At 62.8% G+C, this 54741-nt stretch carries 58 protein-coding genes and 2 pseudogenes (2 of these 60 cut by a window edge); 37 read left to right on the forward strand and 23 right to left on the reverse strand.

Translation table 11 applies throughout. From position 1 onward, the window contains the following. The 3 genes in view from ACZ889_RS17655 to ACZ889_RS17665 are tightly spaced (at most 20 nt apart) and all read right to left on the reverse strand, a layout consistent with a single transcriptional unit that may run on beyond the window. Window positions 1-156: the 5' portion of a hypothetical protein gene (locus tag ACZ889_RS17655; protein ID WP_230623047.1), read on the reverse strand. 489 nt of this gene lie to the left of the window's left edge; only the first 156 of its 645 coding nucleotides appear in the window; it begins with the start codon at window positions 154-156; the stop codon falls past the left edge of the window. A 20-nt stretch (window positions 157-176) separates the two neighbouring features. Then, complete coding sequence (locus ACZ889_RS17660) at window positions 177-1544, reverse strand: MBL fold metallo-hydrolase RNA specificity domain-containing protein (RefSeq protein WP_004374564.1); 1368 nt, start codon at window positions 1542-1544, stop codon at window positions 177-179. After that, window positions 1535-2461: a universal stress protein gene (locus tag ACZ889_RS17665; RefSeq protein WP_476257632.1), complete on the reverse strand. Its 927-nt coding sequence runs from the start codon at window positions 2459-2461 to the stop codon at window positions 1535-1537. The genes ACZ889_RS17660 and ACZ889_RS17665 overlap by 10 nt, the downstream gene beginning before the upstream one ends. Before the next feature lie 182 nt (window positions 2462-2643). On the opposite strand from ACZ889_RS17665, the gene ACZ889_RS17670 reads away from it, so the two are divergent. Next, window positions 2644-3192 carry an N-acetyltransferase family protein gene (locus ACZ889_RS17670; RefSeq protein ID WP_476257633.1) on the forward strand — a complete coding sequence of 183 codons (549 nt, stop codon included), beginning with the start codon at window positions 2644-2646 and terminating at the stop codon, window positions 3190-3192. A 29-nt stretch (window positions 3193-3221) separates the two neighbouring features. Here the strand turns inward: ACZ889_RS17670 and ACZ889_RS17675 are convergent, their stop codons facing one another. Then, window positions 3222-4148, reverse strand: coding sequence for a universal stress protein (locus tag ACZ889_RS17675; RefSeq protein WP_004577372.1), 927 nt, complete (start codon window positions 4146-4148; stop codon window positions 3222-3224). A 288-nt stretch (window positions 4149-4436) separates the two neighbouring features. Between ACZ889_RS17675 and ACZ889_RS17680 the strand changes: the two genes are divergently transcribed. Genes ACZ889_RS17680 through ACZ889_RS17690 form a run of 3 tightly spaced genes read left to right on the forward strand, consistent with a single transcriptional unit; the run spans window position 4437 to window position 6732 of the window. Further along, a complete protein-coding gene (locus ACZ889_RS17680) occupies window positions 4437-4685 on the forward strand; it encodes a hypothetical protein (RefSeq protein ID WP_019751531.1) in 249 nt (82 codons plus the stop codon). A gap of 2 nt (window positions 4686-4687) precedes the next feature. Further along, window positions 4688-5509, forward strand: a complete 822-nt coding sequence (gene fnrC, locus ACZ889_RS17685) for a Crp/Fnr family transcriptional regulator FnrC (protein WP_180688043.1) — start codon at window positions 4688-4690, stop codon at window positions 5507-5509. Continuing rightward, a complete protein-coding gene (locus ACZ889_RS17690; RefSeq protein ID WP_047602804.1) occupies window positions 5494-6732 on the forward strand; it encodes an MgtC/SapB family protein in 1239 nt (412 codons plus the stop codon). The genes fnrC and ACZ889_RS17690 overlap by 16 nt, the downstream gene beginning before the upstream one ends. 39 nt (window positions 6733-6771) lie before the next feature. On the opposite strand, the gene paaX is transcribed toward ACZ889_RS17690, so the two are convergent. Both paaX and paaY read right to left on the reverse strand, forming a co-directional pair. After that, window positions 6772-7695: a phenylacetic acid degradation operon negative regulatory protein PaaX gene (gene paaX / locus ACZ889_RS17695; protein ID WP_004374548.1), complete on the reverse strand. Its 924-nt coding sequence runs from the start codon at window positions 7693-7695 to the stop codon at window positions 6772-6774. 77 nt (window positions 7696-7772) lie between these two features. Further along, window positions 7773-8372: a phenylacetic acid degradation protein PaaY gene (paaY, locus tag ACZ889_RS17700; RefSeq protein WP_004374546.1), complete on the reverse strand. Its 600-nt coding sequence runs from the start codon at window positions 8370-8372 to the stop codon at window positions 7773-7775. A 346-nt stretch (window positions 8373-8718) separates the two neighbouring features. On the opposite strand from paaY, the gene paaF reads away from it, so the two are divergent. From paaF to paaZ, 15 genes and pseudogenes are all read left to right on the forward strand, one after another. Then, window positions 8719-9492: a 2,3-dehydroadipyl-CoA hydratase PaaF gene (gene paaF / locus ACZ889_RS17705; protein WP_004577376.1), complete on the forward strand. Its 774-nt coding sequence runs from the start codon at window positions 8719-8721 to the stop codon at window positions 9490-9492. Window positions 9493-9526: 34 nt separating this feature from the next. After that, on the forward strand, window positions 9527-10318 hold the full coding sequence (gene paaG, locus ACZ889_RS17710; RefSeq protein WP_004374541.1) for a 2-(1,2-epoxy-1,2-dihydrophenyl)acetyl-CoA isomerase PaaG: 792 nt from the start codon (window positions 9527-9529) through the stop codon (window positions 10316-10318). Between the two features lie 2 nt (window positions 10319-10320). Further along, a complete protein-coding gene (paaH, locus tag ACZ889_RS17715) occupies window positions 10321-11838 on the forward strand; it encodes a 3-hydroxyacyl-CoA dehydrogenase PaaH (RefSeq protein WP_476257634.1) in 1518 nt (505 codons plus the stop codon). Continuing rightward, the gene (gene paaI, locus ACZ889_RS17720; RefSeq protein WP_192907410.1) at window positions 11831-12271 is read left to right on the forward strand and encodes a hydroxyphenylacetyl-CoA thioesterase PaaI; all 441 of its coding nucleotides are present in this window, start codon (window positions 11831-11833) and stop codon (window positions 12269-12271) included. Before paaH ends, paaI begins: the two co-directional genes overlap by 8 nt. After that, window positions 12264-13484: a 3-oxoadipyl-CoA thiolase gene (gene pcaF / locus ACZ889_RS17725; RefSeq protein WP_476257635.1), complete on the forward strand. Its 1221-nt coding sequence runs from the start codon at window positions 12264-12266 to the stop codon at window positions 13482-13484. Before paaI ends, pcaF begins: the two co-directional genes overlap by 8 nt. A 121-nt stretch (window positions 13485-13605) precedes the next feature. Beyond that, a complete protein-coding gene (gene paaK, locus ACZ889_RS17730) occupies window positions 13606-14925 on the forward strand; it encodes a phenylacetate--CoA ligase PaaK (protein WP_144000122.1) in 1320 nt (439 codons plus the stop codon). A 226-nt stretch (window positions 14926-15151) separates the two neighbouring features. Then, window positions 15152-16141, forward strand: coding sequence for a 1,2-phenylacetyl-CoA epoxidase subunit PaaA (gene paaA, locus ACZ889_RS17735; protein WP_010954157.1), 990 nt, complete (start codon window positions 15152-15154; stop codon window positions 16139-16141). A gap of 25 nt (window positions 16142-16166) precedes the next feature. Beyond that, window positions 16167-16448 (forward strand): 1,2-phenylacetyl-CoA epoxidase subunit PaaB, encoded by a 282-nt coding sequence (gene paaB, locus ACZ889_RS17740; protein WP_004374528.1) that lies wholly within the window; start codon window positions 16167-16169, stop codon window positions 16446-16448. 8 nt (window positions 16449-16456) lie between these two features. Beyond that, on the forward strand, window positions 16457-17215 hold the full coding sequence (gene paaC / locus ACZ889_RS17745) for a 1,2-phenylacetyl-CoA epoxidase subunit PaaC (RefSeq protein WP_476257636.1): 759 nt from the start codon (window positions 16457-16459) through the stop codon (window positions 17213-17215). Continuing rightward, the gene (gene paaD, locus ACZ889_RS17750) at window positions 17202-17735 is read left to right on the forward strand and encodes a 1,2-phenylacetyl-CoA epoxidase subunit PaaD (protein ID WP_004577381.1); all 534 of its coding nucleotides are present in this window, start codon (window positions 17202-17204) and stop codon (window positions 17733-17735) included. Before paaC ends, paaD begins: the two co-directional genes overlap by 14 nt. A 15-nt stretch (window positions 17736-17750) precedes the next feature. Continuing rightward, complete coding sequence (paaE, locus tag ACZ889_RS17755; RefSeq protein WP_476257637.1) at window positions 17751-18827, forward strand: 1,2-phenylacetyl-CoA epoxidase subunit PaaE; 1077 nt, start codon at window positions 17751-17753, stop codon at window positions 18825-18827. Between the two features lie 152 nt (window positions 18828-18979). Further along, on the forward strand, window positions 18980-19288 hold the full coding sequence (locus ACZ889_RS17760) for a DUF485 domain-containing protein (RefSeq protein WP_004374508.1): 309 nt from the start codon (window positions 18980-18982) through the stop codon (window positions 19286-19288). Then, window positions 19279-20847: pseudogene (locus ACZ889_RS17765) on the forward strand (cation acetate symporter); the annotation flags it as partial. The gene ACZ889_RS17760 and the pseudogene ACZ889_RS17765, both read left to right, overlap by 10 nt. Window positions 20848-20886: 39 nt before the next feature. Continuing rightward, window positions 20887-22119, forward strand: coding sequence for an OprD family porin (locus ACZ889_RS17770; protein WP_476257638.1), 1233 nt, complete (start codon window positions 20887-20889; stop codon window positions 22117-22119). A gap of 37 nt (window positions 22120-22156) precedes the next feature. Beyond that, window positions 22157-24211, forward strand: coding sequence for a phenylacetic acid degradation bifunctional protein PaaZ (gene paaZ / locus ACZ889_RS17775; protein ID WP_476257639.1), 2055 nt, complete (start codon window positions 22157-22159; stop codon window positions 24209-24211). 197 nt (window positions 24212-24408) lie between these two features. On the opposite strand, the gene ACZ889_RS17780 is transcribed toward paaZ, so the two are convergent. After that, window positions 24409-24678: a DUF6555 family protein gene (locus tag ACZ889_RS17780; RefSeq protein ID WP_004374494.1), complete on the reverse strand. Its 270-nt coding sequence runs from the start codon at window positions 24676-24678 to the stop codon at window positions 24409-24411. A 165-nt stretch (window positions 24679-24843) separates the two neighbouring features. Then, the gene (locus ACZ889_RS17785) at window positions 24844-25053 is read right to left on the reverse strand and encodes a con-10 family general stress protein (RefSeq protein ID WP_012052306.1); all 210 of its coding nucleotides are present in this window, start codon (window positions 25051-25053) and stop codon (window positions 24844-24846) included. A gap of 235 nt (window positions 25054-25288) precedes the next feature. On the opposite strand from ACZ889_RS17785, the gene ACZ889_RS17790 reads away from it, so the two are divergent. Continuing rightward, entirely contained in the window at window positions 25289-25687 is a 399-nt protein-coding gene (locus ACZ889_RS17790; RefSeq protein ID WP_047602815.1) for an NUDIX hydrolase, read from the forward strand. 1 nt (window position 25688) lies between these two features. On the opposite strand, the gene ACZ889_RS17795 is transcribed toward ACZ889_RS17790, so the two are convergent. After that, complete coding sequence (locus tag ACZ889_RS17795) at window positions 25689-26240, reverse strand: ATP-dependent Clp protease proteolytic subunit (RefSeq protein WP_014862002.1); 552 nt, start codon at window positions 26238-26240, stop codon at window positions 25689-25691. A gap of 124 nt (window positions 26241-26364) precedes the next feature. Here ACZ889_RS17795 and ACZ889_RS17800 point away from each other — a divergent pair, with 124 nt between their 5' ends. From ACZ889_RS17800 to ACZ889_RS17815, 4 genes are read left to right on the forward strand one after another with little or no spacing between them, the layout of a single operon-like run. Beyond that, on the forward strand, window positions 26365-27417 hold the full coding sequence (locus ACZ889_RS17800) for a DUF72 domain-containing protein (protein ID WP_476257640.1): 1053 nt from the start codon (window positions 26365-26367) through the stop codon (window positions 27415-27417). Continuing rightward, window positions 27414-28187, forward strand: coding sequence for an endonuclease/exonuclease/phosphatase family protein (locus ACZ889_RS17805; RefSeq protein WP_267827403.1), 774 nt, complete (start codon window positions 27414-27416; stop codon window positions 28185-28187). Before ACZ889_RS17800 ends, ACZ889_RS17805 begins: the two co-directional genes overlap by 4 nt. Further along, window positions 28184-29386: a cardiolipin synthase ClsB gene (clsB, locus tag ACZ889_RS17810; RefSeq protein ID WP_180688030.1), complete on the forward strand. Its 1203-nt coding sequence runs from the start codon at window positions 28184-28186 to the stop codon at window positions 29384-29386. Before ACZ889_RS17805 ends, clsB begins: the two co-directional genes overlap by 4 nt. After that, window positions 29386-30339 (forward strand): lysylphosphatidylglycerol synthase domain-containing protein, encoded by a 954-nt coding sequence (locus ACZ889_RS17815; RefSeq protein ID WP_180688029.1) that lies wholly within the window; start codon window positions 29386-29388, stop codon window positions 30337-30339. The genes clsB and ACZ889_RS17815 overlap by 1 nt, the downstream gene beginning before the upstream one ends. 295 nt (window positions 30340-30634) lie before the next feature. On the opposite strand, the gene ACZ889_RS17820 is transcribed toward ACZ889_RS17815, so the two are convergent. Together ACZ889_RS17820 and ACZ889_RS17825 are read right to left on the reverse strand one after the other, a co-directional pair. Further along, on the reverse strand, window positions 30635-30859 hold the full coding sequence (locus ACZ889_RS17820) for a metallothionein (RefSeq protein ID WP_004374480.1): 225 nt from the start codon (window positions 30857-30859) through the stop codon (window positions 30635-30637). Further along, window positions 30856-31320, reverse strand: coding sequence for a phosphotransferase system, HPr-related protein (locus tag ACZ889_RS17825; protein ID WP_180688028.1), 465 nt, complete (start codon window positions 31318-31320; stop codon window positions 30856-30858). Before ACZ889_RS17825 ends, ACZ889_RS17820 begins: the two co-directional genes overlap by 4 nt. Window positions 31321-31447: 127 nt before the next feature. Here ACZ889_RS17825 and ligD point away from each other — a divergent pair, with 127 nt between their 5' ends. From ligD to ACZ889_RS17850, 5 genes are read left to right on the forward strand one after another with little or no spacing between them, the layout of a single operon-like run. Next, the gene (ligD, locus tag ACZ889_RS17830) at window positions 31448-33949 is read left to right on the forward strand and encodes a DNA ligase D (protein ID WP_180688027.1); all 2502 of its coding nucleotides are present in this window, start codon (window positions 31448-31450) and stop codon (window positions 33947-33949) included. A gap of 40 nt (window positions 33950-33989) precedes the next feature. After that, a complete protein-coding gene (locus ACZ889_RS17835; RefSeq protein WP_180688026.1) occupies window positions 33990-35033 on the forward strand; it encodes an acyl-CoA dehydrogenase family protein in 1044 nt (347 codons plus the stop codon). Beyond that, the gene (locus ACZ889_RS17840) at window positions 35030-35785 is read left to right on the forward strand and encodes a PIG-L deacetylase family protein (protein ID WP_179052848.1); all 756 of its coding nucleotides are present in this window, start codon (window positions 35030-35032) and stop codon (window positions 35783-35785) included. Before ACZ889_RS17835 ends, ACZ889_RS17840 begins: the two co-directional genes overlap by 4 nt. A gap of 11 nt (window positions 35786-35796) precedes the next feature. Continuing rightward, entirely contained in the window at window positions 35797-36396 is a 600-nt protein-coding gene (locus tag ACZ889_RS17845) for a class I SAM-dependent methyltransferase (RefSeq protein ID WP_180688025.1), read from the forward strand. Continuing rightward, the gene (locus tag ACZ889_RS17850) at window positions 36393-37052 is read left to right on the forward strand and encodes a glycosyltransferase family 2 protein (RefSeq protein ID WP_180688024.1); all 660 of its coding nucleotides are present in this window, start codon (window positions 36393-36395) and stop codon (window positions 37050-37052) included. Before ACZ889_RS17845 ends, ACZ889_RS17850 begins: the two co-directional genes overlap by 4 nt. A 21-nt stretch (window positions 37053-37073) precedes the next feature. On the opposite strand, the gene ku is transcribed toward ACZ889_RS17850, so the two are convergent. The 7 genes and pseudogenes from ku to ACZ889_RS17885 form a co-directional block, all read right to left on the reverse strand. Further along, window positions 37074-37895 carry a non-homologous end joining protein Ku gene (ku, locus tag ACZ889_RS17855; RefSeq protein ID WP_180688023.1) on the reverse strand — a complete coding sequence of 274 codons (822 nt, stop codon included), beginning with the start codon at window positions 37893-37895 and terminating at the stop codon, window positions 37074-37076. 85 nt (window positions 37896-37980) lie between these two features. Beyond that, window positions 37981-38568, reverse strand: a complete 588-nt coding sequence (locus tag ACZ889_RS17860) for a 5'-methylthioadenosine/S-adenosylhomocysteine nucleosidase family protein (protein WP_070095439.1) — start codon at window positions 38566-38568, stop codon at window positions 37981-37983. A gap of 250 nt (window positions 38569-38818) precedes the next feature. Next, the gene (locus tag ACZ889_RS17865) at window positions 38819-39016 is read right to left on the reverse strand and encodes a hypothetical protein (RefSeq protein WP_060545108.1); all 198 of its coding nucleotides are present in this window, start codon (window positions 39014-39016) and stop codon (window positions 38819-38821) included. A gap of 58 nt (window positions 39017-39074) precedes the next feature. Next, a pseudogene (locus tag ACZ889_RS17870) lies at window positions 39075-39200 on the reverse strand (con-10 family general stress protein); the annotation flags it as partial. Window positions 39201-39404: 204 nt separating this feature from the next. Beyond that, window positions 39405-40688 carry an NTP/NDP exchange transporter gene (locus ACZ889_RS17875; protein WP_476258024.1) on the reverse strand — a complete coding sequence of 428 codons (1284 nt, stop codon included), beginning with the start codon at window positions 40686-40688 and terminating at the stop codon, window positions 39405-39407. Window positions 40689-40692: 4 nt separating this feature from the next. Continuing rightward, window positions 40693-41604 carry an aldo/keto reductase gene (locus tag ACZ889_RS17880; RefSeq protein WP_476257641.1) on the reverse strand — a complete coding sequence of 304 codons (912 nt, stop codon included), beginning with the start codon at window positions 41602-41604 and terminating at the stop codon, window positions 40693-40695. An 89-nt stretch (window positions 41605-41693) separates the two neighbouring features. Continuing rightward, a complete protein-coding gene (locus tag ACZ889_RS17885; protein WP_180688022.1) occupies window positions 41694-42557 on the reverse strand; it encodes a Dyp-type peroxidase in 864 nt (287 codons plus the stop codon). A 184-nt stretch (window positions 42558-42741) separates the two neighbouring features. Between ACZ889_RS17885 and ACZ889_RS17890 the strand changes: the two genes are divergently transcribed. Beyond that, complete coding sequence (locus ACZ889_RS17890; protein WP_012052327.1) at window positions 42742-43635, forward strand: bile acid:sodium symporter family protein; 894 nt, start codon at window positions 42742-42744, stop codon at window positions 43633-43635. A 43-nt stretch (window positions 43636-43678) separates the two neighbouring features. Here the strand turns inward: ACZ889_RS17890 and ACZ889_RS17895 are convergent, their stop codons facing one another. Then, complete coding sequence (locus ACZ889_RS17895) at window positions 43679-44146, reverse strand: sterol desaturase family protein (protein ID WP_004374446.1); 468 nt, start codon at window positions 44144-44146, stop codon at window positions 43679-43681. 397 nt (window positions 44147-44543) lie between these two features. Between ACZ889_RS17895 and ACZ889_RS17900 the strand changes: the two genes are divergently transcribed. Together ACZ889_RS17900 and ACZ889_RS17905 are read left to right on the forward strand one after the other, a co-directional pair. Beyond that, window positions 44544-45257 carry an MgtC/SapB family protein gene (locus tag ACZ889_RS17900; protein ID WP_004374444.1) on the forward strand — a complete coding sequence of 238 codons (714 nt, stop codon included), beginning with the start codon at window positions 44544-44546 and terminating at the stop codon, window positions 45255-45257. Between the two features lie 17 nt (window positions 45258-45274). Further along, window positions 45275-45778, forward strand: coding sequence for a GNAT family N-acetyltransferase (locus ACZ889_RS17905; RefSeq protein ID WP_108190839.1), 504 nt, complete (start codon window positions 45275-45277; stop codon window positions 45776-45778). 52 nt (window positions 45779-45830) lie between these two features. On the opposite strand, the gene ACZ889_RS17910 is transcribed toward ACZ889_RS17905, so the two are convergent. Beyond that, on the reverse strand, window positions 45831-47390 hold the full coding sequence (locus ACZ889_RS17910) for a sensor domain-containing diguanylate cyclase (protein WP_180690077.1): 1560 nt from the start codon (window positions 47388-47390) through the stop codon (window positions 45831-45833). Window positions 47391-47542: 152 nt separating this feature from the next. Here ACZ889_RS17910 and ACZ889_RS17915 point away from each other — a divergent pair, with 152 nt between their 5' ends. Further along, entirely contained in the window at window positions 47543-48043 is a 501-nt protein-coding gene (locus ACZ889_RS17915; protein ID WP_014862024.1) for a DUF4142 domain-containing protein, read from the forward strand. An 8-nt stretch (window positions 48044-48051) separates the two neighbouring features. Beyond that, a complete protein-coding gene (locus tag ACZ889_RS17920; RefSeq protein WP_108190842.1) occupies window positions 48052-48303 on the forward strand; it encodes a hypothetical protein in 252 nt (83 codons plus the stop codon). 112 nt (window positions 48304-48415) lie between these two features. Here the strand turns inward: ACZ889_RS17920 and ACZ889_RS17925 are convergent, their stop codons facing one another. The 3 genes from ACZ889_RS17925 to ACZ889_RS17935 form a co-directional block, all read right to left on the reverse strand. Beyond that, on the reverse strand, window positions 48416-49402 hold the full coding sequence (locus ACZ889_RS17925) for a DNA-binding protein (RefSeq protein WP_180690076.1): 987 nt from the start codon (window positions 49400-49402) through the stop codon (window positions 48416-48418). 345 nt (window positions 49403-49747) lie between these two features. Continuing rightward, on the reverse strand, window positions 49748-50704 hold the full coding sequence (locus ACZ889_RS17930; protein WP_070095443.1) for an aliphatic sulfonate ABC transporter substrate-binding protein: 957 nt from the start codon (window positions 50702-50704) through the stop codon (window positions 49748-49750). Window positions 50705-50720: 16 nt separating this feature from the next. Continuing rightward, the gene (locus ACZ889_RS17935; protein ID WP_180690075.1) at window positions 50721-51686 is read right to left on the reverse strand and encodes an ABC transporter substrate-binding protein; all 966 of its coding nucleotides are present in this window, start codon (window positions 51684-51686) and stop codon (window positions 50721-50723) included. 201 nt (window positions 51687-51887) lie between these two features. On the opposite strand from ACZ889_RS17935, the gene ACZ889_RS17940 reads away from it, so the two are divergent. From ACZ889_RS17940 to ACZ889_RS17950, 3 genes are all read left to right on the forward strand, one after another. Next, complete coding sequence (locus ACZ889_RS17940; protein ID WP_180690074.1) at window positions 51888-52778, forward strand: LysR family transcriptional regulator; 891 nt, start codon at window positions 51888-51890, stop codon at window positions 52776-52778. A gap of 194 nt (window positions 52779-52972) precedes the next feature. Further along, entirely contained in the window at window positions 52973-54106 is a 1134-nt protein-coding gene (locus ACZ889_RS17945) for an acyl-CoA dehydrogenase family protein (protein ID WP_180690073.1), read from the forward strand. Beyond that, window positions 54103-54741, forward strand: partial view of a D-isomer specific 2-hydroxyacid dehydrogenase family protein gene (locus ACZ889_RS17950; protein WP_144000112.1) — the 5' portion only. 306 nt of this gene lie beyond the right edge of the window; 639 of the gene's 945 nt are visible here — the first part of the coding sequence; the start codon lies at window positions 54103-54105; its stop codon lies beyond the right edge, outside the window. The genes ACZ889_RS17945 and ACZ889_RS17950 overlap by 4 nt, the downstream gene beginning before the upstream one ends.

Here is a 54741-nt window from a genome sequence, read left to right on the forward strand (position 1 = left end):
TACCGCCGGATCACGCATGGGCATGCGCCAGCTAGCGCTTAAGGCGCGATAGACGGACGCGGCGACGAGTAAAGCGACGATAGTCACGATCCAACCCAGGCTGCCCCTGGGCCTGTGCAACCAGGCCCGCAGTTTCGCCCTTGCTTGTGTACTCATGATTCACCTCCCGCGCCCGGCTAGCGCACAGGGTCGATGGCAACCGTTTCCTGATACTCAGGCACGCACACCTGCCAGCCGAGTTCGAGGCTGATTCGCCGCCGTAAGGTGTCGGCAGCGTGTGGCTCACCATGAATGACATAGGTCTGACGGGGTGGCCGGGTGAACCCGCGCAACCATTCCATGATTTCATCGGCATCGGCGTGCGCAGAAAGATTCTCCATCGCATGCACCTGTGCACGGATGGGCACATCCTCGCCGTGCAACCGCACACTGTGGGCGCCCGCGACGATATCGGCACCCCGCGTCCCCCCGGCTTGAAAGCCCGAGAAGAGAATGCTGTTGCGTGGGTTGGGGGCCAGCGCCTTCAGGTGGTGAAGCACCCGTCCGCCGGTCGCCATGCCACTGGCGGCGATGATCACTGCGGGCTCGCGCAGCTGGTCCAGGTGCCTGGACTCATCGACTGTCCGGACGATGTGCGTGCCTCTGCACATGGCGGCGCACTCGGCTGCGGTCAGCCGATGTTCACTGCGGTACTGCTGGTACAAGGCGGTGGCGTCGGTGGCCATCGGGCTGTTCAGGTAGACCGGGACATCAGGGATCAACCGGTCGCGCTTGAGCGTGTACAGGTAATACATGAGCAGTTGGGCACGGCCGACGGCGAACGAGGGTACCAGGGTAATGCCGTGGCGCAGGAGCGTTTCGTTGATGACCTTGGCCAGGTACTGCTCGGTCGATTCGGCGGGATGCTGGCGGTCCCCATAGGTAGACTCGATCAACAGCACGTCCGCCGTCCTGACCAGCTCAGGCGCACGCATGATCGGATCCTGAGGGCGGCCGAGGTCACCCGAAAACAGCACGGTCTGCCCTTCGGCGCTGATCTGGACTGTGGCCGCCCCCAGAATATGTCCGGCGGTACGCAACAGTAATTCCATGCCCTCGGCGATCATGGTCACCTGATGTAACGCCACGGGCCGAAACAGTGCCAGGGCACGTTTGGCATCCTGCTCGGTATAGAGCGGTTGCGCCGGCGCATGCTTGGAGTAACCGTGGCGATTGGCATGTTCGGCCTGCTCTTCCTGCAGCCGTGCACTGTCGAGCAGGAGGATTTCCGCCAAGGCGCACGTCGCCGGCGTGGCGTAGATCGGCCCGCGGTAGCCTTCCCGAACCAGCACCGGTAGATAACCACTGTGGTCAAGGTGGGCGTGGGTCAGCACCACCGCATCAAGCGCCCGCAGCGCCGGGGGCAGTGGCTGCCAGTTGCGCAGGCGCAGTTGCTTGAAACCCTGGAAGAGTCCGCAGTCGACCAATACCCGCGTGCTGTCACGGGTCAACAGGAATTTGCTGCCGGTCACGGTGCCGGTGCCGCCAAGAAATGTCAGTTGCATGGCCAAGGCTCCCAACTTTCGGCTATTTGGGGATGAACGGCGAGCACGCTGCACGGTGGGCGGCTGACGATACGCTCGGTGGTGTCTCCCAACAGTTTGTCCAGGCCTTTGGGCTGCACCACGCCCATCACCACCGCGTCGATGTCCAGGGCTGCGACCTGTTCACGGATCACCTGTACCGGGCCTCCTTCCATGAAATGTCGGCGGTCAGGCGCGACGCCTTCGGCATCGGCCAGCGCTTCGAAAGGTTCCTGCAGTGCCTCGCGCATCTCGTCGATCCACGCCTGGGTGACATTCATGTCCGAGGCAAATACCCCTGCCAGGTTGTAGGCCGATAGCAGATGCAGGTGCGCGTCACACTGCAACGCCAGCGCCTGGCCAGCACGAATCAGTCCACGATTGAAGCACGCCTGGACGGCAGGCGTCTCGCTGAACGCAGTATCCACTGCGACCAGCACACGCCGCGGCAATGAAGTGGCCGCCGCCGGCACGAAATGGCTGACGCCTTTGAAACCTCGCATCAGCGCACAATCCAGTGGGGTGCCGAACACGCGCACCAGGGCCGACGCGGCTTCGCTGTCCTTGATGACCATATCGGGCTGCAGTTCACTGATGTAATCGATCGCCTGGCTGCGGATATCCTCCGCATTCAGGCTGTCGACCGTCAGCGTTATACCGCTGCCGCGATGCCGCTCGACCAATCCCGTCAACTGAACGCGATAGTGCTCGTACTGGCGCTTGATATCGGCCTCGTTCAGCCGCTCTTCGCGCAGAAGGTGCTCCTCGCTTGGCTCGAACAAGCCCAGTACATGCACGCTGGCGCCGCTGACATGCGCCAAGGCAAGGGCTCTGCGCAAAGCGGCGGAATGCGGTTCTACCTCGGTCAGCAGCACCAGCAATTGTCGATATTGCCCCATGGTGAACCTCCGCGCTTTCGTGAGTGGGTGTGATGCTGACGATATTCCGCGCACAGGACCGCTGCTGCTTGATGCAGATCAGAAAACCGCTACCCAGGCTGAACTTGATGATTGTCAGAACCGAAACGGCCCGCCACGTTAAAACGGCTGCACCAGGTACTGATCAAGCAACGGGAGGCGTCATGAACGGGCAGCAAACAGCACAGCCACAGACCTGCGAACACTGGGTCGAAAACCTCGAGGACGGTTCGGCGGTGCTGATCCGCCCACTGCGCGAAGAAGACCGCGAACGGGACAAGCGTTTTCTGAGCACTATCGCTTATGAATCACGGCGTTTTCGTTTCATTGCCGGGCTCAGCGGCGGCTTGCCTAGCTTGGACACGCAAGACATGCCCGTGGACTATCACGAGCGCATGGCCTATGTCGCCTTGGTTCATGTAGACGGTCAATTGCAACAAATCGGCGTCAGCCGCTATGCAGGCATACCTGGCAGTCAGCGGTGCGAATGTGCAGTGGCGGTCAGCGAAGACTGGCAGCGCAAGGGGTTGGGCAAGCGCCTGATGCAACACCTGATTGAAGCCGCACGACGCAATGGCTTTCAGTGCATGGTCTCCAGGGATCTGGCCAGCAACTATGCCATGCACCGGCTGGTCAAGGCACTGGGCTTCACCTCAAGATACCCTGGCGGGGATGTGAGCGAGATCCTGCACGAACTTGACCTGCGGCCTTGAAAAAACAAGGCCCTTGCGGGCCTTGTGCTTCAGCCTTTGGAGCGTTCTGGAGAAATCACCAGCACACTGCTGGACAACCGATGCAAAACGCGCTCGGCAGTACTGCCGATGAACCAGCCGATGCCATGGTGGTGATAACTGCCCATGACCAATACGTCGATATCATTGTTATCCATGAACATGGCCAGGGCCTTTGCCGGGTCGCCGATGCGCATATGGCGGTGTTCGACGGCGATCCCGTTGCGTTCGGCAAGCTCTTGGAAGGCAGCGCTCTGAACGTCATGCAAGGTCTGGGCACGGTTCGAATCGAACAGGAACGAATGTTCCCGGCTGCCGCCGGCGTCCAGGTACATGGAACCCAGGTCGTAGGTGTACAGCAATTCGATCTGGGCATTGCACTGCAAGGTCAGCTTCAGCGCTTCGCTGATGATCTGGTCGTTGAAACCTTCAAACTGATCCTCAGGCCTGGACAGGTCCACCGCCGCCAGAATCCTGCGTGGCAACGCATGGCTGGCCTTGTGTACCAAGTGCAAGGGTATTCGCGTTTCGCGCAGCAGCTGGATATCCAGCGAGGTGAACATTGCGCGCATCCACCAAGGCTCATGCTCAAGCTCTTTGATCAGCATGGCAAACGGTTGCTCACGCAAGTGTATCAGGATCTCATTCAAGGGCTGCTGCACCCACACCACCTCGGTTGTGACGGTGACGCCATTGCGCCGCATCGGCAACGCCTGGGTTTCCAGCCATGCACGGTGCTGCTGCACGTAACCCTCGCGCATGACTGCGAGCGCTTGATCATTCACCAAGCCCGCCGTGGCAAGCCCTTCCACGTAGTCGAAAGCGACGATGTGCAGCGCCATCCCCTTGGCCTTGGCCAGCGCAGCGGCCCGGTCATAGGCCGGGGTTCGGCGCATCAGGGGGGAGGCGATCAGCAGCAGTCTTTGCGGAGTTTCCATGGCACACCTCTGAGGTTGCAATACGTAGGTAAAGCATCTGCCACCTACGTGTTGCGAACTTGATGTTTATCAACTGGAGGCACCTGCCGACCAGTGGCATTGCCCATGGCGCAAGAACTTGACGCGGATCAATACCTCGGGACTTCGCCGGCGCACCCTGTAGCCAGATCACAGCCACTTCAGGCCCTGCAGGCGTGCCATGGCGACACCGCCCTGAGTTTCACCTGCACTGCCGGCAGGGACGCCTTCATTCTGCATTGTCTACCGATACATGCTTTGGAGGCCCTGATGAACGTTTACGTCGAGAAGAACACAGAGCAGGGACGCTGTTGGGTGCACATGGATGACTGGCGGGTGGGTTTCAGGACGGCTGCCGAAGCCGAGCGGTTTGTCGAACGGCTTACAAGCCGCCTCAATGCCCCCCACTCGCGTGACATGCTTGCTGATTGGTCGCCCCATGCTGGGGTGACCGTGGGGCTCGGTGCGCGTCATGGCGCAGGGGCCCAAAGCGGCCTCCAAAATGCGAAGGAGGCCTGAAAATGCCTGGCCAGCTGAAGGTCACCCTGCTCGACTCACCCAACGCATTGTCCAAGGCAAACCCTATTCACCTGAAACCGCTGGTGAACCACTGCATGGATTGCCGGGTCAGCGGTCTGTGCCTCCCCACGGGTCTGCCGGTTGACGACAACAGCTGCCTGGGCGCGTTGATAGGCCCACGCATGCGTATTCGCAAGGGTGCCGCGCTGTTCAATGCCAACGATCCGCTGACCATGCTCTATGCCGTACGTTGCGGCAGTTTCAAGACCAGCCTGAACACCGCCGAGGGGCAAGGCGTGGTGATCAACTTCTGGATGCCGGGCGATGTACTCGGCCTCGATGCGATTGCCACAGAGCACCATGTCTGTGACGCCATTGCCCTGGAAGACAGCGAAGTCTGCCCCGTCCCCTATCGTCGCTTGCAAACCCTGGCGCGTGAGTTTCCGGAGCTGCAGCAGAGCCTTAATCGCTTGATGAGCCGCGAGATCGTGCGTGAGCACGGGCGCGTGCTGATGCTGTGCAACCTGACAGCAGAACAGCGGCTGGCCAGCTTCCTGGTGGGGCTCTCCAGGCGCTTCGTCAGCCGCGGTTACTCTGCCCATGGCTTCATGTTGCGGATGTCTCGTGAAGACATGGCTTCGTACCTGGGGTTACGCCTGGAAACCGTGTGCCGATCCGTCGCCCGTCTTCGCGTGCTGGGTATCGTCGACCTGCATGGCAGGTTGGTAGAAATTCTCGATATGCCTGCACTCATGGCACTGGAACAAGGTGGCGGGGAATGTGAGGTCAAGGTCCCGCTAAAGGCACCATGCTCGACGCCTTGAATGTTGGCCACGGCGCTGTGGCGCTGGGTATCGGCATGCTGGTGGGGCTGGAGCGCGAGCGTAAGAAGGGGCGTAACGAAGACCACGCGGCCGCCGGGCTCAGGACCTTCGCCATCACTGCATTGCTGGGCTACGTCAGCATGTTGCTGGCAGGTGCGGTGCTGGTCGCGGTTTCGAGTCTGGGCTTGGTACTGATGCTCTGCATGCACTACCGCAGACATGCCGATAAAGACCCTGAAGTGACCAGTGAAATTGCCCTGCTGCTGGTGCTGACACTCGGAGCGCTCAGCCACCATGAGCCTGAGCTCGCCGCAGCGGTGGGCGTGGTGCTCACCGTGCTGTTGGCGCTGCGACGCGAACTGCATCATTTCGTGCTGCAACAATTGAGCGAGGAAGAGTTGCGCGATGGCCTGATGTTGTCCACGGTGGCCTTGGTGGTACTGCCGCTGACACCGGACCAGTTTCTAGGCCCCTACAACATACTCAACCCGCGCACGATTTGTAACCTGGTGGTGTTGCTGATGGCCGTGGGTGCTTTAGGACACATCGTCATGCGCCTGATGGGGCCTCGCTATGGCCTGCCCTTGAGCGCGATCGCATCGGGCTTTGCTTCAAGTTCTGCCACCATTGCCCTGCTTGCGCACCGCGTCAGACAGCAAGGCGCTGCTGCCAGGCCATTTGCCGGCGCTGCCGTATTGTCCAATCTCGCCAGCATCACCCAATTTGCACTGGTGTTGAGCATCGTCGACCGTCGATTGCTCGACCCTTTCTGGTCATCGATTGCGCTGGGGGCACTGGTCACACTCGTGTATGGCGTGCTTCTGCTAGCACCTTGGCGTGCTGCTCATGGAGGATCCGCCACACATCCGGGTGATGGCGCGTTCAGTCTCTGGACAGCACTGGCGATCACCGCTGCAATAACCGGCATCGCCTTGTTCTCGGCATTTCTGCTTCAGCTTCTGGGCCCCAATGGCGTCAATCTCGCGGCTTTCGTCGGCGGCCTGGCCGATGCTCATGCGGCCACGGCCTCGATCGCCTCGTTGGTCGCTGCCGGACGAATCAGCGCGAATGAAATCGTCATACCGGGGTTGCTCGCATTGACGGGGAACACATTGAGCAAATGTGTTCTGGCCTTGAGCAACGGAGGTTTCAGCTTTTCGCGATACCTCATTCCAGGGCAACTGCTCATCCTGGGGGCAATGTGGTTGGGGTTGCTCCTGTAAGGACACAAGAACTGCCTGCTGGTAGTAGGTGACTTACCCTCAAGCCAACCCGCCAAAACGCTTGTAGAAACTCTCACTCACATCCGGCAATGGGCCATCTGCTGTTTCCAGTGCTGCATTCAACCATTCTTCGGCTTTGGCAAACACCAGTCGGTAGAGGTTACGGCACAACTGCCGCGCAGCCCTTCCCTCCCAGTCCCCTGGCAGCAGCTCGTCGGGCAGTTGCGGGTCGCGCAGCAGCAGGCGGCGGTACTCGTGAATCAGCAGCGTGCGTGCCAGGAAGCAATCTTGAGCATCCAGCAACGGCTGCTCTTTCAAACCTTGCCACAGCGGCCTGAACAGCTGGATAAACTCGCTGTATTGCTGCCCCAGTTCGTCGATACGCCAGCTTTCCCGCACCTGGGCGCGCATCGCCTTGGACGCGAGTACCTCTTGGGTGTGGGTGTCGAAGACGATACTGTCGTCGCCGGCCTCAAGGTCACGCAACGTGGCCACCAGGTCGGCACGGTCTGCCCGTGGGCAACCTAGCAGGTTCGGCGCCATGACACCAAACCCCTGCCACTCCAGCTCTTCACGCACGGCCTTGCGTTTACCCGCCTCGAGTTGCGACAGCAACACCAGCGTCCAGGCCCCGTCCCAGGCTGGCTGGCTTGGGCTATAGACGCGCTTGAAAGCTTTTTCGAAACGCCGACGGCCAGTGCCTGTCAGGCTGTAATAACTGCGTCGACCCACCTTTTCTGCAGTGAGCCAACCTTCTTTGGTCAGGCGAAAGATCGACGTGCGAATCAGCCGTTCATTGATGCCGATCGGTTCCAGCAGGTTGATCAGGCTACCGAGCCAGACTGTACCGCCGTGCGGCTCGATGGCATCGCCGTACAACGTGATGATCAGGGAACTGGCGCGGATCGGCGTCTGTTCCTGAAAACGGGTGATCAAGTGGTTCAGTGGGGCAAGAGTGCTCATGGGCGAACTGTGCGCGGATAAAGCACCGACTATACCTGTGCGGTAGGCCGCCTGGCCATTGCGTGTCGCTGCCAGGCTCATGCGCTCGCCTGGCCCTTGGGCCTGACCCCGGTGTCTTCCATGCGCGGGCGTCCCGGCTCTGCCTCGGCCAGCGGCGGGCATTCGACCATGCTGTTCATGCAGCGCTGCGCCAGGTGCTGGTACTCCGCCGTCCCGCGCTGTTTCCAGGCCAGCTCCTGATCGGTCAGTGGGCGTTTGACCTGGGCTGGCGACCCCATCACCAGGCTCTGCGCCGCGCATTCGAAGCCTGCCTTGACGAAGGCAGTGGCCGCGACAATGCAACGTGGTGCTACATGGGCGCCATCCATCACCACGGCGTTCATGCCGACCAACGCGTCTTCGCCCACTCGGCAGCCGTGCAGCACGGCGCCATGGCCGATGTGCCCGTTACGCTCTACTACGGTGTCGCCCCCCGGGAAACCGTGCATCACGCAGGTGTCCTGCAAGTTGGCGCCCTCCTCCAGCACGATGCGGCCGAAATCGCCCCTGAGTGATGCCAGTGGGCCGATGTAGCAGCGGGGGCCGACGATGACGTCGCCGATCAGGACTGCACTGGGGTGCACGTAGGCTGTCGGGTGAACCACGGGCGTCAGGCCGTCCAGTCGATAGCAAGGCATGGCAACACTCCTGAAATGATTTGAAATGTCAGTCGATCTTGTATCAGAAGCTGTTTGGTCGTCAATCGTGTATCACATGTGTTGAGTTAATTCTGCCCGGTAAAAACCTGCTTTAAATACTCGAAAACGCCTAGATTAAACGATTCCTCTGTAAGCATTGCACTGGAGCTGTGATCACTGGAAAACAAAAAAGAGATACGCGAAAACATTTTGGAACTTGCATTCCTGTATCGCATGGAGCATATACTGACCTCACCTGGTCGTGATCCCGCATTACGCCCCTGCAAACAATTCCAAAAAATGCCGGCCACGCGATGTGCCGTGCGTGCAGCCAGAGGAACCCGACATGCCGCGATATATCGATGTGCAGGCGCCCGAACACGGCGTTCAGCTCATTACCCTGCAACGGCCCGAGGCCTTGAATGCCCTGTGCACCGAGCTACTGGCAGAACTGGCTGCTGCGCTGCAGGCTGCCGGGGACGACGAGCATGTCCGGGCCACAGTGATTACCGGCAGTGCCAAAGCATTCGCCGCAGGCGCCGACATCCGCGAGATGGCTGATCGCGACCTGGTCGGCATCCTCAATGACCCGCGCGTAGCGCATTGGCAAAGCATCGCCGCATTCGCCAAACCGCTGATTGCCGCAGTCAACGGCTATGCCCTGGGTGGCGGCTGTGAACTGGCAATGTGCGCCGACATCGTCATCGCCGGTACCGACGCCCGTTTCGGCCAGCCGGAAATCAACCTTGGCATCATCCCCGGTGCTGGCGGCACCCAGCGCCTGTTGCGTGCCGTCGGTAAGCCGTTGGCCATGCAGATGGTACTGACGGGGGAAGCCATCACTGCCCACCGCGCCCAGCAGGCCGGCCTGGTCAGCGAAATCACCCAGCCCGAACTCACCGTAGAACGCGCCATGCAGGTTGCCCGCAGCATCGCCGCCAAAGCGCCGCTGGCCGTGCGCCTGGCCAAGGAGGCGCTACTGAAGGCCGGTGATACCGACCTGGCCAGCGGCCTGCGCTTCGAGCGCCATGCCTTCACCCTGCTGGCTGGCACAGCCGACCGCGATGAAGGCATCCGCGCCTTCCAGGAAAAGCGCCAAGCCCGTTTCCAGGGGCGCTGATCATCATTCTCTCGACTGACGGAGCGAGTCTGTCATGACTTTCCAGCACATCCTGTTTTCCATCGAGGACGGCGTTGCCTTCCTTTCATTGAACCGCCCCGAGCAGCTGAACAGCTTCAATACGGCCATGCACCTGGAGGTGCGCGAAGCGCTCAAGCAAGTGCGCCAAAGCAGTGACGCGCGGGTGCTGCTGCTGACGGCTGAAGGCCGCGGCTTCTGCGCCGGGCAGGACCTGTCCGACCGCAACGTTGCCCCAGGCGCCGAAATGCCTGACCTGGGCCAATCGATCGACAAGTTCTACAACCCGCTGGTGCGCACCCTGCGCGACCTGCCTTTGCCGGTGATCTGTGCGGTCAACGGCGTGGCGGCCGGTGCCGGTGCCAACATTCCCTTGGCCTGCGACCTGGTGCTGGCCGCCCGCTCGGCCAGTTTCATCCAGGCCTTCTGCAAGATCGGCCTGGTGCCGGACTCCGGCGGTACCTGGCTGCTGCCGCGCTTGGTCGGTATGGCCCGGGCCAAGGCGCTGGCCATGCTGGGCGAGCGCCTTGGCGCCGAACAGGCCGAGCAATGGGGGTTGATCCACCGCGTGGTGGATGATGCCGCGCTGCGTGACGAAGCCCTCACCCTCGCCCGCCAGCTCGCCGCCCAGCCCACCTACGGCCTGGCACTGATCAAGCGCAGCCTCAATGCCAGTTTCGACAACGGTTTTGAGGCGCAGCTGGAGCTGGAGCGCGACCTGCAGCGCCTGGCCGGGCGCAGCGAGGACTACCGCGAAGGCGTGAGCGCCTTCATGAACAAACGCACGCCAGCCTTCAAGGGGCGCTGAACATGGGCGCACTCGCAAGCAATGTGCAGGTGGCGGTGATCGGTGCCGGCGCCATGGGCGCCGGTATCGCCCAGGTCGCGGCCCAGGCCGGCCACCCCGTCAAGCTCTACGACAACCGCCCGGGTGCTGCCGCCCAGGCGGTGACGGGTATCGATCGCCAACTGGCCCGGCTGGTGGACAAAGGAAAGTTGCTGGCCGCTGAACGCGAAGCGATCAATGCCCGCCTGTGCCCGGTCGATACACTCGAAGCCTTGGCAGATGCCGGCCTGGTGATTGAAGCCATCGTCGAAAACCTACAGGTGAAGCAAGCGCTGTTCAGTCAGCTCGAAACCTTGTGCGCAGCCGACTGTATCCTTGCCAGCAACACTTCGTCACTGTCCATCACCAGCCTCGCCGCTGGCCTTGAACGCCCGCAGCACGTGGTCGGTATGCACTTCTTCAACCCGGCACCGCTGATGGCGCTGGTCGAGGTGGTGTCGGGCCTGGCAACCGACCCGGCAGTGGCCGCACGCATCTACGCCACTGCCCAGGCCTGGGGCAAGCAGCCGGTACATGCACGCTCTACACCGGGTTTCATCGTCAACCGGGTAGCGCGGCCGTTCTATGCCGAAAGCCTGCGCCTGATGCAGGAAGGTGCCGCCGATTGCGCCAGCCTGGATGCGCTGATGCGTGACGCTGGCGGCTTCCGCATGGGGGCGTTCGAGCTGACCGACCTGATTGGCCATGACGTCAATTACGCTGTCACCTGTTCAGTATTCGAAGCTTTCTATGGCGATTTCCGCTTCCAGCCTTCGCTGGTGCAGAAGGAACTGGTGGACGCCGGTCGCCTGGGCCGCAAGACCGGCCAAGGCTTCTATCGCTATGCCGAAGGCGTCGAGCGCCCGCAGCCGGCCGAACTGCACAGTTCCGCCTGCGCAGAGGCCTGCGTTGTCGAGGGCAACCTGGGGGTGATGCAGCCGCTGGTCGAGCGCCTTCGCCAAAGCGGCATTGCCGTGACCCAGCGCGCCGGTAGTGGCTTGATCCAGGTGGGCGACGCCACCCTGGCACTGTCCGATGGCCGCCTGGCCAGCCAGCGCGCCCGCGAAGACGGCCTTCGCAACCTTGTGCTGCTCGACCTGGCGCTGGACTACAGCAGCGCCACCCGCCTTGCCATCAGTTTGTCCGCCGACACCACTAACAGCGCCCGCGACCACGCCGTAGCCTTGCTGCAGCGTGCCGGCCTGAAAGTGACCGGTGTCGCCGACCTGCCCGGCCTGGTGGTACTGCGCACCGTGGCAATGCTCGCCAACGAGGCCGCCGATGCGGTGCTTCAGGGCGTCGGCAGCGCCGCCGACATCGACCTGGCCATGCGCGCCGGCGTCAATTACCCCCGCGGCCCGCTGGCCTGGGCCGCAGACATCGGCCTTGCCCACACCCTGGCCGTGCTCGACAACCTGCAGCGCAGCTACGGCGAGAGCCGCTACCGCCCTTCCCTGTTGTTGCGCCGCTGTGAAGCCAAAGGAGGCACCCTGCATGACTGAAGTGGAACTGGCACAAGCCTGTGCCGACGCCATGTACGCCCGCGACCCGGCCACTCAGGGCCTGGGCATCAGCCTGCTGGATGCCGGCCCAGGCCGGGCCAGCCTGCGCATGGCGGTACGTGCCGACATGATCCAGGGGCATGGCACCTGCCATGGCGGTTTCCTGTTCGCGTTGGCCGATTCGGCGTTCGCCTTCGCCTGCAATAGCTACGACCAGGCCACGGTGGCGCTGGGGTGCAGCATCGACTACCTGGCCCCGGCGCTGCGCGATGACGTGCTCACCGCCCACGCCAGCGAAGTCAGCCGCAAAGGCCGCACCGGCCTATACGACGTGCGCATCGACAACCAGCGTGGTGAGCTGGTGGCGATGTTCCATGGCAAATCCTACAAAGTGCGCGGCACCGTGCTGGCGCAGGAGACGCAAGATGAATGAACCGACCCACGCCGATGCCTTGATCATCGACGCCGTGCGCACCCCTATTGGCCGCTATGCCGGAGCCCTGAGCAGTGTGCGCGCCGACGACCTGGCGGCCATCCCGCTCAAAGCCTTGATCCAGCGCCACCCCGAACTGGACTGGAAAGCCATTGATGACGTCATCTTCGGCTGCGCCAACCAGGCCGGCGAGGACAACCGCAACGTGGCTCACATGGCGAGCCTGCTGGCCGGGCTGCCACTCGAAGTACCAGGGACCACGATCAACCGCCTGTGCGGTTCCGGTCTGGATGCCATCGGCAATGCGGCACGTGCCCTGCGCTGCGGTGAAGCGGGGCTCATGCTGGCCGGTGGCGTGGAATCCATGTCGCGTGCACCGTTTGTGATGGGTAAGTCGGAGCAGGCATTCGGGCGTGCGGCCGAGCTGTTCGACACCACGATCGGCTGGCGTTTCGTCAACCCGCTGATGAAGGCCGCCTACGGCATCGATACGATGCCGGAAACGGCTGAAAACGTGGCTGAACAGTTCGGCATCTCGCGCGCCGATCAGGATGCCTTTGCCCTGCGCAGCCAGCACAAGGCAGCAGCAGCTCAGGCCCGCGGCCGCCTGTCGCGGGAAATCGTGCCGGTCGAAATCCCGCAGCGTAAAGGCCCAGCCAAAGTGGTCGAGCATGACGAGCACCCGCGCGGCGACACCACGCTGGAGCAGCTGGCTCGGCTCGGCACGCCGTTTCGTGAAGGCGGCAGCGTAACGGCGGGTAATGCCTCCGGTGTGAATGACGGCGCTTGCGCCCTGCTGCTGGCCAGCAGCGCCGCGGCCCGCCGCCATGGCCTGAAGGCGCGCGGGCGCATCGTCGGCATGGCGGTGGCCGGGGTTGAGCCCAGGCTGATGGGCATCGGTCCGGTGCCTGCGACCCGCAAGGTGCTGGCGCTCACCGGCCTGGCACTGGCTGACCTGGACGTCATCGAACTCAACGAGGCCTTTGCCGCCCAGGGGCTGGCCGTGTTGCGCGAGCTGGGCCTGGCCGACGACGACCCGCGAGTCAACCGCAACGGCGGCGCCATCGCCCTGGGCCATCCCTTGGGCATGAGCGGTGCCCGGTTGGTGACCACAGCCTTGCACGAGCTTGAAGAAACGGCCGGCCGCTACGCCCTGTGCACCATGTGCATCGGCGTAGGCCAAGGCATCGCCATGATCATCGAGCGCCTCTGAGCGGTTCAGACCCTGCGCTTGTTACCGAACTGAACGCAGCCGTATATGCTGCCTCCATGACACTCACCGCGTGGCCTGCAACCGCTGGCGCGCGGCGTACAAGAACAATTCGAGTGAAGCCATGAACATGTACCATGATGCCGATCGTGCCCTGCTGGACCCGATGGAAACCGCCAGCGTCGACGCCCTGCGCCAGCACCAGCTGGAGCGTCTGCGCTGGAGCCTGAAGCACGCCTACGACAATGTGCCGTTGTACCGCCAGCGCTTTGCCGAGAGCGGCGCCCACCCCGATGACCTCAAGTGCCTGGAAGACCTGGCGAAGTTCCCCTTCACCGGCAAGAACGACCTGCGCGACAACTACCCCTACGGCATGTTTGCCGTGCCCCAGGAAGAAGTGGTACGCCTGCATGCCTCCAGTGGCACCACCGGCAAGCCGACGGTGGTCGGCTACACCCAGAACGATATCGACACCTGGGCCAATGTGGTTGCCCGTTCGATTCGTGCGGCCGGCGGGCGCAAAGGTGACAAGGTGCATGTGTCCTACGGTTACGGGCTGTTCACCGGCGGGCTCGGCGCGCACTACGGTGCCGAACGCCTGGGCTGCACCGTGATCCCCATGTCCGGTGGGCAGACCGAAAAGCAGGTGCAGCTGATTCGCGACTTCCAGCCCGACATCATCATGGTCACCCCGTCCTACATGCTCAACCTGGCTGATGAAATCGAGCGCCAGGGTATCGACCCCCACCACCTCAAGCTGCGCCTGGGCATTTTTGGTGCCGAGCCGTGGACCGACGAGCTGCGCCGCTCGATCGAGCAGCGCCTGGGCATCAATGCCCTCGATATCTACGGCCTTTCGGAAATCATGGGGCCCGGGGTGGCAATGGAGTGCATAGAGACCAAGGACGGCCCGACCATCTGGGAAGACCACTTCTATCCCGAGATCATCGACCCTGCCACCGGCGAGGTGCTGCCGGATGGCCAACTGGGCGAGCTGGTATTCACCTCGCTGAGCAAGGAGGCATTGCCGATGGTGCGCTACCGCACCCGCGACCTCACCCGGCTGCTGCCGGGCACCGCTCGGCCAATGCGGCGGATCGGCAAGATCACCGGCCGCAGTGACGACATGCTGATCATTCGCGGCGTCAATGTGTTCCCGACCCAGATCGAGGAACAGGTCCTAAAAATAAAACAGCTTTCAGAGCTGTATGAGATCCATCTGTATCGCAATGGAAACCTGGACAGTGTCCAGGTGCATGTGGAACTGCGCGCAGAGTGCCAGCACCTTGACGAAGGCCAGCGCAAGCTGGTTGTCGGGGAGTTGACCAAACAGATCAAGACTTACATCGGCATCAGCACCCAGGTGCACCTACAGCCCTGCGGCACGCTCAAGCGCTCCGAGGGCAAGGCGTGCCATGTGTTCGACAAACGGTTGGCCAGCTGACCCAATCAGCTGCCATTTCGGCCCCGGCATTGTCCGGGGCCTTTTTTTTGCCTGCGTTCCCTCGGGCACGCGCTGATGCAGGCGCAGCCTTGTGCCGAGAGTGGGCTGCAACAGCCCCTTGGCCGGCAATGTGATACACAAATCTTACCTGATACACATAAATGTGTTTGACGTTATGTTTTGTATCGCTTACAAATGACTCATGCCTTAGCAGGAGTCGCAGCACATGTACGCACAGCTAGTGGAAACCGGAGTCAAGCGCATCAAGTCGCTGGAAGAGATGTCCCCCGAGGAACGCAACTTCCAGGAAAAGATCGACGCCGAAATCAAGATCGAAGCCAAGAACTGGATGCCCGAGGCCTACCGCCAGACCCTCATCCGGCAGATCTCCCAGCACGCCCACTCTGAAATCGTCGGCATGCTGCCCGAAGGCAACTGGGTTACCCGTGCCCCCAGCCTCAAGCGCAAACTGCAGCTGATGGCCAAGATTCAGGACGAAGCCGGCCACGGCCTGTACCTGTACAGCGCCATGGAAACCCTGGGGGCGGACCGCGACGAAGAAATCGCCAAACTGCACAGCGGCAAGGCCAAGTACTCGAGCATCTTCAACTACCCCACCCTCAGCTGGGCCGACATGGGCGCTGTGGGCTGGCTGGTGGATGGCGCCGCCATCGTCAATCAGGTGGTGCTGCAGCGCACCTCTTACGGCCCCTACTCCCGCGCGATGATCCGTATCTGCAAGGAAGAGAGCTTCCACCAGCGCCAGGGCTACGAAATGCTCCTGACCATGATGCGCCAGGGCACCCAAGCCCAGCGCGACATGGTTCAGGACGCCATCAACCGCCTGTGGTGGCCGGCGCTGATGATGTTCGGCCCGAGCGATGAACACTCACCCAACAGCGCCCAGTCGATGGCCTGGAAGATCAAGCGCCAGACCAACGACGAACTGCGCCAGCGCTTCATCGACCAGACCGTGCCGCAGCTGGAACTGCTTGGCTGCACTGCGCCTGACCCTGAGCTGAAGTGGAACGCCGAGCGCGGCCACTACGACTTTGGCGAAATCCAGTGGGACGAGTTCTACGAAGTGATCAAGGGCAATGGCCCGTGCAACCTGGAACGTGTCGCCACCCGGCGCAAGGCCATCGAGGACGGCGCCTGGGTACGCGAGGCCGCCGTGGCCTATGCGCGCAAGCAACAGAACAAGAACGCCGCCTGAGCGGCGATTGATGCGGAGATCGAAAATGTCTGTCTGGACCCTCTACGAAGTGTTCGTGCGCAGCAAGCACGGCCTTAACCACAAGCATGTCGGCAGCGTGCACGCCGCCGATGCCGCCATGGCCATCGAGAACGCCCGCGAGCTCTACACCCGCCGTAGCGAAGGTGTGAGCCTGTGGGTGGTGCCTTCGGCGCTGATCACCGCCTCCTCCCCCGACGAGAAAGACCCGCTGTTCGCCCCCTCGGACGACAAGGTCTATCGCCATGCCAGCTTCTACGAGCTGCCCGACGAAGTCGGACACATGTGAGGTGGGCCATGCATAAAGAAGCCCTTATCCCCTATCTGCTGTTGCTCGGCGACAGCGCCCTGGTCCAGGGCCAGCGCCTCTGTGAGTGGTGTGGCCGCGCCCCGGCCATCGAGGAAGAGCTGGCCCTGATGAACGTCGGCCTCGATCTGGTCGGCCAGGCCCGCAACTGGCTGGAGTATGCCGCCGAGCTGCTCGACGATGGCCGGGATGCCGATGCCCTGGCGTTCCGCCGTGACGAGCGCGCCTACCGCAACCTGCTGCTGGTCGAGCAACCCAACGGTGACTTTGCCGTGACCATGACCAAGCAGTTCCTTTACGACGCGTGGCACTTCGCCGTGCTGCAGGAGCTGGTCGAGTCCAGCGACACGCGAATCGCCGGTATTGCCGCCAAGGCCCTGAAGGAAGTCACCTACCACCTGCGCCGGTCCAGCGAATGGGCACAACGTCTGGGCGGTGGTACCGATGCCAGCCGCCAGCGCATGCTCGCCGCTATCCCGGCACTGTGGCGCTTCACCGTCGAACTGACTGCTGGCAGCGACAACGAAGTCCGTCTGGCCGAATGCGGTATCGGCGCCGATCCCGCTACCGTCGGCGCCACCTGGCTGAAGCAGGTCGCCGCGACGTTTGCTTCGGTCGAACTGCCGCTGCCCAAGGCCGCCAGCCACTTCTACCTGGATGGCCGCAAAGGCCTGCACACCGAGCATCTGGGCCTGCTGCTGGCCGAAATGCAGTTCCTGCCAAGGGCCTACCCCGATGCAACCTGGTGAACTGATTGCCGGCGACCGCGGCGCGCGGGCACAGCAAGGCGACGACCTGGCTCGCGCCTGGGCGGTATTGGGCCAGGTCATGGACCCTGAAGTGCCGGTGGTCAGCGTGGTCGACCTGGGGATCGTGCGCGATGTCGATTGGCGCGCCGGCCACCTGCACCTGGTGGTCACCCCGACCTATTCTGGCTGCCCGGCCACCGAAGTCATCGAAGGGGATATCCGCCAGGCGCTGGAACAGGCCGGTTTCACCGCGCCAGACCTGGAGCGCCGGCTGACCCCGGCCTGGAGCACCGACTGGATCAGCGAACTGGGCCGCGAGCGCCTGCGCGCTTATGGCATTGCGCCGCCGCAAGGCAGCGCCAGCAAGCGCAGCCTGCTCGGCGAAGCCCCCCAGGTGTGCTGCCCGCAATGCGGCAGCGCCCATACCGAATTGCTCAGCCAGTTCGGCTCCACGGCCTGCAAGGCGCTGTACCGCTGCCGCGAGTGCCTGGAGCCATTCGACTATTTCAAATGCATTTGAGCCGTGGAGACCACCATGAGCCAGTTTCACAGCCTGACCATCAAGCAAGTGCGCAATGAGACCCGTGATGCGGTATCGATTGCCTTCGATGTGCCCGAGCACCTGCAGGACCAGTTCCGCTTCACTCAGGGCCAGTACCTGGTCATGCGTACACAGCTGGACAACGAAGAAATCCGCCGCTCCTACTCCATCTGCAGCGCCGTACAGGACGGCGAACTGCGCGTGGCCGTCAAGCGCGTACCGGGCGGGCGCTTCTCGGCGTTTGCCAATGAAGTGCTCAAGGCCGGCCAGCAACTGGAAGTGATGCCGCCATCGGGCAGCTTCTTCGTGCCTCTGGACCCGGCTCGCCAGGGCAACTATCTGGGGGTAGCTGCCGGCAGCGGCATCACCCCGATACTGTCGATCATCGCCACCACGCTGGCCAGCGAGCCGCACAGCCGTTTCACCTTGCTGTACGGCAACCGTTCCAGTTCGGGGGCGCTGTTCCGCGACAAGCTCGAAGACCTGAAAAACCGTTACCTCGACCGCTTGAACCTGATTTTCGTGTTCAGCCGCGAACAGCAGGACGTCGACCTGTACAACGGCCGCATCGACGCCGACAAATGCGGCCAGCTGTTTTCGCGCTGGCTGGACGTTGCCGGGCTGGACGCGGCATTCATCTGCGGCCCGCAGGCGATGACCGAGACCGTGCGTGACAGCCTGCAGGCCAACGGCATGGCCAAGGAACGCATTCACTTCGAGCTGTTCGCCGCCGCCGGCAGCGAGGCCCGCCGCGAAGCCCGTGAGGCGGCACGTCAGGTGGATTCGGCGCTTAGCCACATCACCGTGATCAGCGACGGCCGGGCACTGAGCTTCGACCTGGCGCGCAACACCCAGAACGTGCTGGACGCCGGTAACGCCATTGGCGCCGAGCTGCCCTACTCGTGCAAGGCCGGCGTGTGCTCCACCTGCAAGTGCCGGGTGATCGAGGGCGAAGTGGAGATGGACAGCAACCATGCCCTCGAAGATTACGAAGTGGCGGCCGGGTATGTGCTGTCGTGCCAGACCTACCCGGTGAGCGACAAGGTGGTGCTTGATTTCGACCAGCTGTAGACCGAGTCGACTGCTTCGCGGGTAAACCCGCTCCTACAGGGCCTGCGCAAGGCCTTAGGGCGGCATCCTTACCTGCGAAGAGGGCCTACGCAACAACGCAATACCCCGCGTGACCTCAACACAACAATTACAAAACCAAGAGATCGCTTGCCATGACACCCGAACGCATAGAAAGCATCGCCAACCACCCCGACTTCCAGCACCTGGTGCGGCGCAAGCGCCGCCTCAACGGCAGCCTGACCCTGGCCATGCTGGTGGTGTACTACGGCTTCGTCCTGCTGGTTGCGTTTTCGCCCAGCACCCTCGGCCAGTCCCTCAGCGGCGGCGTGACCACGGTCGGCATGCTGGTGGGCGTGTTGATGGTGCTGCTGTCCTTTGCCCTGACCGGCATCTATGTGCACCGCGCCAACAACGTGCTCGACCCACTCAATGACAAGGTCAAGCAGGAGTGCGCACAATGAACTGGACCGCCATTTCGATGTTCATGGTGTTTGTCTGCTTCACCCTGCTGGTCACCCGCTGGGCGGCCCTGCGCACCCGCTCGGCCAGTGACTTCTACACCGCCGGCGGCGGCTTGACCGGTATGCAGAACGGCTTGGCAATCGCTGGCGACATGATCAGTGCCGCTTCGTTCCTGGGCATTTCCGCGATGATGTTCATGAACGGCTACGACGGCCTGTTGTATGCCCTTGGTGTCCTGGCGGGCTGGCCGATCATCCTGTTCCTGATTGCCGAGCGCCTGCGCAACCTGGGCAAGTACACCTTTGCCGACGTGGTCAGCTACCGGCTGGCGCAAACCCCAGTGCGCTTGACCTCGGCTTTCGGCACCCTGGTGGTGGCGCTGATGTACCTGGTGGCGCAAATGGTCGGCGCTGGCAAGCTGATCGAGCTGCTGTTCGGCATCAGCTACCTGTACGCCGTGATGCTGGTCGGGGTGCTGATGGTTGCCTATGTCACCTTCGGTGGCATGCTCGCCACCACCTGGGTGCAGATCATCAAGGCGGTAATGCTGCTATCAGGCACCAGCTTCATGGCCTTCATGGTGCTCAAGCACTTCGGCTTCAGCACCGAGGCCATGTTTGCCAGTGCGGTGGCCGTGCATGCCAAGGGCCAGGCGATCATGGCCCCAGGCGGCTTGTTGTCCAACCCGGTGGACGCTATTTCCCTCGGTTTGGGCATGATGTTCGGCACCGCTGGCCTGCCGCATATCCTGATGCGCTTCTTCACTGTCAGTGATGCCAAGGAAGCACGCAAGAGCGTGTTCTACGCCACCGGTTTCATTGGTTACTTCTACCTGTTGCTGATCGTTGTCGGCTTTGGCGCCATCGTCATGGTCGGCACCGAGCCGTCCTACCGCGACGCCACTGGCGCCATCATCGGTGGCGGCAACATGGTCGCCGTGCACCTGGCCCAGGCCGTGGGTGGCAACCTGTTCCTCGGCTTCATCTCAGCCGTCGCCTTCGCCACCATTCTGGCTGTGGTCGCTGGCCTTGCGCTGTCCGGGGCATCGGCGGTGTCCCACGACCTGTATGCCTGCGTGATGCGCAAAGGCAAGGCTACCGAGCAAGAGGAAATGCGCGTGTCACGCATTGCCACGCTGGTCATCGGCCTGCTGGCGGTGATCCTGGGCCTGATGTTCGAGTCGCAGAACATTGCCTTCCTCTCCGGCCTGGTGCTGGCGGTGGCCGCTTCGGTCAACTTCCCGGTGCTGCTCCTTTCCATGTTCTGGAAAGGCCTGACCACCCGCGGCGCGGTGTGCGGCAGCATGGCCGGGCTGGTCTCGGCGGTGCTGTTGGTAGTGCTGGGCCCGGCGGTGTGGGTCAACGTGCTGCACAACGAAACGGCGCTGTTCCCCTACAGCAACCCTGCGCTGTTCTCCATGAGCCTGGCCTTCCTCAGTGCCTGGGTGTTCTCGGTTACCGACAGCTCCGAACGTGCCGTTGAAGAGCGTGGTCGCTACCTGGGCCAGTTCATCCGCTCCATGACCGGTATCGGCGCGGCTGGCGCCAGCAAACACTGACATCAAGGACGAACAGACATGTCGGGTAAAACAACAACAATGAACCGCACACACTTCATGTCAGCTGCCTGGCTGGCCACCCTCGCCCTGCCCATGCCCGCGCTGGCCGACTTCATCGGCGACAGCCATGCACGCCTGGAGCTGCGCAACCACTACATCAACCGTGATTTTCGCCAGAGCAACGCCCCGCAGGCCAAGGCCGAGGAATGGGGCCAGGGCTTTACCGCCAAGCTGGAATCGGGCTTTACCGAGGGCCCGGTCGGTTTTGGCGTGGACGCGCTGGGCCAGTTGGGCATCAAGCTCGACTCCAGCCGCGACCGTCGCAACACCGGCCTGCTGCCTTTTGGCCCGAACAGCCACGAACCGGTCGACGACTACAGCGAGCTAGGCCTGACCGGCAAGGTTCGCGTGTCCAAGAGCACCTTGCGGCTGGGCACCTTGCAGCCGATCCTGCCGGTGGTGGTGTACAACGACACCCGCCTGCTGGCGTCCACCTTCCAGGGTGGCTTGCTCACCAGTCAGGACCTCGATGGCCTCACCTTCAATGCCGGACGCCTGACCAAGGCCAACCTGCGTGATTCCTCTGGCCGCGACGACATCGGCTATGGCGCTGCCAGCAGTGACCACCTGGACTTTGGCGGTGGCAGCTACGCCATCACCCCGCAAACCACGGTCAGCTATTACTACGCCAAGCTCCAGGACATCTACCGTCAGCAGTTCGTCGGGCTGATCGACACCCGCCCACTGGCAGAAGGTGTGAGCCTGCGCAGTGACCTGCGCTACTTCGACAGCCGCAACGACGGTGCCGAGCGTGGCGGCAACATCGACAACCGTAACTTCAACGCCATGTTCACCCTGGGCGTGCGGGCGCACAAGTTCACCGCCACCTGGCAGCAGATGTCCGGTGACAGCGCCTTCCCGTTCGTCAACGGCGGCGACCCGTTCACCGTCAACCTGGTCACCTATAACACCTTCACCCGGGCCGGGCTGGACTCTTGGCAAGTGCGTTACGACTACGACTTCGTTGCCATGGGCATCCCCGGCCTGAGTTTCATGACCCGCTACACCGACGGTCGCCACGCGGAAACTGCCACCGTGACCAATGGCCGTGAGCGCGAGCGCGACACCGACATCACGTATGTCATCCAGAGTGGCCCGTTCAAGGACGTCAGCCTGCGCTGGCGCAATGTCACCTTCCGCTCCGGCAACGGCCTGACCAACGCCGTGGACGAAAACCGCCTGATCATCGGCTACACCCTGGCGCTGTGGTAACAGCGCCCCTCACATTTTGAACAGCATGGAGAACAGCATGTCTGCCGCCCCTACTCTGCAAAGTTTCATCGCCGGCCGTTGGCTCGGCCAGCACGGCGCCCAGGCCCTGCGCAGCGCCCTCGACGGCCACGTACTGGCCTACAGCCATGAAGAGCGCCCGGACTTCGCCGAAGCTGTGGACTACGCGCGTGCACGCGGTCTTGCCTCGCTGATGGGCATGGATTTCCAACAACGTGCCCAACGCCTCAAAGCCCTGGCCCTGTACCTGGCCGAGCACAAGGAGCAGCTCTACGCCCTGTCGCACCACAGCGGCGCCACCCGGGCCGACAGCTGGATCGACATCGAAGGCGGGAACGCCACGCTGTTCTCCTATGCCGGCATCGGCAGCCGCGAGCTGCCGTCGGGTAACCTAGTGCACGAAGGGCCAGCCATACCGTTGGGCAAGCAAGGCCATTTCGCCGGTAGTCACATCCTGGTGCCACGGGCAGGCGTTGCGGTGCACATCAACGCGTTCAACTTCCCTATCTGGGGCATGCTGGAAAAGTTTGCCCCGACGTTCCTCGCCGGTATGCCCTGCATCGTCAAGCCGGCGACCTCGACCAGCTATTTGACCGAGGCCGTGGTACGCCTGATGAATGCCTCCGGCCTGCTGCCCGAAGGCAGCCTGCAGCTTGTTATCGGCAGCACCGGCGACCTGCTCGACCGCCTGCAGGGGCAGGACGTGGTGACCTTCACCGGGTCCGCCGATACCGCTGCCAAATTGCGCGTGACGCCCAACCTGATTCGCAACTCGGTGCCGTTCACTGCCGAGGCCGACTCGCTCAACTGCGCCATCCTCAGCCCGGACGTGACACCGGACAGCGAAGAGTTTGACCTGTACATCAAGGAAGTGGTGCGTGAAATGACCACTAAAGCCGGGCAGAAGTGCACCGCCATACGCCGTGCGATCGTCCCGGCCAGGCACCTGGATGCCGTGGCCACCCGCCTGCGCGAACGCTTGAGCAAGGTCGTGGTTGGCGACCCGTCGCTGGAAGGTGTGCGCATGGGGGCCCTGGCCTCCCATGACCAGCAGCGCGATGTCGGCGAGCGGGTGCGCAGCCTGCTGCAGAGTTGTGATCAGCTGTTCGGCGCCAGCGATGGCTTTGCCCCGCGTGGCGAAGGCGTGGCTGAAGGCGCGTTCTTTGCGCCAACCTTGTTGCAGGCCCGCGACCCACATGCCGAGGGCGGCGCCCACGATATCGAAGCGTTCGGCCCGGTCAGTACGCTGATGGCCTATGACGACCTCGACGAAGCCTTGGCACTGGCTGCCCGTGGCAAAGGCAGCCTGGTGGCGACCCTGGTCACCGCCGACCGCAGCGTGGCCGCCAAGGCTATCCCGGTGGCGGCTGCCTGGCATGGCCGACTGCTGGTGCTCGATAGCCAGGCTGCCAAGGAGTCCACTGGGCACGGCTCGCCGCTGCCGCAACTCAAGCACGGTGGCCCGGGCCGCGCCGGTGGTGGTGAAGAGCTGGGTGGCCTGCGTGCGGTCAAGCACTACCTGCAGCGCGCCGCCGTGCAAGGCTCGCCGAGCATGCTCACGGCGGTCACCGGCGAGTACGTGCGCGGCGGCGACGTGATCGAAACCGACGTGCACCCGTTCCGTCGCTACTTCGAGCAGCTGCGTATCGGCGAGTCGCTGCTCACCCATCGCCGCACCGTGACAGAAGCTGACCTGGTCAATTTCGGCTGCCTGTCAGGCGACCATTTCTACATGCACTTCGACGAAATCGCCGCCAAGGCGTCGCAATTCGGTAAGCGCATTGCCCACGGTTACTTCGTACTGTCGGCAGCGGCCGGGCTGTTTGTGTCGCCCGGTGCCGGACCGGTGCTGGCCAACTATGGGCTGGACACCCTGCGCTTCATCAACCCGGTGGGCATTGGCGATACCATCCAGGCGCGCCTGACCTGCAAGCGCAAGATCGACCAAGGCAAGACCAGCCCGCTGGGGCAGCCGCAGGGGGTGGTGGCGTGGGATGTGGAGGTGACCAATCAGCTGGGTGAGTTGGTGGCCAGCTATGACATCCTGACCTTGGTGCTGAAAAAACCAGAATGAGGGGTTGAAGCTACTGGCCTCCTCTCGGGCAAGCCGCCTCTGATCGGTAATGCCCAGTGCCCTTTGTAGGAGCGGGTTCACCCGCGAAGAGGCCGGTAGCTGCTCAAGCCGCTTAAGGACAGTTCACGGTATCTACGTACCCTATAGGAGCGGGCATCTCCGCTCCTGCAGTTTCTTTACCGGTTGCACGCGAGCTATTAGACCATCGCCGCCGGATCGCCCACCGACTGGTTAGGCTTGCTCCCCGAAATCCGCCAGCTCACGGCGGTAATGCCGTAACGCTCGGCCATCGGCCGACTGACCTTCCTGATTTTCTCGCGACCGAACTTGGGAATGATGCCGATGCCCGCATCACAACTTGCCCAATGCCAGGCCTCGGCATTGTCCAGGCGTTCCAGGCGAATGATGAAACTGCGCGGCTGGTCATGCAGTTTGTAATCGATTATGTACAACTGTGGGCTAGGCATCGCAGGGGGCCTCCTCTTCTCCATGGATGACATTTTGATTGATCGGGCGGTGGCCAGAAGATTCAAAATTTTGTCTAACAAAATGTCATGGCGCGATTCCGGGGCGGCTACCCCGAAATCGCTGCTGGGCACCTGTGGGGAGTTGCCGTTCAGCGAAAGCCCCACTCACTGGCTGCGGCCTGCGCCGTGGCTGTTGCGTCCCCCCTTGCGTCCGGCTTCCGACGCCCGTTGGCGGTCGTTGGCAAAGTTGCCGCCAGATGCCTGGCCACCCTTGTGGCCAGCGCGCGATGCCCTCTCGCGGTCATTGGCAAAGTTACCTGGGTTGGTTTCCTTGGTGCCGCCGCGCTGGCGGGTTCGCTCTTGGTCCTGCGCCATGTCGTTTCTCCTTGCGATGGATTGGCTGATCGCATGAATCGGTGCCATGCCTAACTTCCGAGCCCCCGATTTGTCGCTGTGCTCAATGGTTTTACGATCAGCTGACCGGTGGCACGAAAAACACGCAGGCAAGCTGTTTGCGTGCTGGAAGTGACCGTTCGTCAGCTTCAACGCAACGTTTATTGCCATCCAGGGCCGAAACTTCATGCAATAAAGGAATCGCCCAGGAGCCGGAATGAAACCAGTCAAGCATCGCGCCACCATCATTTGCCGGCATGGCAAGCAGCGCCATAAGTGGTTGTGGGTGAGAAAGCCCAAGGCGCCTTGGACCCTTCCAGGCGGCAAGATCGAGCCCGGCGAGACGCCGATGCAGGCCGCGCAGCGGGAGTTGCTGGAAGAGACTGGGCTACAGGCTGAATCGCTGGTTTTGTTGATGCGCCATGAAACGCCAGAGCGTGTGCATTACGTGTTCGCAGCGGAGTTTGCCGAAGCACCGCAGCCCAAGGCCCGGCACGAAATTGCCGACTGCCGCTTTGCCCACCTGGATCAGGTGGCTGTGGTGAAGGGCGAGATCAAGGCCCTGATCCGCTCCTTGCTGGCTTGTGACGCGGGCACGGCGGCGTCCGTTCGGTAAGCTAGGCGTGCACACTCCACTGAACGGCGTCTGACGCGATCGGCATCTCGTCGATGGCATGGATCATTCCGTTTTCCAGCGCCTCCCGCGGCGCCAGTATCCTTGGATAGGCCATTAGATAGCGCGGTACATCCAGGACCTCGGCCGCGCCTTTGGTGCGCTCGGCCACGATCTGCGCATACAGGCGCAGGTCGTAATCCAGGCTCATCGCATACTCGGACATCCGCGAATGGTCCACCGAACCATGCAAGGTCCAATGAAACGGGTGGAAAAGAAACTTGCTGAAACTGCAAGCCGTGCGTCGCGCTCCGGCAAGGAAGAGGATATTGCCCATGGATTCCACCGTACCCAGGTTGTGGGTATGCACCTCTACGGGTAACCCCCGCAGAAAGTTGTACAGGGTAAAGCCATAGCTGCATTCGCCGCCCATGGTGGCGATGTTCAGTTGCAGAAGCTCGGCACCCTGTTGCAATGCCCGTGAGCAGGTCGTGATCAGGTTGCCGCAGGTAGACGAATTGATCGGTCCGGTGAAGTGGATGATATGTCTGGCCATGCTTGCCTCCACGGGTGGCAGGTCATTGCTTGTTCTTTTGCCCATCGTCGCCCAGCCCGGCCATCTGGCAGTGGGCGAAACGCTCGAATGTCATCCTGGCACCCTTCCATGAAACGGGTATGCGGTGGAAACGCCAGCTGCCGCAAAGTTCAACTCGGCGTCAGCATTTCCGTTGGTCAAGCGTTGTGAACCCTCGCTGGCCTTTGCCGGTCGCACCTTCAGAGCGACCGAACAAGGAACCGGCAGTGAGGACGGCAGCGTGAGCGATATTCGCATCGGTATCTCCGGGTGGCGCTATGGCCCCTGGCGCAAGGACTTCTACCCCAAAGGCCTGAGACAGGACGATGAACTGGCATTCGCTTCACGGGCGGTGAACAGCATCGAGATCAATGGCTCCTTCTACAGCCTGCAGACGCCCGAGCGCTATCTGGGCTGGCGTGAAGCAACGCCGGAAAGCTTCGTGTTCGCGGTCAAGGGGCCGCGCTATATCACCCATGTCCGGCGGCTGAAGGAAATCGAAGAGCCAATGGCCAATTTTTTCGCCTCCGGGCCGCTGCTGTTGGGCGAAAAGCTCGGGCCGTTCCTGTGGCAGTTCCCTCCCAACATGAAATTCGATGAAGACCGTTTTGCCCGGTTCCTGGCGCTGCTGCCACATACCCGCGAAGCGGCCCGTGAACGCGCCCAAGGCTGCGCCGAGCGCCTGAAGGGTAATGGCAGCCTTGCCATCAAGGGCAATGCACGCTTGCGTCACGCGGTGGAAATTCGCCACGAAAGTTTCCTCTGTGAAGCCTTCATCAAGCTGTTACGCAAACATCACGTGGCGCTGGTGGTTGCCGACAGCGCCGGCAAATGGCCCTGTGTCGAAGATGTGACCGCCGACTTCGTCTACATGCGCCTGCACGGGGATGTGGAGCTGTACAGCAGCGGATATACCGCACGCGCGCTACGGCGTTGGAAGCAGCGTATCCAGCAATGGAGTGAAGGTAACCAGGCGGACGATGCCCACCTGATCGTGCCGGGGCCGCCGCCTCGGTGTGCGGCACGGGATGTGTATTGCTACTTCGACAATGACCAGAAGGTTCACGCGCCATACGACGCCAGGCGCTTGCTGCAAAAGCTGTCCTTGGACCATGAGCTGATGACCGAGCCAGGCGTTGTGCCGGAGGTGGCCTTGTGAACAAGACCCTGTCCGCCCCACGCTGCATCATCGACAAGGTGACCGCTGTACGCCGGCTCAATGTGTTGACGCTGAACGTGCACAAAGGCTTCACCTTCTTCAACCGGCGCTTCATCTTGCCCGAGTTGCGCGAGGCCGTACGGGCCACCGGCGCAGACCTGGTGTTTTTGCAAGAGGTGCACGGCAGTCATCAGCAGCATGCCCTGCGCCACCCTGCCTGGCCTGAAACGCCGCAGTACGAGTTTCTGGCCGACAGCATGTGGCCGCAGTTCGCCTATGGCCGCAATGCGGTGTATCCCCATGGCGACCACGGCAACGCGCTGTTGTCGAAATTCCCCATCAGCCGCTTCAACAACCTGGATGTGTCGGTGCAGGGCAATGAACAGCGTGGCCTGCTGCATTGCCAACTGGAGGTGCCGGGCCATGACGAGGTGCATGCGGTATGCGTACACCTGGGCCTGCGCGAAGCACACCGGCAGCGCCAGGTGAAGCTGATGCTAGACCTGCTGGCCAGCCTGCCGCCCAACGCGCCGGTCATCATCGCCGGCGATTTCAACGACTGGCGGCTGAAGGCGGACGCGGTGCTCAGTGAACACCTGACAGAGGCCTTCGGCACCCCGGCGCGCAGTTTCCCCGCGCGCCTGCCTTTGTTGCGCCTGGACCGCATCTACTTGCGAAACGCGATGCCGGGCGCTGCCCAGGTGCTGTCCAAATACCCGTGGTCGCATTTGTCCGACCACGTACCACTGGCTGCGGAGATCAACCTGTGAACCGACCTTGGGTAGATGGCAACAGTGTGCAGTTGCTGATCAATGGCGAGCAGTACTACCCCCGCGTGTTCGAGGCCATGGCCCAGGCGCGGGAAGAAATATTGCTGGAAACCTTCATCATCTTCGACGACAAAGTGGGCAAGCAATTGCAGCAGGTGTTGATCGAGGCGGCCCGGCGCGGTGTACGCGTGGAAGTGGCCGCGGATGGCTACGGCACAGCCGAACTGCCGGCTGAATTCATTTCAGCGATGACCGACGCGGGTGTCAGCTTTCATGCGTTCGATCCACAACCCCGCTTGTTGGGTATGCGCACCAACCTGTTTCGCCGTTTGCACCGCAAGATCGTGGTGGTCGATGGTGAGCGGGCCTTCATCGGCGGTATCAACTACAGCGCCGACCATTTAGGCGACTTTGGTGCCATGGCCAAGCAGGACTATGCCGTGGAGGTCACTGGGCCGGTAGTGGCGCAGGTACATGCAGCCAGTAAGCGCCTGATGTCTCCCGTGCTGCAGCCACCCAGTGCGGTACGCCCGGTTACCGAGCCCGCCGGTAGCAGCAGTGCTGTGTTGATCGAGCGTGACAACGGCATGCGCAGCACCGATATCGAGGCACACTACCTTCAGGCGTTTCGTAAAGCCCGGCAACGTATTGTGGTCGCCAATGCGTATTTCTTTCCAGGCTACCGGCTGATGCGTGAGCTGCGCAACGCAGCCCGGCGTGGCGTGGAGGTTCGGTTGATTTTGCAGGGCCAGCCCGACATGCGCTGGGTACGCGCACTGTCGCGCCTGCTGTACAACTACCTGTTGCGCGACGGCGTGATGATTCATGAGTACTGCCAACGGCCGTTGCACGGCAAGGTGGCACTGGTGGACGACCAATGGGCCACTGTTGGCTCCAGCAACCTCGACCCCCTGAGCCTGTCGTTCAACCTGGAGGCCAACCTGTTCATTCGTGATCGGGCCTTCAACCAGCAACTGCACCAGCATTTGCAGGCACTGGCCAGCGAGCAATGCAAACCGGTCACCCTGGAGCGCATGATTCGCGGCTACTGGTGGCGAGCACCGTTGATCTTCGTGTGCTTCCACGTGATCCGCCACTTCCCCCGCATTGCGGGATGGTTCCCTGCGCACCGGCAGCGTTTGCGCTCGGTGCAGCCGGAAGCCGAACCCCAGGGCAACTTGCACGAGGGTAACTCCTGATGGCGCGCAAAAGCTGGCAGACCTGGGGCAAACGCCTGTTCACGCTCGCGTTTCTGATCCTGATCCCTGTGCTGTTGTACCTGCTGGCGCGCAACCTGGACTGGAACGAAGTGCGCCAGTCTTTGCTGGCCTACAAGCCTGGCACCCTTGCCATCGGCTTGGCGATCGCGTTGAGCAGCTACCTCGCGTTCGCCAGTTACGACCTGCTGGCCCGGGCTTACACCGGCCATACGCTACCTGCCCGGCAGGTATTGCCAGTCGCGTTCGTGTGCTACGCCTTCAACCTCAACTTCACGACCTGGGTAGGCGGGGTTGCCTTGCGCTACCGACTCTATGGTCGACTGGGCCTGGATACCGCGACCATTACGCGAATCCTCACCTTGGGGCTGTTGACCAACTGGATGGGCTATATGCTGCTGGCCGGTACCGTATTTGCCCTGGGCCTGGTCGAGATGCCCGGCAACTGGGCGGTGGGCACTACAGGCCTGCGCCTGATCGGCCTGCTGTTGCTGGCGATTGCGGGCGGCTACCTGCTGGCCTGTGGTTTTGCCAAGAAGCGCACCTGGCGCTGGCGCGACCACGAAGTGACCCTGCCCTCGCTGCGTCTGGCGCTGTGCCAGGTGGCGCTGGGTGCCAGCAACTGGGCACTGATGGCCCTGCTGATCTTCTGGTTGCTGCCGGGCGAAGCGTTCTACCCATCGATTCTCGGCATCCTGCTGATCAGTTGCGTGGCCGGTGTGGTGGCGCATATTCCTGCGGGGCTGGGCGTGCTGGAAGCGGTGTTTCTGGCCCTGCTGCACGGGCAGATGGCCCAGGGCACGCTGGTGGCTGCCCTGCTCGGCTACCGCACGTTGTACTACCTGATTCCGCTGCTGTTGGCGGTGGTGACCTACCTGATCCTGGAAAAGCGCGCCAAAGCCATGCGCCGGCGCGACAAGCCTGCTCAGACCTGAAAGTGGCCGTGTGCGCTGGAGCTGGCTGCGTGGCACCGGCTTTGCCGGTGTTCGCGGGTGAACCCGCTCCTACGGGGGCGCGCGCCAAGAAACCAACCCGGCGCAAGACATGCGCCGTAAATGTAGGAGCGGGTTTACCCGCGAAGCAGGCAGCACGTTGCATGGCACCGGCTTTGCCGGTGTTCGCGGGTGAACCCGCTCCTACGGGGGGGGCGCGCCAAGAAACCAACCCCGCGCAACACCCGAGGTTCAAAGGACTGGGCGATCGGGTGAAAGGGCTGCCCGCCTACTGGCTTCAGGGTGAAATCGGATCACTCGCTGGAAAGGTTTCATCCAGCGCATTGTCCACCGCGCTCTCGCCCGGCTTTTCACCACAATGGCAGTCCTGCATCCGGCATGGCTCACCCTTGCGGTGGCCGCTGGCGCAGGCCTCGCAGCAATAGGCCTTGCCGTCACGCTGCAAGGCATTGGCATCCACCGTGCAGGAGCAGTGCGTACACGCGCAGCGTTGTTCGTTCATGGCTTGCTCTCCTCGTCGTCTATCACATCATCGGTCCAGGGCACCCCGTCCAGCGGCGCGGATCGGGCCAGTTCGGCCTCGTCCAGGCCAATGCCGCCACCGATCTCATCGGCATCCACCTCGCGCAGACGCTGGTCTGCCGGGCCGTCACTGCCGCCCGGTTCGTGGGGGTCGCGGGCACCGGTTTCGTCCAGCAGGGTGTCCGGGCTCAAATCGTCATAGGTGACATTGTCCTCATGCAGGCTGTCACTCAGCGCCTCGCCGCCGGTCATGCCACTTTGCGCCACGCGCCGGGGGGGGAACTCACGGTCGACCTCGGCGGCCGGTCGCTCGTCGCCCACCCGCCCTTCGCGCTCATCCAGGCGTTCATCGAAATCCAGCTCATGCACGCTGCCCATGCGGTCTTCGGTGTCATCGATTTCGGTGGGGGTGTATGGCTTAGGTGCATCGGGTCGGGCCATGTGCGTTCTCCATCAGGTGGCTTCATTCGGTCGACTCCGCCAGCTCACGGAAGATTCAGAGTTTTTTGAACTACCGCCTCGGCCGGCACCTCCCACCTTAGAGACTGTGATCTGCCCGGAGCCCGCCATGGCCAAGCCCCTGCAGGAATATGCGCGCAAGCGCGACTTCAACGCCACACCCGAGCCCAGCGGCAAACGCAAACGTGGCAAACGGGCCCATGCGCTGCAGTTCTGCATCCAGAAACACGACGCCAGTCATTTGCACTACGACTTCCGCCTGGAGCTCGATGGCACCCTGAAAAGCTGGGCGATCCCCAAAGGCCCGTCGTTGGACCCCAAGGTGCGCCGCCTGGCAGTGCATGTGGAGGATCACCCGCTGGACTATGCCGATTTCGAGGGCCGTATCCCAGAAGGCCACTATGGTGCAGGGGACGTGATCGTCTGGGACCGCGGTATCTGGGAGCCTGAAGGCGATGCGCATGAAGCCTACGCCAAAGGCAAGCTGCGATTCCGCCTGCAGGGTGAGAAGCTAGGCGGCGTGTGGAACCTGTTCCGCACCCACCTGGCCGGCAAAAAAGAGCAATGGATGCTGGTCAAGTCGCACGACGCCCAGGCGCGCAGCGAAACCGAGTACAGCATTGTCGAGGCCCTGCCCGAAAGCGTGCTCAGCGAGCGCACGCTGGTGCCACGCAAATCCGCTGCAAAAAAAGCCACTGCCTCGCGCAGCAGCCGTAAACGCGCCGACAGAGCTCAGGCTGCCCCCTTGCCAGCACAGCTACAGCCACAGCTGGCAACGTTGGTGGATTCTCCCCCCAGCGGCGACTGGCGCTACGAAGTCAAGTTCGATGGCTACCGTATCCTGGCCCGCATCGAGGGCCAGGACATCCGCCTGTTCACCCGCAACGGCCATGACTGGAGCAGCAAGATGCCCCGGCAGGTTGCCGCCCTGCGCGCGCTGGGCATCGACTCGGCCTGGCTCGATGGCGAAATGGTGGTAGCTGATGAGAATGGCATGGCTGACTTCCAGGCGTTGCAGAACGCCTTCGATACCGAGCACGACGAACGCATCACCTATTACCTGTTCGACCTGCCATTTCTGGGCGGTCAGGACCTGCGACAGCTACCGCTGCAGCACCGCCGCGAGACATTGCGCCAACTGCTTGAGCACAACCATTCCGACGTCATCAAGTATTCCGCCGATTTCGACCAACCTGTCGACTCACTGCTCGACAGTGCCTGCCGGCTGAAGCTGGAAGGCCTGATCGGCAAGCGAGCTGACAGTGTTTACAGCGGCCGCCGCAGCCCAGACTGGATCAAGCTCAAGTGCAAGCAACGCCAGGAGTTCGTGATCGTCGGCTACACCGACCCCAAAGGCAGCCGCAGCGGCTTCGGTGCCCTGCTGCTGGCCCTGCACGACAACGACAGTGGGGAGCTGCGCTATGCCGGGAAGGTCGGTACCGGCTTCAATACCACGACACTGGCCAGCATCCATGCGCGGCTCAAGCCCCTGGAAATCGCCAGCCCTGCCCTGCCCTCGCCGCCTGCCGGAGCCGAAGCGCGTGGTGTGCACTGGCTGCGGCCGCAGCTGTTGGCCGAAGTTGCCTATGCCCAAATGACCCGTGACGGCATCGTGCGCCATTCGGTGTTCCACGGCCTGCGCGATGACAAGGCGGCAACCGCCATTGACCTGGAGCGCGCCATGCCCGCAAAAACTGTATCCAACCGCAACAAGCAGGCCAAGGCGTCTGAGAACCTGGGTGAACTGCGGCTGACCCACCCCGACCGGGTCATTGATCCCACCACGGGTGTGACCAAGCGCGAAGTCGCCGAGTATTACGCCGGCATCAGCCAGTGGATCCTGCCCCAGCTCAAGCACCGCCCGGTGGCATTGGTGCGCGCCCCGGACGGCTTGGGTGGCGAGTTGTTCTTCCAGAAAAACGCGGGCCAGCTGCATATACCCAACGTACTCAGCTACGAAAAGGCCGAGGCAGGCCAGGCGGCGATGGTCATCAATCGCCCGGACACGCTGCTGGGCGCGGTGCAGATGAACATGCTGGAACTGCACACCTGGAACGCCACGGACAAGAATTTCGACAAACCGGACCGTTTCGTGCTCGACCTGGACCCTGACCCTGCGCTGCCCTGGAAGGCGATGGTGGAGGCGACCCAACTGGCCCTCACCCTGCTGGACGAACTGGGCCTGAAGGTGTTCCTGAAAACCAGTGGTGGCAAGGGTATTCACGTGGTTGTGCCCTTGACCCGGCGAGCCGGGTGGGACGAGGTCAAGGACTTCAGCCACGCCATCGTCAATTACCTGGCCAAGCTGTTTCCGGAGCGCCTGAGTGCGGTGTCGGGGCCGAAAAATCGCGTGGGACGCATCTTCATCGACTACCTGCGCAATGGCAAGGGCGCCACCACGGCGTGCGCCTACTCACTGCGTGCCCGTGAGGGGCTGCCTGTATCGGTGCCTATCTGGCGTGATGAACTGGCGCACATCAAAGCCGCCAACCAATGGAACATCACCAACCTGCGCGAGCGCCTGGCGGAGGTCGACGACCCTTGGGCCGACATGGGCAAGGTACGCCAGTCGATCACCGCGCGCATGCGCAAGCAGCTAGGGCTCGAATGATGACGCCCCTGCGATTGGACACGACCCGGGAGCCACGCCCATGAGCATCGTTCAGGACTTCAACCTGACCACCCTTGACCGCCTTTTACGCGCCTTTGGCGAACGCCAGCTACCGCTCAACCTCGATACCCAATTGCCGCAACTGATCCAAGCGCTGCAAGCTGACCACCTCGACCTGCTACCGTTGCCGGGGCAAGGCAACACCTTGCGTCGCTGGCAGACCTTGGCACGGGTGGCCGGCTGTGACCTGGCACTGGCCAAGCTCTATGAGGGCCATACCGATGCCTTGGCGATCCTGGCGGAATGCGGCGCAGCGCACCACGCCAACGACGGCATCTGGGGCGTGTGGGCGGCAGAGCCGCCCGATGCGCGGGTCCACATCACTGCGCGTGAAGGCGACCAGGTGCGCCTCAACGGCACCAAGGCCTGGTGTTCCGGTGCCTTGCAGATCGATCGCGCGCTGATTACTGCCTGGGATGAGGCCGAGCAGCCGCAATTGGTGGCAATCGAGCTGTCACAGCCAAGCCAGGGCCTGAACATCGAGCACTGGCAGGCCGTTGGCATGGCCACTACCGCCAGTGTCGAGGTGGCGTTCAACGATACCCCAGGCACGCTCATCGGCACGCCAGGCCAATACCTCTCGCGCCCTGGCTTCTGGCAAGGCGGTGCGGGTATCGCCGCCTGCTGGTACGGCGCGGCCGAGGCGCTGGCGGATTACCTGCGTGAACAGTGCCGCAAACCCCGCCCAGACCCGCATGCCGATGCGCATCTGGGCGCTGTGGATGCTGCGTTGCATGGCGCCCGTGCGTCATTGCGTGAATGTGCTGCCTGGATCGATCAGCAGCCCGGTGTGGATGCCAGTTTCGAAGTTCGCCGCACCCGCGCCCAAGTAGAACAGGCCGTAGAGCAGGTTATCAGCCACGTCGGGCGTGCCTTGGGGGCCACGCCGTTCTGTCGCAGCAGTCATTTTGCCCGGCTGAGCGCCGACCTGCCGGTGTTCCTGCGTCAGAGCCACGCCGAGCGTGATCTGGCGATGCTGGGCCAGCAGTTGGCCCAATTGCCAGCCGGGGTGTGGCAACTATGAGCCAGAACCTGATCCAGGCCGCAGGTGGCACGCCTTGGGCAACCTGGCAACATAGCGCGCACCTGGCGCGTGCAACCTGGCTCGACTCACGCCAACTGTGCCCTCCGGGGCGCCGGCTGGTATTGATTGCGCCGCATCCGGATGACGAAATTCTCATGGCTGGCGGCCTGCTGGCAGGCTTCAAGGGGCGCGAGGACGAGCTGGTGCTGATCTCCGCCACCGACGGCGAAGGCAGCCACCCCGGCTCCAGCCACTGGACCGAACATCGCTTGCGCCGCCAGCGCCCCCAGGAAAGCCGACAGGCCCTGCAACAGCTCGACCTTGACCTTGAGCGCCTGGACTGGCGCAGGCTCCATCTGAAGGACGGCCAGTTGCCGCGCGAAGAAGCGTTTCTGGCCAGTCACCTCACGCAGTTACTTCGCCCCAATGACCTGCTGATGGCCACCTGGCGCAGTGATGGCCATTGCGATCACGAGGTCGTCGGCCGCGCCGCTGCGCAGGCGGCTGCAGCCCGTGGGGTGCAATTGGCTGAGGTACCGGTCTGGGCCTGGCACTGGGCCGAGCCTGACGACCCGCGCCTGCCATGGCCCCGTGCGCACCGCGTGCAGCTCGATGAAAGCCGTCTGGCACGCAAGCGCAAGGCGTTGGCCGCCCACGTCAGCCAGCTGCAGCCGGACGGCGAGCAGCCGCCGGTGCTACCGCCGCACCTGCTGGATTGCCTTCTGCAACCTTTCGAACTGGTGTTCCTTTGAGTGGAGCTGTCATGAGCCTCGATCCACAGTATTTTGCCGAGCTATACGCCACCCATGAAGACCCTTGGGCCTTTCGCACCCGCTGGTACGAGAGGCGCAAACGCGAGCTGGTGATGGCCAGCCTGCCACGCCAGTGCTATCAGCGCGTGTTTGAGCCAGCTTGCGCAAATGGCGAGCTCAGCGCGCTGCTGGCCGAGCGTTGCGCCGAACTGCTGTGCCAGGACCTGGACCCGACGGCCGTAGGCCTGGCCCGTGAACGCCTGGCTCACGTGCACAATGCCTCGGTCGAACGGGCCCGGTTACCGGGGGACTGGCCCGGCGGCCGCTTTGACCTGATCGTGCTCAGCGAGGTGGGTTACTACCTTGATCCCACCGACTGGCTGCAGGTGATCGAACAATCGGTGGCCAGCCTTACCTACGACGGCGCGTTACTGGCCTGCGACTGGAAGCACCCTATCGCGGGTTGCCCGCAGGACGGTCGCGACGTGCACCGCCTGTTGACCCGGCATTTGTCGTTGCATCAGCAGTTCCGCCATGAGGAGGCGGACTTCTTGCTGGAGTACTGGTCATGCCAGCCAAGCGTTGTCGATCTCGACGAGACGTGCCCATGATTGCCGTTGTCATCCCGGCACACAACGAAGCCCGCCGCCTTGGGCGATGCCTGCGGGCAGTGCTGATCGCTGCCCAGCAGGCGCAGTATGCGGGAATGCACGTGGAAGTGCTGGTGGTACTGGACCGCTGCAGTGACGGCAGCGCCGCCGTGGCGCGGCGTTTCGGCGTACACCTACTGGAGGTGGATGCCGGTAATGTCGGCATGGCACGTCGCGTGGGCGCGGCGCACATGGTCGAGCGGGGCGCCACGTGGTTGGCGTGCACCGATGCGGACAGCCGGGTCCCGGCGCACTGGCTGCTGTCGCAGCTGGCCTGCAGCGCCGAGGTGGTTTGCGGCACCGTGCATGTCGAGTACTGGCAACCCTGGCAGACAGCCGCGCTGCGCAAGCTGTACCAGAGCCGCTACCAGGCGTGTGAAGGGCATCGGCATGTGCACGGCGCAAACCTGGGGGTATGTGCCGATGCCTATGAGCGTGTGGGTGGCTTCCAGCCCCTGGCGGCGCATGAAGATGTGCAACTGGTCAGTGACCTGCAGGCCAGCGGCGCCCAGATCGTCTGGACCGCCAGGCATAGTGTGGCCACCAGCAGTCGACGTGACAGCCGCGCCCGACAAGGGTTTGGTGACTACCTGGCTGGGTTGCAGGCGCAGTCTTGAACTTAATGGCGTTGGCCGTGTTCATGAAGCCTTTCGCGTCTTCTTCACCGGTTTCTTGCCACCCAGGCTGCGCTTGAGCAACTCGGTCAGATCGAGGATGTCCGCACCTTTCTCGGCCCCCCCCGCGTCGCCCTTCTCCACCGCCTCGATCTTGCCCTTGCTGGTCTTCTCTTCCACCAGGTCCATGATCGTCTGGCGGAAGGCGTCATGATAATCCTCAGGCTTCCAGGGCCCGCTCATGTCCTCTACCAGGCGCTTGGCCATCTCCAGCTCACGCTTCTCCACCTTGCTGTCGGTCACGCTGGCATCGAGCTCCAGCGTTTCCAGCCCGCGCACCTCTTCAGGCCAGCGCAAGGTGATCATCACCAGCGCATGGTCCAGAGGCCGCAGCAGCGCCAAGTGCTGCCGGGTATGCAATACCACGGTGGCCAGTGCCACCTTGCCGGTCTTTTCCAGTGTCTCGCGCAGCAAGGCATACACCTTGCCGCCACGGCGGTCCGGGGTCAGGTAGTACGGCGTATCAAAATGCTGCAGCGGAATATCGCCAGCTTCCACAAAGGAAAAGATATCGATCGTCTGGGTCGCTTCGGGCCGGGCCTTGCGGATTTCCTCCTCACTGATCACCACATAGCGGCCCTTCTCGAACTCTACGCCCTTGACGATATTGTCCTTGTCGATTTCCTTGCCGGTCACCTTGTTCACCCGCTTGTAGCCGACCGGCTCCATGCTGCGTTTGTCCAGCCAGTCGAAGTCCACACGCTCGGTGCGCACGGCGGTGTTAAGTGCCACAGGGATGTGCACAAGGCCAAAACTGATGGCGCCTTTCCAGATTGCCCGAGCCATGAGGGTGCTCCCAGGGTTGCCTGCTGATACCAGAAGTGACTGCGCCGAGCGACAAAGGTTTAGCTGGCCTGCCCTGCGGCGACCGTCACGCCTGGCTGAACAGCACCCGCTTGAACGCTTCGGCCGCCAGGTGCACTTGCACCGCCCAATCCCCCGCGGCTTCGCTGCCGGCATCATCGGAAATGTATTTCAGGCACACGAACGGAATACCTTCGTCACGCGCGATCAATGCCAGCACATAGGCTTCCATGTCGACCACGTCGTAAGGCGCGTCGCCATGGTTGATCTCGAAGCTGTCACCGCTGCCACAGGTTTCCAAAGCCAGGCCGGGTATTGCCGCCCCGTGTTCGAGTACCACCGGGGTGTCGGACAAGGGTGTTTCATAACGGGCAAAGCCCAGCGCGGTCACATCCATGTCGCGTTGTACGAAGCGGTTACAGCACACGACTTCGCCCTTGCCATGACGCTGGCTGCCAGCCGAGCCCAGGTTGACGATAAGTTTGGGCCTGCGCGTTGCGATCGCCTTGGTCAGGGCGATAGCGGCATTGACCTTGCCAATGCCGGTGAACACAGTGTTCACCTCGGTAAAGACATCGCCAGCCTCGGCCTCAAGCGCAAAGACGAACAGCGTGTCATTCAGGGAAATGTCGGGAAATTGCTTGATCAGCATCATGGAGCAGGTGTTTCCGAGTGGCTGCAAAGGGCGCGGCCATTGTCGGTCAACACAGCCTAAATGCAAGTCCTGCCTACACCGTCACCTTTGGTAAGCGGGTGCTGCCCTCGATCGTCGTTCACCAACGGCTATTTACCGGCGGCGGCCCACTGCGGATCCGGCCCTGAGCCTGCAATGCGGCAACGAATGCGGGCTACGCAGCGCTTGCAGCATTGCGGTTCATCACCGTCATGCCGTGCTCCTTGTCTACTTACTGGCTCGGCTTCTGCCCCGGCATCGGCTCGGGGTCGGGCGCAGGCTGCGGTGCAGGCTGGGTATCCGGTTGCTGCATCTGCAGCGAAGGCTTGCTGGGGTCGGAATCTTTACCAGGGTGGTCATTGTCGCGGTCGAAACAGCCGCCGACCAAGCTCAGCGCCGCCATCAGGATGATCAGTGGAGTCAGTCGCATGGAGTACCCCCTTGGATAATTGCAGTGCCAGGTCGCCCCGGCACTGCGCCTTGGTCAGTTACGAACGGCCGCCCTTGTGGCCCGACTCGCGGTCGTGGGGCATGTTGCCGCCCGAGGACTGGCCGCCTTTGCGACCGGCTTCGGAAGCTTTTTCACGGTCATTGGCGAAATTGCCCGGGTTCTTGTTACCGCCTTGGCTGCCTTGTTGATTGCCGGTGCGGCTGTTGTCTTTAGTGGCCATGGTGTTCAAACCTCATATGACTTCGGAATGCACGGCAAGATGCCGTACACAGATTCGGAGTTCGGCGATATCGGCAGATTCGCTTTATTACGAGAGGTTCGGACCGGTGGCGTTAAATAAGCGGCATCGCCGTATTTGGTGCGCGTGTCAGTGGTGCGGCGGGCTATCCATGCGCGCCTGGCGCCGGCCCAGCCAGCCACCCGTCGCGGCCCAGCCCACGGCAAGCAGCGCGCCGATCAGCATCGCCAATTGCGGGTGCTCGCCCATGACGTCCAACCCACGCTTGACCCAGCCGCTCAGCGCATCGCCACCACGGTAGACCACCGTGTCGATGAAGTTCTTGGCTTTGTACTTGTCCTCGGCGGGCAGCACGGTGAACAGCATCTCCCGCCCTGGCCGCACCAGTGCGTATTCACCTGCCCGGCGCACCACCATCACCACCACGAACAGGGCAAACACCGGGGCCAGTGCCAGCCACAAGAAGCCGGCAGCCATTATCAGCGGCACTGCAACCAGCAACACACCGACACCCAGCCGACGGGCCAGGCGCCCGGTAAGAAAGACCTGGGTGAGGATGGCCAGGGCCTGCACAACCGTGTCGATCAGGCCGAACACCTGTGTCTGCCGGGTGCGGTCAGTGAAGGTTTCGCTGACAATACGCGCCTGCTCGAAGTACAGGAATGTGCTGACGCTGGCCAGCAATACCACGAACAAAGCGATGCCTAGCAGATAGGGCGAGCGCAGGACGGCGGTGGCGCCGGTAAACGGGTTGCCACCCAGTGGCCGCGCGTCCTGGTGTTTGGTTTGCATCGCAATAGGTTGGCGTGCTCGCCAGCGTTGCAGGAACAGTGTTGCGCCGATACTGCCCAGCAGAAATACCGCCGCCAGCACCAGCAACCCGGCATGGCCGAGCGGCGCCACCAGCAACGTGCCAAGCACGGGGCCACTGAGCCCGCCCAGGCTGGCCCCGGCTGCCAGCAGGCCGAACAGCCGCTTGCCTTGGGCGGTGGAAAACAGATCGGCGAGCACGCTCCAGGCCAGCGAGATCGTCAGCAAATTGAACACCGACAGCCAGATATAGAACGCCCGGGCGGTCCAGAGATCGTCAGGGTTACCGGCCAACAGTGCCGCGAACAGCAACAGGTTGCTGGCGAAAAAACCATAAGTCCAAGGCAGGATATGCCTGCGCTGCACCCTGGATGCCAGCCAGCCAAACAGCGGCAGGCACGCCAACGTGGCAATGAAGGTGCCGGTGAACAGCCACTGCAGATTTTCCACGCCACCGGCAACGCCCATGGTTTCGCGCACCGGGCGCAGCATGAAGTAACCGGTGAACAGGAGGTAGAACAGCAGCAAGCCGGCGATGACCGCCGGCCCCTCACCAGGCTGAATGTTCAGCCCTTGGTCCAGGCGCCGCCGCCAGGCTTGCATGGTGTCAGGCAAACTGTGTGATCAGCGCCTGTTGCTGCGCTTGGGTGAGCATTGGCTCATGCCCGGCCTTGAGCTGATCGAGCTGGCGGTCAGGTCGACTGGTAGCGGGTATGACCGTGGTCACTGCCGGGTGGCTGATGGCGAACTTGAGAAACAGCTGTGCCCAGCTGCCGATGCCTGCTTCGGCAGCCCAGCCCGGCAAGGCCTGGCCTTTGACCCGGGCGAACAGCCGGCCATCGTCGAAGGCCCGATTGATCAACACCGCAACGCCCTTGTCCTGGCACAGCGGCAGCAGTTCCCGGGCAGCGTCCGGCGCGTTGACCGAGTAGTTGATCTGGATGAAGTCCAGCGGCTCGCTGCGCACGATACGGGCGACGTCGTCGTGACCACTGTTCAGGTAATGGGTGATGCCGACATAACGCGTCCCGCCCTGCTGCTTCAGCTCGCGGGCATAAGGCAGCTGGGTCTGCCAGTCGCGCAGGTTGTGAATCTGCAGCAAGTCGACCTTGTCGGTGCGCAGGCTCTTGAGGCTGCCGGCCCACTGCTCTTGGGCTTCAGCCCGGCTATTGGCGGCGATCTTGGTGGCAAGGAAGCACTGGCGGTGCCAGCCGCCCTCTTCCAGCAACTGGCCGAGAATGCTGTCGGCGCCCCCGTAGTTGGGCGAGGTGTCGATCACCCGGCCGCCGCCTTCGAAAAATGCCTTCAGCACCGTTTTGAGCTGAAGGTACTGGGGCGAACCGCTTTCTACCTCGAAACTGCCCGACGTACCGGCACCGATCACCGGCAACGCTTCACCGGTGGACGGGACTTTGCGCGCAAGCAAACCCGCCGGTGCGGCAGCGTGCAGCCAAGGGCTGGCGGCGGCCAGCAACCCCAATGTTGCACCTGCGCGTAGGACTTCACGACGTGCGTACATGGAAAATCTCCCGTCATGAATCGGAAACTTTCAAGCCTAGCCGCTCTGTCCCTCGCCTGCGGGTGTTTCTGTATCTGGATGTTTAGAGATCAGGCCCGCAGCAAGGGGCTCAGATCAACACCCGTCTCGCTCATTGGCGGGCACCAGTAGTAGCCCCCCGTCAGCGGGCGGCTAAAGCGGTACAGCCCGTCGATGATGCCGTCTTCCAGGCCACTCATGCGCCGCAGCTGCACCTCGAATGCCTCGAAACTCTTGCCCAGGGCGACGAAAGCCAGGCCGGCGCCGCGTTGGTCGGCCCAGGCTACCGAGCGACGGACCATGAACGCCTCGGGTTCAAAGCTTTCCTGGGCGGTGCGCTTGACGTGCGCGGACTCGGGGGCGTCGTCGAGTTCTTCGTTATCGCTCAAGCGACGGCCGATGATGTTGTCCTGGTCAGCCTGAGGCAGCGACTTGAAGTATTCCAGGTCGTGCTTCCACAGCTGGAACGCGGCAAAGCTGGAGCCATCTGCGGCAATGGCCGCTTGCACCGCTTCTTCGTCCACCGGGTTTTCGGTGCCGTCTTCATAACCGGTAAGGTCATGGCCGCCCCGGTGCAGGAAGCCATCAACGCTGTCGGCCAGGCTCAGGGCGGGTGCCAGCGCCTGCTCCAGGGTCTGGGCGCGCAGCAGCAGGTCGCCACGTTCGTCGCCACGCAGCCACAGCCACAGGGCGTGTTGGGTGCTGGGGTTCTCCACTGCAGCATCCAGCAGCGGGAACGGGCGCAGGCCTGGTATTTCACGGCCCAGGGCCTTGGCCAGCGGGGCGCCTACGCCCAGCAGCAACTGTTTGCCATCGACCTGCGGCAGCAAGGCATCCAGCGCGGCAGGCAACGCCTCGGGCGACTGCAGGGTGAAGAACAGGTGACGGGCGTGGGCCGGCACCGGGGTGGCAAGCAGACCTTGCTGGAACGGCATATCAGGCTAATCCTAAGGTAAAAACGGAATGCTACTTCGCCTGCATGCCTGCTGCAATGCGGCATGCAGCCTCGCCAGCCGCTGCACGTGGTAACAAACGGTTACCAAGAGCTGGCCCTTTGCAATTAGCTATCAATCAAGGCCGACCTACACTGCTTCAGATCCTTCGCCCGAGAGACCCCTCATGACCGCCTCGCCCCTGCTCACTGCGTTTCTGCCGCTTGCCCTGGGCATCATCATGCTTGGCCTTGGGTTGTCGCTGACCCTGGCTGACTTCGCTCGCGTGGTGAAGTACCCAAAGCCCGTGGTGGTGGGCCTGGTGTGCCAGATCCTGCTGTTGCCGCTGGTGTGCTTCCTGATCGCCAACGGCTTTGGTCTGGAATCTGCCCTGGCAGTGGGGTTGATGCTGCTGGCTGCTTCGCCGGGCGGTACCACGGCCAACCTGTTCAGCCATCTGGCCCACGGCGACGTGGCGTTGAACATCACCCTGACGGCGGTCAACTCACTGATCGCGATCCTGACCATGCCGTTGCTGGTGAACCTGTCGCTGAGTTGGTTCATGGCCTCGGACCAGGCTATTCCACTGCAGTTCGCCAAGGTCATGCAGGTGTTCGCCATCGTCTTGCTGCCGGTGGCGCTGGGCATGCTGATTCGCCATTTTGCCCCGGCGTTCGCTGCGCGCATGGAAAAACCGATGAAGCTGGTGGCTGCGCTGTTCCTGGCCTTCACCATCGTCCTGGCACTGGCCAAGGACTGGCAGACAGTGGTCGAGTACGCACCGGTGGTGGGCCTGGCGGCGCTGCTGTTCAACCTGCTGAGCCTGACGGTGGGCTATTGGGTGCCGCGGCTGTTGAACATTCCCAAGCGCCAGGCGATTGCCATTGGTATGGAAATTGGCATCCATAACGGGACCTTGGCGATTGCCCTGGCGTTGAGCCCTTCGCTGCTGAACAACGCGACCATGGCGGTGCCGGCTGCGTTGTACAGCTTGATCATGTTCTTTACCGCGGCCGGGTTTGGCTGGTGGGTGAGCCGCGGGCATGTGGCGGCAGAGCCCAAGGGTGAAACCGTGAACTGACGTCACCCAATGCCCGGCAGGTGCCGGGCGTGCCAGGGATGCGTCACGATTGGCTGCGCCTGCTGCGCAGCTGCTGCTTCAACACCTTCAGCGGCGGCGCATAGAAGAACCCGAACGACACGCTCCCCGTGCGCCCCTTCACCGCATGGTGCAGGCGGTGCGCGCGGTGCAAGCGTTTCAGGTAGCGGTTGACCGGCCGCGGCTTGCGCGGCCAGTGCCGGTGAAAGAAGCCGTCGTGGGCCAGTACATACAGTGCCCCATACCCTGCCACACCACCGCCCACCCACTGCAAAGGCGCATAACCACTTTTGCCCAGCGCCACCAGCGCCGTGGCGATCAGCCCCAGGGCCACCAGGTACAGGTCGTTGGTTTCGAGCATGCCCAGGTGTGGCTCATGGTGCGATCGGTGCAGCCACCAGCCCCAGCCATGCATGATGTACTTGTGAGCCAGCGTACCAACGCCCTCCATGGCCACCAGGGTGCCGAACAATATGGCGAGATTGAACAGCATGGAACGGTCCGGGTGATGGCAAAGGAAGGCGCAAGGTTACCGGCTGCCCAGGGTTTTTTCCATGTGGGCGTGACCGGCAGCAGGCCGTTCCCGGATGAAGCCATTGTCATGTTTTTGCCCTTGACCTGCTCTGCCCTGCGGCGTATGGTCCGCGACGCAATTTTGCCTTCCTCAACAGGAGACCTGCCTTGGACAGTAGCCCCAGTCGCTTGCGACAGGCCCGCGTGGCGCGCTAGCCCGGCAGTGTTCTGCACTGTCTGGCCGCTCTGGCAAGACGGTGGTTTCCTGTAACCCCCGCTTCTCCTTCCCTCCGCGTGGTCCTGCGCAATTTCTGGTTATTTCAACCGCGCCAACTGATGGCGTTCATGCAGGCGTGTGCCTGCGGAAGAGGTTTGCTATGGATTGGAAAGTATTTCTGCTGCGCGTCAGCATTGCCCTGGTGCTGGGGGCGCTGATCGGTGCCGAACGGCAATTGCGCCAACGCCTGACCGGGCTGCGCACCAATGCGCTGGTCAGTACCGGTGCCTGCCTGTTCGTATTGATGACCCAGGCGGTGCCAGGCATGGCGCCTGCCGATGCGTCGCGGGTCGCAGCCTATGTGGTGTCGGGCATCGGCTTTCTCGGCGGTGGTGTCATCATGCGCGATGGTTTCAATGTACGTGGCCTGAACACCGCGGCCACCTTGTGGTGCACGGCTGCGGTCGGCGTGCTGTGCAGCCTCGGGCTGATGATGGAGGCGGCACTGGGTAGCCTGGTGGTGCTCTGCGCCAACATCTTGTTGCGTGATATCGCCCAGCGCCTGGACCGTCAGGACGTGGTGCCGGCCAGCGAGGTGGAACAGCACTTCGAAGTCCGTATCGTCTGCCGCGGCGAGGACGAGATCCAGGTGCGTAGCCTGATGCTGCACAGCCTGGGCGATCCACAACTGCGCCTGCAGTCGTTGCAGAGCCAGGACCTGGACAACCCTGCGCGCCTGGAAGTGCGCGCCGAGCTGTTGGGCACCGCGCAGGCGCCGGCGCAACTGGAGCGCCTGGTCAGCAGGGTCAGCCTGGAGAAAGGTGTAAGCTCGGTGCGCTGGCAACTACAGCCGCAGGTGCTGGCGACGGATTAGAACGACAGGAGTGACTCATGCTTATCCGCCCTACCCTTGAACGGGACATCACGTGGCTGCCGGACGTCGAGCGCTCGGCAGCCCAGGCTTTTGCCAGTTGGCCGGCACTGGCCTGGCTGGCGCAAGGCGAAGTCATGGATTGCGCAGCGCACAGGGCTTTCGTCGAGGCAGGTGGTAGTTGGGTGGCGCAGGACCCGGCTGGGCGCATTGTGGGTTTTGCCTGCGCGCGGCTGGCGGATCAGGCATTGCACCTTCATGAAATATCGGTTCGCCAGGAGGCCCAAGGGCAAGGTGTTGGGCGCCGGTTGCTGCAGCAAGTGGTCGATGCAGGGCGCTGCGCCGGTGTGCGCGAGCTGACGCTGACCACCTTTGTGGATGTGCCGTGGAATGCGCCGTTTTATGCCCGTTTAGGGTTTGAGATGCTTCAGGAAAGCCGGCTTTGCGAACGACTCCAGAGCATCCTCGCAAGCGAGCATGCTCACGGTCTCAGCGGGCGTTGTGCAATGCGTCTGGGGCTTTAGCGTTTCATCGCGACGCATGGCGCCTGCGCAATCTCCATCCAGGTCAGCAACCCTACCCCGCCGCCACATTTCCCGCCACGCAATACCCATCCCGCCCCTGCTGTTTGGCCTGGTACAACGCCCCGTCCGCCGCCGCGACCAGCGCCTCGGCAGTGACGCCCTCCCGCGCCAGGTCGACCACCGCGATCCCGGCACTGAACGACACCCTCCCCAATGGGCTAGCGGCATGTTCCAGTGCCTGTCGGCGCACCAGCTGCTGTAACTCCTGCACCAGCATTTCCGCCCCGCGGCCATCGGTATCGGGCAGCAACAGCGTAAACTCCTCCCCACCATAGCGCACCGCCAGATCGGCCGGCCGTTTCAAGGCCTGCTGCAGCACTTCGGCAAAGCGTCGCAAGCACTGGTCGCCAGCCGGGTGGCCGTAGCGGTCGTTGTAGGCCTTGAAGTAATCCAGGTCTAGCATCACCAGCGCCAGGGGGTAGCCTTGGCGCCGTGCACGGCGCAGCTCAGGTTCGAACACCCCATCCAGCCGCCGACGGTTACCCAGCCCGGTAAGGCTGTCGGTCAAGGCCAACGCTTTCAGCGTCTGGTGAGCCTGGAGCAGCGCCCGCTCGATGGCGATCCGCTCGCGCAGTTGGCGCAGCACCACCCCGCCAAACGCTGCCAGCCCTACCAACAACAGCAGCAATACCGCCACCGACTTGATCGCATCGTACCGCCAGGGCGCGACAATGGATTCACGCGACAGCCCCGCCTCCACGACCAACGGGTAGCTGGACAACGCGCGGTAGCCATACAGCCGAGGGGTACCATCGACGACCGCTACCGCCTCGGCTACCCCTTCTGTGGCATACGGTAAGTGGTTGCGGAAGATCTCACTGTTGGCAAGACTTCGGCCTATCACCTGTTCCACGAACGGGCGCCGCACCAGGAGGGTGCCGTCGCGCTTGGCCAGCACCAGCGCGCCGCGTTCGTCGATCTTGAAGTCGCCGTAGTAACGCACGAACCACGCCACTTTGATGGTGCCGAGCAATACGCCGGCGAAGCTGCCGTCGGCATACTCCAGGCGCCTGGAAATAGGAATGATCAGGTCGCCGGTGGAACGGCTGCGCACCACCGAACCGATACGTACACCAGGGTCGGTATGGCTGCGGTGATAGGCGAAGTAGTCCCGGTCGGCGTTATTGGCGTTGGGCGGGATGGCCGCCTGATCAGTGACGATCCAGCTGCCGTCCGGGCCGTAAACGAAAAGCCCGTGCAACTGCGGCATGATGCTTTTTTGCTGGGCCAGCAAGGCGTGCAGGCGGGGCCGGTCGATGTGATCGAAACCATCGCCTTCCAGCCGCTCGGCCAAGGCTGCGGTAATGGCGTCGACCTGGCGGATAGCGTCCTCGGCGTGCTGCGCCGTGGCTCGGGCCAGGTTGCTGACCATGTTCTCGGCATTGTTATAGGCAAAGCGGTAGTCGCGCCAGATGCGCCAACCTTCCACCAGTACAAATGCCAGCATCACCACCAGCATGAACGCCAGTACCAGGCGGAACAGCGCCACCGCGCGGCCCTCGCCACTTATGGCGTAAAGCCCATCGTCGTCCTGTTTCCTGGCTGCGCACATTGGAATCCCTGGCCGTACCGCGTTCGCCGTTTTCACTATAGTTCAGCGTCGCACGGTCGGAACCGGCGGCAAAAAAGATTAAACCTTTGCCCCGCCTTCCCCCTCAACCGTACGCGACATTGAGGTCGCGCCACGGTTTAAAGGAGTGAAGCATGAAGAGTCTCTTCATCAGACGCGTTGGTTTTTCCATGGTGTTGGGCCTGGCATCGGTGCAAGCAATGGCCGCGACTTCCGATGATTTCGTCGATGCGGCCACCGAAGCCGGCATTGCCGAAGTGGTGACTGGCAAGCTGGCTCAGGAGAAAAGCCAAAACGCCGAGATCAAGACATTCGCCCAGCAAATGGTCACCGACCACACCCAGGCCAACCAGAAACTCGGCGACATTGCCCGCAAACTGGACATTTCGGTTCCGGATGAAGCCGCGATGACCGACAAGATCAAGAAAATGATCCTGGAGTGGCGCGATGAGTCCTTCGACAAGTCGTACCTCAACAACCAGGTCGACGCTCACGAAAAAGCGGTGGAGCTGTTCAAGAAAGAGGCTGCATCGTCCGACAAGGCTGAACTGAAGGCCTTTGCCAGCGAAACGCTGCCCAAACTCGAACAGCACCTGGAGCAGGCCAAAGCCCTTCAGTCCAAGCACGGCAAGTGAGGCCGCACATGAGTAACGATGCATTGAAGACCGAAGTACTTACCCGCCTGCTGCATGCGCACCCCGAAGGGCTAGGCAAGGAAGTGCTGGACAACTACCGCGGCGAAAAGGCGGTGGCCGGCATGCTCAAGACGTTGCAGGAAGCCGGCTTGATTCACGACGGTAGCGTGGCGATAAGCAGTGATCATCAGATCAGCGTGCACTACCCGATCAAGCTGTCGGCGGCAGGCGTAGAGGCCGCCAGGCGCGCTGAAGGCTGACAGTCGTCTGTGGTGACCGTCGCCGGCAAGCCGGTTCCCGAGGGATCGCACATGGCTTGCCGGCAACGAGACCAGTAATCAAGGAAGAAACCACCCACCAGGAAACGCCTGATTAATCTGCGACCGGGGCCAACTGCGCGCGACACTGCGCCAGCGCCTCGTCACGCGCCTTCAACTGCTCCTCAAGCCACTGCAACTGCCGCGCCTGCTCGGTGCACACGTCGCGCCTGGCTTCAAGGCTCTGGGCTTGCACATCCAGCTGCCGGCGCATCTCTTCGCTGGCGCCTTGTGCCTGGGCCAGGATTGTGCGCAGGCCTTGGATCTGCGCATCGCGTTGTTCCAGCAACTCATCCTGCGCCCGGCATTCACTGGCCGCCTGACGATGCTCTCCCAGCAAACGCTCATTGTCACGGTGCAAGCGGGTAAGTTCGTCCTGCTTGACGATCATGCCCTGCTGCATCTGACGTAATTCCACCTGCATCTGCTGCAACTGCGCTTCGTGGCGGCGCTGTTCCTGCTCACGCTGTTCACGGCTGGCATTGCGGTAGTGCTCCAGGGCGTCGCGGGCATGGCGGTGCTTGTCTTCCAACGATTTGACCTGCTCGTCCTTGTCAGTCAGGCGCACCTGCAACTCACCCAGCGACTGGTTGAGGCTGGCACTGCGCAGCTGTTCGGCTTGCAGCGTGCTCTGCGTGGACAACAGTTTTTCTGTCTCTGCAGCCAATGCCGCTGCATCGATCTTGTGTTGCTGGTGCGCTGCAGCCAGTGCCTGCTGGGCGATTTCCAGCTGCGCCTCAAGCGTCTCGCGCTGTTGCGTGAAGGTGCTCTCGGCCTGCTCGATCTTCAGGTCGGCCTCGTCCTGCAGCTGGGTTGCCAGTTGCCCAACCAAGCGGCTCAGCACATCGCTCAGCGCAACCCCGCCTTCGGAAGCCACCGGCTGCTGGCCGTTCAGTTCCTTGAGGTAGCGGTGAATCGTGGTTTTGGAGCCGGTATTACCCAACTCGATACGTATGGCATCGATGCTGGGGTTCTCACCCCGGGCGATCAGTGCCTGACGCGCCTGCTGCACTACCACCTTGTTGATACCGCCACGGGCCATGCTTGCTCCTACGATTTTGTACTGTGTTATGTAACATGTAATTACGTACCAATTATGGCGATAGCAAACCTCTCCTGCAAACATTTCCTCAGGTGGAATAATCACGGCTTATCGTATGTGAGCATGCAAATTGCTCGAATGAGTGGAGTCAGCAAGTGGTGATGAGGTATTGCGGGGTAAGCACGACGATTCCAGTCACTGGAGCACGCGGAGAATGAACTGTGAGTCCGGTTTGTCGAGGAGGCTCAAGGCATCGTTGGGTTGTGCTGGATCCACCCGAGAAGGCGGCGCCCGCGCGGTGCGGGCACTGCAGCTGATTTTCAGTGGTACTTCTGAAACACCACGCTAGTTGCTAGGCGGCTGATACACGTCAACCGCACTGGTATCCACCGCCTTGGGTAACAACCCCTCGCGATAGAACGCGTCGGCAATCCGTTGCTGCTCGGTCAGGTTGTCCAGCTTCACCGGCTGCACATCGTAACTGCGCCGGGCGTTGGCCTGCTGCACCGTGGCGCTGTCCAGATTCCCCCACAGCGGGCCAAGGATGCGGGCAGCGGCCTCGGGGTTGGCCTTGGTCCAGGCACCGGCTTCACGCAATGCCAGGTACACCTGCTGCAATACCTCAGGATGCGCCTTGGCATAGTCGCTGCCGGCGAGGTAATAGCGCTGGTAACTGGCCAGTTCGCTACCGTCGGCCAGGATCCGTGCGTTCTGCTGACGCTGGGCGCTGGCCACGTAAGGGTCCCAGGTTACCCAGGCATCGACCTTGTGGTTCTCGAAGGCGGCGCGGCCGTCGGCGGGGATCAGGTACGCCGGGGTGATGTCCTTGAAGGTCAGCCCGGCCTTGGCCAGGGCCTGGATCAACAGATAGTGGCTGCCAGCGGCTTTGGTCACCGCCACACGCTTGCCTTTGAGGTCGGCCAGGGTCTTGAGCGGTGAATCCGCCGGCACCAGGATCGCCTGGGCGGTCGGCGAAGGTGCTTCCCGGGCGAAATAGGTCAACTGGGCGCCTGCCGCTTGAGTGAATACCGGCACGGTGTCGGCAACGTCCGCCGAGAGGTCGACATTGCCCAGGTTCAGGGCCTCCAGCAGCGGCAGGCCGCTGGGGAACTCGTGCCAGGTCACACGAATGCCCTCGGCCTGCAGGCGCTGTTCGAGGCTGCCCCGGGCCTTCAGCAGGGTCAGCAGGGTCGACGACTTCTGGTAGCCGATGCGCAAGGTCTGCTCGGCGCTGGCAAGGCTTGGCAGCAAGGCGCTGGCGAGCAGCGCCAGGCCCAATTGGCGCAGGGGTTTAAAGGTCATGGGTACGTCTCCGGGATCAGGGTTGCGCTGCAAGCTTGGCGGCGGCGGGAAGGGTGAAGCCGGTGGCAAAGGTCGGGGCCACATCGAGGCGCTCGGTCATCAGGCCGTGGGCGTGGTAGAAGTCGGCGGTGTCCTGCTGCTCGGTCACGGTTTGCGTGTCGATCACTTGCCAGCGCAGCTGCCGACGCTCGAATTGCAAGCGGGCGGCCTCTACCGGGAAGCCAATGATCGCTGCCAAGGTTTTCGAGTAGGTATCCAAGTGTTGGTTGGCCCACACCTGCGCTGCGGCCAGGCGGTTGAGATAGTCCTGCAGCGCTGCACGACGCCCAGGCTCCTCCAACGCCTTGTCGGTGGCGGCAAGGAAACTGTTGCCGGTGGACAGGCCACGACCGTTGACCAACACACGGCCTTGCCCACTCAACTCGGCCAGCGCTGTGTAAGGCTCCCAGGTCGACCAGGCATCCACCGAGCCGTTGGCCAGGGCGATCTTGGCGTCCACCGGCCCAAGGAAACGGAACTCCACATCCTTCTCGGTCAGCCCTGCCTGGGCCAGCGCCTTGAGTGCCAGGTGGTGCCCGATCGACCCTCGCCCGGTGGCGATGCGCTTACCCTTGAGTTCGGCCGCACTGCGCAGCGGCGCCTCCGGCCGCACCAGCAACGCCGTGCCATAAGGGTCGGACTTGTCCACTGCGATGGCCTTGACCGGTGCTCCGGAGGCCAGCACGAACAGCAGTGGCGCATCGCCGATGATGCCGGCATCGATCGCCCCAGCGTTGAGCGCTTCGGCCAGCGGCGCGGCGGCAGGGAACTCGGCCCAGCGGATGTCGTAGGGCAGGTCGCGCAGGGCGTCGGCGGCCTCCAGCTGGGCGCGCATGTTACCCTTCTGGTCGCCGATGCGCAGGGTCAGGCGCTCGCTGGCGCCGGCATGACCGGCCAGCAGCAGGGCAACGGCAACGGTCAGCAGCTTCGTTCGGATGGACATGATGCTCCTCGGTGTCTTGGCGGGCAGCATCGTGCGGCCCGGGTCAAGCGACTCTAGCGAGATCCTTTAAATAAATTAAATTGATTTTAGGAATAACCTAATATGCGTTTTTATCTTCTAGAATCATCCCGACGGCACTACCCTCCAGTGCGATGATGCTGATGCCTGATTTTTTCCCGTTCGACCCAGAGAGCGCCGATTATGAAAATCGATGATATGGACGCCTTCGTCGCCGTCATTCGTTGCCAGTCCACCAACCTTGCCGCCGAGGCCCTGCAACTGACGCAGCCGGCCATCACCCGGCGGGTGCAGAATTTCGAGGAAGACCTCGGCGCCACCCTCCTCGACCGCAACACCAAGCCGCTCAAACCCACCCCCATGGGCTTGCGGGTCTACGAGCAGTGCAAGGCGATCCTGCGCGAAATAGACTCACTGCGTGAACTGGTAGCCAACGATGGCGCGCCATCGGGCACCTTGCGCCTGGGTGTGCCGCAGACGTTGGGCGACGTTGTGCTGCTCGACGCCCTGGCACAGATCCGCGAGACCTACCCTCAACTGCGCACCCAGGTCACCAGCGGCTGGGGCAGCAGCCTGATCGCGCGTATGGAAAATGGTGAGCTGGACGCTGCGGCGGCGCTGTTCCCGCCAGGCAAGATTTTCCCCGAAGGGATCGCCAGCCAGTCGATCGCGCGCATGCCGCTGAAGGTGGTCACGGCCAAGGGCGGCGCCGGCAAGCGCAGTTACAAACTCAAGGACTGCTACACCCGCGGCTGGGTGCTGAACCCGGATGGCTGTGGCTTCCGCGCCGGGTTACAACGGGCATTGAGTGAGCAAGGGCTGAGCCTGTCGATCAACCTGGAAACCTTCGGCACCGAGTTGCAACTGGGGCTGGTCGCCAATGGCCAAGGCCTGGGACTGGTTCCCGAGCCGCTGCTGCAGACCAGCCGGCACCGCAATGCGCTGGATGTACTGAATATCAGCGATTTCAAGCCGCAGGTGGATCTGTGGCTGTTCCATCCGCGCTACCTGGGTAATTTGCAGGAGCCAGTGGAGCTTTTTGGTGAGGTGGCGGGACATCGATTGCTGGGTTGAGATCACTGGCCGGTGCAGCCTTGTGTGGCGAAAGGGCTGCAATACGGCCCTAACTCTAAATGCAATATGCGCATAACCAGAAAGATACTAAATTAGAAAAACTAATAATTAGCATAGAACTAAAAAGACTTTTACAGCCTTCATCCATACGAATACGGTCTTAAGCAGTACACCGTCATTCAGGGATGAGCCTCATGAGTCAACCGTCCGACAGCGCGCTCGCCGAGCTGACGCAGGCCCTCGCAGCTAACGCCGAGCGCTACGACCGCAGCGCCCAGTTCCCCCACGACAACTTCCACTTGCTGCACCGCCACGGGCTGCTCGCCCTCACCGTACCCCGTGCCCTCGGCGGAGGCGGCGCGGACCTTGCCAGCGCCCGCCGGGTGATCGGCGCGGTCGGCAAGGGTGACCCGGCCACCGCGCTGATCCTGGTGATGCAATACCTGCAACATTTTCGCCTGCAGGACGAAGCACGCTGGCCCCAGCCTCTGCGCCAGCGCGTGGCTTACGATGCCGTGCGGCACGGCGCGCTGATCAACGCCCTGCGCGTCGAACCTGAACTGGGCACCCCGGCCCGTGGTGGCCTGCCCGCCACCGTGGCGCGCCGCACGGCCGAAGGCTGGCGCTTGAACGGGCGAAAGATCTACTCCACCGGCAGCCACGGCCTGACCTGGTACCTGGTGTGGGGCCGCAGCGACGACAACGACCCGTTGGTCGGCGGCTTCCTTGTGCACCGCGACACGCCTGGCATCACGATCATCGATGACTGGGACCACTTGGGCATGCGCGCCACCTGCAGCCACGAAGTGCGCTTCGACGATGTGCTGATTCCCCTCGACCACGCCGTCAGCGTCAGCCCCGCCAGTGCCCCGAAGGCCGAACTCGACGGCGAGAGCCTACTGTGGATGGCGGTGCTACTGCCGGCCGTATACGACGGCGTGGCCCGCGCCGCGCGCGACTGGCTGGCGGGCTTTCTCAAGCAGCGCACACCTTCCAACCTGGGGGCGCCGCTGGCCAGCCTGCCACGCTTCCAGCATGTACTGGGCCGCATCGACACCCTGCTGTTCGCCAACCAGAGCCTGCTCGACGGTGCCGCCGCCGGGCACATCTCACCCCAGCATGCCGGGCAGCTCAAGCATCTGGTCAGCGCCAACGCCATCCAGGCCGTGGAACTGGCCATCGAGGCCGCCGGCAATCCCGGGCTGTCGCGGCGCAACCCGCTGGAGCGCCACTACCGCGATGTACTCTGCAGCCGGATCCACACCCCACAGGACGATGTGGTGTTCGGCCAGGTCGGCCGTGCCGCGCTGACGGAGGTACAGGCATGAACCACTCGATCATCGCCAGCCAGCTCGACGACCAGGCCAACCAGCACCTGCGCGAACACTTGCCAGGCCATGAAGTCATTGATATCGCCCCCGACCAGCTGGCTGTCGAAGCCCCCGCCGATGTGTTCATCCTGCGCCCGATCAATGTGCGGGGGCAACGCGTAGACACCCCGCCACCCGGGTGGCCCTGGGGCCTGAAGTGGGTGCAACTGGTGTCTTCGGGCATCGACTTCTACCCCGACTGGGTGTTCCAGGGTGCAACGGTAACCAGCGGCAAAGGCGCCAACGCCGAACAAGTGGCCGAGTTTGCCCTGGCTTTGGTGTTCGCCGCCGCCAAGCAACTGCCCGGTCTGTGGGTCAAGGACGCCGACTGGCGCCTGACCCCGCTGGCACCTTTGCGTGGCCGCACCCTGGGCATCCTCGGCTTCGGCAGTATCGGCCAGAGCCTGGCGCGCAAGGCCGTGGCCCTGGGGCTTCGGGTTCTGGCCCTGAGCCGCCCCGGCCAGGCCATCGCAGACATCCCTGGCGTAGAACGTGTGGCCGACCTGCGACAGCTGTTCGCCGGCAGCGACCATCTGGTGCTGGCCGCCCCGCTCACTGCGGCCACCCGTGGCCTGATCGACCGCCAGGTCCTG

This window comes from Pseudomonas sp. TE3895 (assembly GCF_056278855.1).

Bases quoted from the DNA above. Each gene is read 5' to 3' on its own strand.
- ACZ889_RS17660 (WP_004374564.1), bottom strand. From the start codon at position 1,544: ATGCAACTGACATTTCTTGGCGGCACCGGCACCGTGACCGGCAGCAAA.
- ACZ889_RS17665 (WP_476257632.1), bottom strand. From the start codon at position 2,461: ATGGGGCAATATCGACAATTGCTGGTGCTGCTGACCGAGGTAGAACCG.
- ACZ889_RS17670 (WP_476257633.1), top strand. From the start codon at position 2,644: ATGAACGGGCAGCAAACAGCACAGCCACAGACCTGCGAACACTGGGTC.
- ACZ889_RS17675 (WP_004577372.1), bottom strand. From the start codon at position 4,148: ATGGAAACTCCGCAAAGACTGCTGCTGATCGCCTCCCCCCTGATGCGC.
- ACZ889_RS17680 (WP_019751531.1), top strand. From the start codon at position 4,437: ATGAACGTTTACGTCGAGAAGAACACAGAGCAGGGACGCTGTTGGGTG.
- fnrC (WP_180688043.1), top strand. From the start codon at position 4,688: ATGCCTGGCCAGCTGAAGGTCACCCTGCTCGACTCACCCAACGCATTG.
- ACZ889_RS17690 (WP_047602804.1), top strand. From the start codon at position 5,494: ATGCTCGACGCCTTGAATGTTGGCCACGGCGCTGTGGCGCTGGGTATC.
- paaX (WP_004374548.1), bottom strand. From the start codon at position 7,695: ATGAGCACTCTTGCCCCACTGAACCACTTGATCACCCGTTTTCAGGAA.
- paaY (WP_004374546.1), bottom strand. From the start codon at position 8,372: ATGCCTTGCTATCGACTGGACGGCCTGACGCCCGTGGTTCACCCGACA.
- paaF (WP_004577376.1), top strand. From the start codon at position 8,719: ATGCCGCGATATATCGATGTGCAGGCGCCCGAACACGGCGTTCAGCTC.
- paaG (WP_004374541.1), top strand. From the start codon at position 9,527: ATGACTTTCCAGCACATCCTGTTTTCCATCGAGGACGGCGTTGCCTTC.
- paaH (WP_476257634.1), top strand. From the start codon at position 10,321: ATGGGCGCACTCGCAAGCAATGTGCAGGTGGCGGTGATCGGTGCCGGC.
- paaI (WP_192907410.1), top strand. From the start codon at position 11,831: ATGACTGAAGTGGAACTGGCACAAGCCTGTGCCGACGCCATGTACGCC.
- pcaF (WP_476257635.1), top strand. From the start codon at position 12,264: ATGAATGAACCGACCCACGCCGATGCCTTGATCATCGACGCCGTGCGC.
- paaK (WP_144000122.1), top strand. From the start codon at position 13,606: ATGAACATGTACCATGATGCCGATCGTGCCCTGCTGGACCCGATGGAA.
- paaA (WP_010954157.1), top strand. From the start codon at position 15,152: ATGTACGCACAGCTAGTGGAAACCGGAGTCAAGCGCATCAAGTCGCTG.
- paaB (WP_004374528.1), top strand. From the start codon at position 16,167: ATGTCTGTCTGGACCCTCTACGAAGTGTTCGTGCGCAGCAAGCACGGC.
- paaC (WP_476257636.1), top strand. From the start codon at position 16,457: ATGCATAAAGAAGCCCTTATCCCCTATCTGCTGTTGCTCGGCGACAGC.
- paaD (WP_004577381.1), top strand. From the start codon at position 17,202: ATGCAACCTGGTGAACTGATTGCCGGCGACCGCGGCGCGCGGGCACAG.
- paaE (WP_476257637.1), top strand. From the start codon at position 17,751: ATGAGCCAGTTTCACAGCCTGACCATCAAGCAAGTGCGCAATGAGACC.
- ACZ889_RS17760 (WP_004374508.1), top strand. From the start codon at position 18,980: ATGACACCCGAACGCATAGAAAGCATCGCCAACCACCCCGACTTCCAG.
- ACZ889_RS17770 (WP_476257638.1), top strand. From the start codon at position 20,887: ATGAACCGCACACACTTCATGTCAGCTGCCTGGCTGGCCACCCTCGCC.
- paaZ (WP_476257639.1), top strand. From the start codon at position 22,157: ATGTCTGCCGCCCCTACTCTGCAAAGTTTCATCGCCGGCCGTTGGCTC.
- ACZ889_RS17780 (WP_004374494.1), bottom strand. From the start codon at position 24,678: ATGCCTAGCCCACAGTTGTACATAATCGATTACAAACTGCATGACCAG.
- ACZ889_RS17785 (WP_012052306.1), bottom strand. From the start codon at position 25,053: ATGGCGCAGGACCAAGAGCGAACCCGCCAGCGCGGCGGCACCAAGGAA.
- ACZ889_RS17790 (WP_047602815.1), top strand. From the start codon at position 25,289: ATGAAACCAGTCAAGCATCGCGCCACCATCATTTGCCGGCATGGCAAG.
- ACZ889_RS17795 (WP_014862002.1), bottom strand. From the start codon at position 26,240: ATGGCCAGACATATCATCCACTTCACCGGACCGATCAATTCGTCTACC.
- ACZ889_RS17815 (WP_180688029.1), top strand. From the start codon at position 29,386: ATGGCGCGCAAAAGCTGGCAGACCTGGGGCAAACGCCTGTTCACGCTC.
- ACZ889_RS17820 (WP_004374480.1), bottom strand. From the start codon at position 30,859: ATGAACGAACAACGCTGCGCGTGTACGCACTGCTCCTGCACGGTGGAT.
- ACZ889_RS17825 (WP_180688028.1), bottom strand. From the start codon at position 31,320: ATGGCCCGACCCGATGCACCTAAGCCATACACCCCCACCGAAATCGAT.
- ligD (WP_180688027.1), top strand. From the start codon at position 31,448: ATGGCCAAGCCCCTGCAGGAATATGCGCGCAAGCGCGACTTCAACGCC.
- ACZ889_RS17835 (WP_180688026.1), top strand. From the start codon at position 33,990: ATGAGCATCGTTCAGGACTTCAACCTGACCACCCTTGACCGCCTTTTA.
- ACZ889_RS17840 (WP_179052848.1), top strand. From the start codon at position 35,030: ATGAGCCAGAACCTGATCCAGGCCGCAGGTGGCACGCCTTGGGCAACC.
- ACZ889_RS17845 (WP_180688025.1), top strand. From the start codon at position 35,797: ATGAGCCTCGATCCACAGTATTTTGCCGAGCTATACGCCACCCATGAA.
- ACZ889_RS17850 (WP_180688024.1), top strand. From the start codon at position 36,393: ATGATTGCCGTTGTCATCCCGGCACACAACGAAGCCCGCCGCCTTGGG.
- ku (WP_180688023.1), bottom strand. From the start codon at position 37,895: ATGGCTCGGGCAATCTGGAAAGGCGCCATCAGTTTTGGCCTTGTGCAC.
- ACZ889_RS17860 (WP_070095439.1), bottom strand. From the start codon at position 38,568: ATGATGCTGATCAAGCAATTTCCCGACATTTCCCTGAATGACACGCTG.
- ACZ889_RS17865 (WP_060545108.1), bottom strand. From the start codon at position 39,016: ATGCGACTGACTCCACTGATCATCCTGATGGCGGCGCTGAGCTTGGTC.
- ACZ889_RS17875 (WP_476258024.1), bottom strand. From the start codon at position 40,688: ATGCAAGCCTGGCGGCGGCGCCTGGACCAAGGGCTGAACATTCAGCCT.
- ACZ889_RS17880 (WP_476257641.1), bottom strand. From the start codon at position 41,604: ATGTACGCACGTCGTGAAGTCCTACGCGCAGGTGCAACATTGGGGTTG.
- ACZ889_RS17885 (WP_180688022.1), bottom strand. From the start codon at position 42,557: ATGCCGTTCCAGCAAGGTCTGCTTGCCACCCCGGTGCCGGCCCACGCC.
- ACZ889_RS17890 (WP_012052327.1), top strand. From the start codon at position 42,742: ATGACCGCCTCGCCCCTGCTCACTGCGTTTCTGCCGCTTGCCCTGGGC.
- ACZ889_RS17895 (WP_004374446.1), bottom strand. From the start codon at position 44,146: ATGCTGTTCAATCTCGCCATATTGTTCGGCACCCTGGTGGCCATGGAG.
- ACZ889_RS17900 (WP_004374444.1), top strand. From the start codon at position 44,544: ATGGATTGGAAAGTATTTCTGCTGCGCGTCAGCATTGCCCTGGTGCTG.
- ACZ889_RS17905 (WP_108190839.1), top strand. From the start codon at position 45,275: ATGCTTATCCGCCCTACCCTTGAACGGGACATCACGTGGCTGCCGGAC.
- ACZ889_RS17910 (WP_180690077.1), bottom strand. From the start codon at position 47,390: ATGTGCGCAGCCAGGAAACAGGACGACGATGGGCTTTACGCCATAAGT.
- ACZ889_RS17915 (WP_014862024.1), top strand. From the start codon at position 47,543: ATGAAGAGTCTCTTCATCAGACGCGTTGGTTTTTCCATGGTGTTGGGC.
- ACZ889_RS17920 (WP_108190842.1), top strand. From the start codon at position 48,052: ATGAGTAACGATGCATTGAAGACCGAAGTACTTACCCGCCTGCTGCAT.
- ACZ889_RS17925 (WP_180690076.1), bottom strand. From the start codon at position 49,402: ATGGCCCGTGGCGGTATCAACAAGGTGGTAGTGCAGCAGGCGCGTCAG.
- ACZ889_RS17930 (WP_070095443.1), bottom strand. From the start codon at position 50,704: ATGACCTTTAAACCCCTGCGCCAATTGGGCCTGGCGCTGCTCGCCAGC.
- ACZ889_RS17935 (WP_180690075.1), bottom strand. From the start codon at position 51,686: ATGTCCATCCGAACGAAGCTGCTGACCGTTGCCGTTGCCCTGCTGCTG.
- ACZ889_RS17940 (WP_180690074.1), top strand. From the start codon at position 51,888: ATGAAAATCGATGATATGGACGCCTTCGTCGCCGTCATTCGTTGCCAG.
- ACZ889_RS17945 (WP_180690073.1), top strand. From the start codon at position 52,973: ATGAGTCAACCGTCCGACAGCGCGCTCGCCGAGCTGACGCAGGCCCTC.